57 protein-coding genes and 4 tRNA genes (1 of these 61 cut by a window edge) are annotated in these 54,136 nt (G+C 64.5%); 37 read left to right on the top strand and 24 right to left on the bottom strand.

Features of this window, described 5'->3' with window-relative positions; all coding sequences use genetic code 11:
• The 11 genes from HWY30_RS26210 to HWY30_RS26160 form a co-directional block, all read left to right on the top strand.
• Positions 1–102, top strand: the 3' end of a protein-coding gene (locus tag HWY30_RS26210; RefSeq protein WP_090804400.1) for a hypothetical protein. It extends 135 nt beyond the left edge of the window; only the last 102 of its 237 coding nucleotides appear in the window; its start codon lies beyond the left edge, outside the window; the stop codon is at positions 100–102.
• A complete protein-coding gene (locus HWY30_RS26205) occupies positions 99–320 on the top strand; it encodes a hypothetical protein (RefSeq protein WP_143037158.1) in 222 nt (73 codons plus the stop codon). Before HWY30_RS26210 ends, HWY30_RS26205 begins: the two co-directional genes overlap by 4 nt.
• Positions 321–325: 5 nt before the next feature.
• A complete protein-coding gene (locus HWY30_RS26200; protein ID WP_090804395.1) occupies positions 326–631 on the top strand; it encodes a hypothetical protein in 306 nt (101 codons plus the stop codon).
• Positions 632–706: 75 nt separating this feature from the next.
• A complete protein-coding gene (locus tag HWY30_RS26195) occupies positions 707–967 on the top strand; it encodes a KTSC domain-containing protein (protein ID WP_244145005.1) in 261 nt (86 codons plus the stop codon).
• Positions 967–1,767 carry a RecB family exonuclease gene (locus tag HWY30_RS26190; RefSeq protein WP_090804391.1) on the top strand — a complete coding sequence of 267 codons (801 nt, stop codon included), beginning with the start codon at positions 967–969 and terminating at the stop codon, positions 1,765–1,767. The genes HWY30_RS26195 and HWY30_RS26190 overlap by 1 nt, the downstream gene beginning before the upstream one ends.
• Before the next feature lie 9 nt (positions 1,768–1,776).
• Positions 1,777–3,000 (top strand): hypothetical protein, encoded by a 1,224-nt coding sequence (locus HWY30_RS26185; protein WP_090804389.1) that lies wholly within the window; start codon positions 1,777–1,779, stop codon positions 2,998–3,000.
• A 64-nt stretch (positions 3,001–3,064) separates the two neighbouring features.
• Positions 3,065–3,943, top strand: coding sequence for a DNA translocase FtsK (locus tag HWY30_RS26180; RefSeq protein ID WP_090805727.1), 879 nt, complete (start codon positions 3,065–3,067; stop codon positions 3,941–3,943).
• Complete coding sequence (locus HWY30_RS26175) at positions 3,940–5,727, top strand: AAA family ATPase (RefSeq protein WP_090804387.1); 1,788 nt, start codon at positions 3,940–3,942, stop codon at positions 5,725–5,727. The genes HWY30_RS26180 and HWY30_RS26175 overlap by 4 nt, the downstream gene beginning before the upstream one ends.
• Position 5,728: 1 nt before the next feature.
• Positions 5,729–5,974: a hypothetical protein gene (locus tag HWY30_RS26170; RefSeq protein ID WP_090804385.1), complete on the top strand. Its 246-nt coding sequence runs from the start codon at positions 5,729–5,731 to the stop codon at positions 5,972–5,974.
• 1 nt (position 5,975) lies between these two features.
• Positions 5,976–6,167, top strand: coding sequence for a hypothetical protein (locus tag HWY30_RS26165; protein ID WP_090804383.1), 192 nt, complete (start codon positions 5,976–5,978; stop codon positions 6,165–6,167).
• A gap of 137 nt (positions 6,168–6,304) precedes the next feature.
• Positions 6,305–6,571 (top strand): pyocin activator PrtN family protein, encoded by a 267-nt coding sequence (locus tag HWY30_RS26160; protein WP_090805726.1) that lies wholly within the window; start codon positions 6,305–6,307, stop codon positions 6,569–6,571.
• On the opposite strand, the gene HWY30_RS26155 is transcribed toward HWY30_RS26160, so the two are convergent.
• Positions 6,550–7,638, bottom strand: a complete 1,089-nt coding sequence (locus HWY30_RS26155) for a tyrosine-type recombinase/integrase (RefSeq protein WP_090805725.1) — start codon at positions 7,636–7,638, stop codon at positions 6,550–6,552. The two genes, HWY30_RS26160 and HWY30_RS26155, sit on opposite strands and share 22 nt — an antisense overlap.
• A 139-nt stretch (positions 7,639–7,777) precedes the next feature.
• On the opposite strand from HWY30_RS26155, the gene dusA reads away from it, so the two are divergent.
• The 3 genes from dusA to HWY30_RS26140 all read left to right on the top strand — a co-directional run bounded on the left by dusA (position 7,778) and on the right by HWY30_RS26140 (position 9,553).
• Entirely contained in the window at positions 7,778–8,767 is a 990-nt protein-coding gene (gene dusA / locus HWY30_RS26150; protein WP_090804381.1) for a tRNA dihydrouridine(20/20a) synthase DusA, read from the top strand.
• Positions 8,768–8,856: 89 nt separating this feature from the next.
• Positions 8,857–8,932 (top strand) — tRNA-His (locus HWY30_RS26145).
• Positions 8,933–9,283: 351 nt separating this feature from the next.
• The gene (locus tag HWY30_RS26140; RefSeq protein WP_090804379.1) at positions 9,284–9,553 is read left to right on the top strand and encodes a hypothetical protein; all 270 of its coding nucleotides are present in this window, start codon (positions 9,284–9,286) and stop codon (positions 9,551–9,553) included.
• A gap of 224 nt (positions 9,554–9,777) precedes the next feature.
• Here the strand turns inward: HWY30_RS26140 and HWY30_RS26135 are convergent, their stop codons facing one another.
• Together HWY30_RS26135 and HWY30_RS26130 are read right to left on the bottom strand one after the other, a co-directional pair.
• A complete protein-coding gene (locus HWY30_RS26135) occupies positions 9,778–10,020 on the bottom strand; it encodes a DUF6566 family protein (RefSeq protein ID WP_090804377.1) in 243 nt (80 codons plus the stop codon).
• Positions 10,021–10,167: 147 nt separating this feature from the next.
• Complete coding sequence (locus HWY30_RS26130; protein ID WP_013089281.1) at positions 10,168–10,365, bottom strand: hypothetical protein; 198 nt, start codon at positions 10,363–10,365, stop codon at positions 10,168–10,170.
• A 239-nt stretch (positions 10,366–10,604) separates the two neighbouring features.
• Here HWY30_RS26130 and HWY30_RS26125 point away from each other — a divergent pair, with 239 nt between their 5' ends.
• Positions 10,605–10,865 carry a hypothetical protein gene (locus HWY30_RS26125; protein ID WP_090804375.1) on the top strand — a complete coding sequence of 87 codons (261 nt, stop codon included), beginning with the start codon at positions 10,605–10,607 and terminating at the stop codon, positions 10,863–10,865.
• 35 nt (positions 10,866–10,900) lie between these two features.
• On the opposite strand, the gene HWY30_RS26120 is transcribed toward HWY30_RS26125, so the two are convergent.
• The 4 genes from HWY30_RS26120 to ssuD form a co-directional block, all read right to left on the bottom strand.
• Positions 10,901–11,116, bottom strand: a complete 216-nt coding sequence (locus HWY30_RS26120) for a TOBE domain-containing protein (protein WP_090804373.1) — start codon at positions 11,114–11,116, stop codon at positions 10,901–10,903.
• Between the two features lie 57 nt (positions 11,117–11,173).
• Positions 11,174–12,193 (bottom strand): ATP-binding cassette domain-containing protein, encoded by a 1,020-nt coding sequence (locus HWY30_RS26115; protein ID WP_090804372.1) that lies wholly within the window; start codon positions 12,191–12,193, stop codon positions 11,174–11,176.
• A complete protein-coding gene (ssuC, locus tag HWY30_RS26110) occupies positions 12,190–13,038 on the bottom strand; it encodes an aliphatic sulfonate ABC transporter permease SsuC (protein ID WP_090804370.1) in 849 nt (282 codons plus the stop codon). Before ssuC ends, HWY30_RS26115 begins: the two co-directional genes overlap by 4 nt.
• 74 nt (positions 13,039–13,112) lie before the next feature.
• On the bottom strand, positions 13,113–14,273 hold the full coding sequence (gene ssuD, locus HWY30_RS26105) for an FMNH2-dependent alkanesulfonate monooxygenase (protein ID WP_090804368.1): 1,161 nt from the start codon (positions 14,271–14,273) through the stop codon (positions 13,113–13,115).
• Between the two features lie 528 nt (positions 14,274–14,801).
• Between ssuD and HWY30_RS26100 the strand changes: the two genes are divergently transcribed.
• A complete protein-coding gene (locus HWY30_RS26100; protein ID WP_090805723.1) occupies positions 14,802–15,227 on the top strand; it encodes a hypothetical protein in 426 nt (141 codons plus the stop codon).
• Between the two features lie 64 nt (positions 15,228–15,291).
• Here the strand turns inward: HWY30_RS26100 and HWY30_RS26095 are convergent, their stop codons facing one another.
• Both HWY30_RS26095 and HWY30_RS26090 read right to left on the bottom strand, forming a co-directional pair.
• A complete protein-coding gene (locus tag HWY30_RS26095) occupies positions 15,292–16,428 on the bottom strand; it encodes an enoyl-CoA hydratase/isomerase family protein (protein WP_090805722.1) in 1,137 nt (378 codons plus the stop codon).
• 46 nt (positions 16,429–16,474) lie between these two features.
• Positions 16,475–17,323, bottom strand: a complete 849-nt coding sequence (locus HWY30_RS26090) for a TetR/AcrR family transcriptional regulator (protein WP_090804366.1) — start codon at positions 17,321–17,323, stop codon at positions 16,475–16,477.
• A 144-nt stretch (positions 17,324–17,467) separates the two neighbouring features.
• Between HWY30_RS26090 and HWY30_RS26085 the strand changes: the two genes are divergently transcribed.
• Positions 17,468–18,442 (top strand): NAD-dependent epimerase/dehydratase family protein, encoded by a 975-nt coding sequence (locus tag HWY30_RS26085; protein WP_090804364.1) that lies wholly within the window; start codon positions 17,468–17,470, stop codon positions 18,440–18,442.
• 93 nt (positions 18,443–18,535) lie between these two features.
• Here HWY30_RS26085 and HWY30_RS26080 read toward each other — a convergent pair whose 3' ends face one another.
• Together HWY30_RS26080 and HWY30_RS26075 are read right to left on the bottom strand one after the other, a co-directional pair.
• Positions 18,536–18,820 carry a DUF1488 family protein gene (locus HWY30_RS26080; RefSeq protein WP_090804362.1) on the bottom strand — a complete coding sequence of 95 codons (285 nt, stop codon included), beginning with the start codon at positions 18,818–18,820 and terminating at the stop codon, positions 18,536–18,538.
• A gap of 198 nt (positions 18,821–19,018) precedes the next feature.
• Positions 19,019–19,306 carry a hypothetical protein gene (locus HWY30_RS26075; protein ID WP_090804360.1) on the bottom strand — a complete coding sequence of 96 codons (288 nt, stop codon included), beginning with the start codon at positions 19,304–19,306 and terminating at the stop codon, positions 19,019–19,021.
• Between the two features lie 301 nt (positions 19,307–19,607).
• Here HWY30_RS26075 and HWY30_RS26070 point away from each other — a divergent pair, with 301 nt between their 5' ends.
• Entirely contained in the window at positions 19,608–19,799 is a 192-nt protein-coding gene (locus tag HWY30_RS26070) for a hypothetical protein (protein WP_090804358.1), read from the top strand.
• 82 nt (positions 19,800–19,881) lie between these two features.
• Positions 19,882–20,271, top strand: coding sequence for a hypothetical protein (locus tag HWY30_RS26065; protein WP_090805720.1), 390 nt, complete (start codon positions 19,882–19,884; stop codon positions 20,269–20,271).
• Positions 20,272–20,316: 45 nt separating this feature from the next.
• On the opposite strand, the gene HWY30_RS26060 is transcribed toward HWY30_RS26065, so the two are convergent.
• A complete protein-coding gene (locus HWY30_RS26060; RefSeq protein ID WP_425199402.1) occupies positions 20,317–20,649 on the bottom strand; it encodes a DMT family transporter in 333 nt (110 codons plus the stop codon).
• Positions 20,650–20,659: 10 nt separating this feature from the next.
• Complete coding sequence (locus HWY30_RS26055; protein ID WP_090804354.1) at positions 20,660–21,157, bottom strand: heme-degrading domain-containing protein; 498 nt, start codon at positions 21,155–21,157, stop codon at positions 20,660–20,662.
• A 223-nt stretch (positions 21,158–21,380) separates the two neighbouring features.
• Between HWY30_RS26055 and HWY30_RS26050 the strand changes: the two genes are divergently transcribed.
• The 7 genes from HWY30_RS26050 (at position 21,381) to HWY30_RS26020 (ending at position 26,965) form a co-directional block, all read left to right on the top strand.
• Positions 21,381–21,457 (top strand) — tRNA-Met (locus HWY30_RS26050).
• A 363-nt stretch (positions 21,458–21,820) separates the two neighbouring features.
• A complete protein-coding gene (locus tag HWY30_RS26045; protein WP_090804352.1) occupies positions 21,821–22,366 on the top strand; it encodes an NUDIX hydrolase in 546 nt (181 codons plus the stop codon).
• A 9-nt stretch (positions 22,367–22,375) separates the two neighbouring features.
• The gene (aat, locus tag HWY30_RS26040) at positions 22,376–23,113 is read left to right on the top strand and encodes a leucyl/phenylalanyl-tRNA--protein transferase (RefSeq protein ID WP_090804350.1); all 738 of its coding nucleotides are present in this window, start codon (positions 22,376–22,378) and stop codon (positions 23,111–23,113) included.
• Positions 23,114–23,214: 101 nt separating this feature from the next.
• Complete coding sequence (locus tag HWY30_RS26035) at positions 23,215–24,060, top strand: arginyltransferase (protein WP_090804348.1); 846 nt, start codon at positions 23,215–23,217, stop codon at positions 24,058–24,060.
• Positions 24,061–24,186: 126 nt separating this feature from the next.
• The gene (locus HWY30_RS26030; protein WP_090804346.1) at positions 24,187–25,209 is read left to right on the top strand and encodes a quinone-dependent dihydroorotate dehydrogenase; all 1,023 of its coding nucleotides are present in this window, start codon (positions 24,187–24,189) and stop codon (positions 25,207–25,209) included.
• A 106-nt stretch (positions 25,210–25,315) separates the two neighbouring features.
• Positions 25,316–26,110, top strand: coding sequence for a cystine ABC transporter substrate-binding protein (locus HWY30_RS26025; protein WP_090805719.1), 795 nt, complete (start codon positions 25,316–25,318; stop codon positions 26,108–26,110).
• A 195-nt stretch (positions 26,111–26,305) separates the two neighbouring features.
• Positions 26,306–26,965: an amino acid ABC transporter permease gene (locus tag HWY30_RS26020; RefSeq protein ID WP_090804344.1), complete on the top strand. Its 660-nt coding sequence runs from the start codon at positions 26,306–26,308 to the stop codon at positions 26,963–26,965.
• Between the two features lie 34 nt (positions 26,966–26,999).
• Here the strand turns inward: HWY30_RS26020 and HWY30_RS26015 are convergent, their stop codons facing one another.
• The 4 genes from HWY30_RS26015 to HWY30_RS26000 form a co-directional block, all read right to left on the bottom strand.
• Positions 27,000–28,046, bottom strand: coding sequence for a Gfo/Idh/MocA family protein (locus HWY30_RS26015; protein WP_090804342.1), 1,047 nt, complete (start codon positions 28,044–28,046; stop codon positions 27,000–27,002).
• A gap of 183 nt (positions 28,047–28,229) precedes the next feature.
• Entirely contained in the window at positions 28,230–28,949 is a 720-nt protein-coding gene (locus HWY30_RS26010) for a FadR/GntR family transcriptional regulator (protein WP_090804340.1), read from the bottom strand.
• A gap of 373 nt (positions 28,950–29,322) precedes the next feature.
• Positions 29,323–30,465 carry a mannose-1-phosphate guanylyltransferase gene (locus HWY30_RS26005; protein ID WP_090804336.1) on the bottom strand — a complete coding sequence of 381 codons (1,143 nt, stop codon included), beginning with the start codon at positions 30,463–30,465 and terminating at the stop codon, positions 29,323–29,325.
• 136 nt (positions 30,466–30,601) lie between these two features.
• Positions 30,602–32,473, bottom strand: coding sequence for an alpha/beta fold hydrolase (locus HWY30_RS26000; RefSeq protein ID WP_090804334.1), 1,872 nt, complete (start codon positions 32,471–32,473; stop codon positions 30,602–30,604).
• A 473-nt stretch (positions 32,474–32,946) separates the two neighbouring features.
• On the opposite strand from HWY30_RS26000, the gene HWY30_RS25995 reads away from it, so the two are divergent.
• The gene (locus HWY30_RS25995; RefSeq protein ID WP_090804332.1) at positions 32,947–34,416 is read left to right on the top strand and encodes an oligosaccharide flippase family protein; all 1,470 of its coding nucleotides are present in this window, start codon (positions 32,947–32,949) and stop codon (positions 34,414–34,416) included.
• Positions 34,417–34,514: 98 nt separating this feature from the next.
• Here the strand turns inward: HWY30_RS25995 and HWY30_RS25990 are convergent, their stop codons facing one another.
• On the bottom strand, positions 34,515–35,048 hold the full coding sequence (locus HWY30_RS25990; RefSeq protein WP_090804330.1) for a GNAT family N-acetyltransferase: 534 nt from the start codon (positions 35,046–35,048) through the stop codon (positions 34,515–34,517).
• Positions 35,049–35,415: 367 nt separating this feature from the next.
• On the opposite strand from HWY30_RS25990, the gene HWY30_RS25985 reads away from it, so the two are divergent.
• The 7 genes from HWY30_RS25985 to HWY30_RS25955 all read left to right on the top strand — a co-directional run bounded on the left by HWY30_RS25985 (position 35,416) and on the right by HWY30_RS25955 (position 44,588).
• Complete coding sequence (locus HWY30_RS25985; RefSeq protein ID WP_090804328.1) at positions 35,416–35,667, top strand: acyl carrier protein; 252 nt, start codon at positions 35,416–35,418, stop codon at positions 35,665–35,667.
• A complete protein-coding gene (locus HWY30_RS25980; RefSeq protein WP_090804326.1) occupies positions 35,664–36,971 on the top strand; it encodes an acyl-CoA dehydrogenase family protein in 1,308 nt (435 codons plus the stop codon). Before HWY30_RS25985 ends, HWY30_RS25980 begins: the two co-directional genes overlap by 4 nt.
• A complete protein-coding gene (locus HWY30_RS25975; protein WP_090804324.1) occupies positions 36,972–38,027 on the top strand; it encodes an amino acid--[acyl-carrier-protein] ligase in 1,056 nt (351 codons plus the stop codon).
• A complete protein-coding gene (locus HWY30_RS25970; RefSeq protein WP_090804323.1) occupies positions 38,024–39,097 on the top strand; it encodes a DUF1839 family protein in 1,074 nt (357 codons plus the stop codon). The genes HWY30_RS25975 and HWY30_RS25970 overlap by 4 nt, the downstream gene beginning before the upstream one ends.
• A gap of 15 nt (positions 39,098–39,112) precedes the next feature.
• A complete protein-coding gene (locus tag HWY30_RS25965; RefSeq protein ID WP_090804321.1) occupies positions 39,113–41,803 on the top strand; it encodes a glycosyl hydrolase 2 galactose-binding domain-containing protein in 2,691 nt (896 codons plus the stop codon).
• A 628-nt stretch (positions 41,804–42,431) separates the two neighbouring features.
• Entirely contained in the window at positions 42,432–43,166 is a 735-nt protein-coding gene (locus HWY30_RS25960; RefSeq protein ID WP_090804319.1) for a Crp/Fnr family transcriptional regulator, read from the top strand.
• A 36-nt stretch (positions 43,167–43,202) separates the two neighbouring features.
• Positions 43,203–44,588: an undecaprenyl-phosphate glucose phosphotransferase gene (locus HWY30_RS25955; RefSeq protein ID WP_090804317.1), complete on the top strand. Its 1,386-nt coding sequence runs from the start codon at positions 43,203–43,205 to the stop codon at positions 44,586–44,588.
• Between the two features lie 276 nt (positions 44,589–44,864).
• On the opposite strand, the gene HWY30_RS25950 is transcribed toward HWY30_RS25955, so the two are convergent.
• A complete protein-coding gene (locus HWY30_RS25950; RefSeq protein WP_026225425.1) occupies positions 44,865–45,287 on the bottom strand; it encodes a helix-turn-helix domain-containing protein in 423 nt (140 codons plus the stop codon).
• Between the two features lie 494 nt (positions 45,288–45,781).
• Entirely contained in the window at positions 45,782–47,011 is a 1,230-nt protein-coding gene (locus HWY30_RS25945) for a glycosyltransferase family 4 protein (RefSeq protein ID WP_090804315.1), read from the bottom strand.
• A 402-nt stretch (positions 47,012–47,413) separates the two neighbouring features.
• Here HWY30_RS25945 and HWY30_RS25940 point away from each other — a divergent pair, with 402 nt between their 5' ends.
• Entirely contained in the window at positions 47,414–47,608 is a 195-nt protein-coding gene (locus HWY30_RS25940) for a hypothetical protein (RefSeq protein WP_143037157.1), read from the top strand.
• A gap of 48 nt (positions 47,609–47,656) precedes the next feature.
• Here HWY30_RS25940 and rpiA read toward each other — a convergent pair whose 3' ends face one another.
• The 3 genes from rpiA to rnr all read right to left on the bottom strand — a co-directional run bounded on the left by rpiA (position 47,657) and on the right by rnr (position 52,086).
• Positions 47,657–48,352, bottom strand: a complete 696-nt coding sequence (gene rpiA, locus HWY30_RS25935) for a ribose-5-phosphate isomerase RpiA (RefSeq protein ID WP_018418246.1) — start codon at positions 48,350–48,352, stop codon at positions 47,657–47,659.
• A 374-nt stretch (positions 48,353–48,726) separates the two neighbouring features.
• Positions 48,727–49,470: a 23S rRNA (guanosine(2251)-2'-O)-methyltransferase RlmB gene (gene rlmB / locus HWY30_RS25930; protein ID WP_026225426.1), complete on the bottom strand. Its 744-nt coding sequence runs from the start codon at positions 49,468–49,470 to the stop codon at positions 48,727–48,729.
• A 132-nt stretch (positions 49,471–49,602) separates the two neighbouring features.
• Positions 49,603–52,086: a ribonuclease R gene (gene rnr, locus HWY30_RS25925; RefSeq protein ID WP_167368643.1), complete on the bottom strand. Its 2,484-nt coding sequence runs from the start codon at positions 52,084–52,086 to the stop codon at positions 49,603–49,605.
• A gap of 409 nt (positions 52,087–52,495) precedes the next feature.
• Here rnr and HWY30_RS25920 point away from each other — a divergent pair.
• Together HWY30_RS25920 and HWY30_RS25915 are read left to right on the top strand one after the other, a co-directional pair.
• A tRNA-Leu gene (locus HWY30_RS25920) sits at positions 52,496–52,582 on the top strand.
• Between the two features lie 226 nt (positions 52,583–52,808).
• A tRNA-Leu gene (locus tag HWY30_RS25915) sits at positions 52,809–52,895 on the top strand.
• A 1,052-nt stretch (positions 52,896–53,947) separates the two neighbouring features.
• Here the strand turns inward: HWY30_RS25915 and HWY30_RS41095 are convergent.
• Positions 53,948–54,136: hypothetical protein (locus tag HWY30_RS41095; RefSeq protein ID WP_208524323.1), on the bottom strand; the 189-nt coding region annotated here is incomplete at its 5' end.

The following is a 54,136-nucleotide window of genomic DNA, read 5'->3' as shown; positions in this document are numbered from 1 at the left end:
ATGGTCTTGCTGCTCGTCTGCGCCGCTCTCGTTTTGGTCTACATCAACACCGATGTGGCACCGCAATTCACCAATACCACCAACGCACGAGGTACAACATGACTTCACCCATCCACGTGATGCACGATCCACGCGAGTTGGACACCACAAAGATCGACTGGCACAGCAAGGGGCACTCGAGCGCGACGATGATCAAGGAAGGGGTCTACCCTCCCAGCGCGACGCGCGAAGACGTCGAGAACGCCGTGCGCGGAACCTTCGGCGGCCGCTTCGAGCAGTTCGGCGGCGGCAGGTTCAAGTACATCGCCTATACGGACTGACCACCATGCGCTGTCACTTCGAAATTCTGCACGCGCCGCTCGATAGCCTGACCGTCGCCGAATGCGGTGCCCTTGCGCTCACGGAGGCGATGCAACTGGTGCGCGTTGCGGCGAACGATATCCGTCTGAACTGGTGGATGAGCCGACGCGACATGTCATTCCGGGTCGGCTACTTCGCTGGCGTCCGCTCGGCCGCACTGGCTGCACTGAGATACGGCGATGACGGCTACGACGAATTGAGGGAACTGGCCGGACGATACGCATCCGAGGTCGAGTTTCTTTCGTGGCCCTATCTCAGATGCGTCGCGTAGTGAAGCCCAATAGCAAGCACTGGTCAACCTTTCACCCTAACGTCCGATATGAACACACCCACTCCAAAGATCGCAATGGATGCTGTGGAGTCCTCACAGATCCACAGTATTGGCTACGATCCGTCGACCGGTACCCTGGCGGTTCGGTTCAAAGACGGTAAGACCGGGGCGCCCACCTCGCTCTACTACTACTCGAACTTCACACCTTCGAATTTCGAGGCGCTCCGGCAGGCCAAGTCGATCGGCACGCATTTTCACCACCACATCAGGCCGTTTCCGCACCGCTTTCCGTGCGTCTGCGTCGAGAAGAAGCCTTACACCGGGCGGGCCTCCTAATGGGCACGATAACGATCCGCGCATCCGCATGGGGAACCCTGTTCGACTGCGCAATGAAATTTGAAGGCGAACACCTTCTCGGGATGCGCAAGGCGTCGGGCCTGCGCGCCACGCTCGGCACGGCGGTGCACGCCAGCACCGCAGCGAACGATCAGGCGCACCTCGACGGCAACCCGCTGTCGCCTGACGATACCGCCGGCGTGTTCATCGACACCCTGCATAACCCGACGCAAGACGTCGACTACAGCGACGACGATCTGACGTTGCGCGAAGCCGAGCGGATCGGCCTGTCGCTGCATACGCGGTATTGCCTGGAGATCGCCCCTCAGTTCGAGTACACGGCGGTCGAAATGAAGCTCTCGCCGTTCGAGATCGACTGCGGCGGCGGCACTATCGTGCGCCTGACCGGTTCGATGGACCGCGCACGCGTCGCGCGCCGGGAGGACGGAATTGCCATTCCTGACCTGAAGACTGGGCGCGCCATCATTCAGAACGGCCAGGTGAACCTGAAGGGCAAGTCGGCGCAGCTCGGCACGTACCAGCTTTTGTACGAGCACACCACGAAGGAGCCGACGGTGGGCGGCCAGATCATCGCCCTGCCGACCGCCGGCAAGACAGCGCCAATGGTCAGCCCGCTGTTCGACGCGCGACGCGTCATGGTGGGCACCGAAGACCACCGCGGCCTGATCCAGTTCGCCGCCGCGATGTTCCGCAGCGGCCTGTTTCCTCCCAATCCCCAATCGGTCCTCTGCTCGCCCAAGTACTGCGCGCGCTGGAAGACCTGCATGTTTCACGCTTAAGAGGACCCTATGTCGACCCCGACAACTGTAGAAAATCTGCGCAACCCCGCGCCACGCGAAGCCAATTTGCCCGCCGTTGAAATGGGGTTCGGCACGCTGCAATCGTTCGAACTGATGCAGCGCGCCGCAAAATTGCTGACCAACTCGACGTTGGTACCGGTTGCGTATCGTGCACAGACCGAAGTCAAGGAGTACGGCAAGGTCACCGGCTATGAAGACAATCCCAACGGGCTTTCCAACTGTGTCGTCGCGCTGAACATGGCGCAACGCATGGGCGCCGATCCGCTGATGGTGATGCAGAATTTGTACATCGTCGAAGGCCGCCCCTCCTGGTCATCGCAATTCATCATCGCGGCGATCAACTCGTGCGGGAAGTACTCGCCGCTTCGCTTTGACTTGAGCCCTGCAACCGATCCCGAGGAAGTGACCTACAACGCGACCGAGTGGCAAGACCAGCCGAATGGCCGTGCCAAAAAGGTGAGCGTACCCAGGAAGGTAACCGTTCGGCACCAGACATGCGTCGCGTGGGCGATCGAAAAGCAGACCGGTGAGCGCCTCGAATCACCGACCATCAGTATTCAGATGGCGATTGACGAAGGCTGGCTGACGAAGAATGGCAGCAAGTGGATGACGATGCCTGAAGTGATGCTTCGATATCGCTCCGCCGCCTTCTTCGGCAAGCTTTATGCGCCCGAATTGCTGATGGGTCTCCAGACGGCAGAGGAAGTCACCGACATCGTCGACGTGCACGCGGATGGCTCGTACACAGTCAACCGCACGACCGTCGACGATCTTCGCGCCGGTCCTGCGCCTGCTGCTGAAGTCGTTCCGGCCACCCAGACCTCAGCACAACCGACCTCGCCAGCGGCTCAGCGACGCGAACCCGCCCCGGCCAACGAAGCGAAGCAGGAGCAGACCGTCGCATCTACCGCGCAGGTATCTGCGCAGCAAAAGTCGGACAGCCAGCAAGACGACTTCGCGTTCGACGAATCGGGACTGATTCAGGGCATCCGCGAGGACCTCGAAACCGCGAACTCGCCCGAGGAAATCGACCTCGCGCGCAGCGCGATCAGCGGCGTCTCGGACGAGGCGGCTAAAGCGGAACTCAACGCGCTGGCATCGAGGCGCGTGCGCGAACTGAGTGGCGCACAGGAGTCGCAATCTCAATCCCGCCAGCGACAGGCGACCACGCCGCCGCAACGCCGGCCGCGCGGACCCATCAGCGCCGAATAACCATTCATTCGAATAAAAAGGAGCATCCGTGAGCAATTCGGAAGAACACAAGGCGGTCCTCGGCATGACCGCGGCCACTGTCGGCAAGGACCTGCTGTCGGCCACCGTCCTCGAACTGAAAATGCTTCCCGACGTGTGGGTCAAGCTGTCCGAGACCAAGCAGAACGACATCATCGACCGGCTGCGCAAGCGCGTCGAAAACGCGGTCAAGATGGCCGTGCACCTGATTGCCAGCGACGGGCGCATGGTGGTTGCCGGCGACCTCGAGCAGATCACCATCAAGGACGGCGCAGAGGCCGTCATCAAGGTGGGCCGAGCAGCGCCCTCGCTGCACGAGCTCTACGACGCACAGGGAAAGCAGGTGCTGATCGTCGTGTCCGACGCCGGCGAGCATACGGGCGGCATGGATGAGGTGCGCGGCGAAAACGATCAGCGCGGCCTCGACCTTGGCGGCGAGTACACCGCCGAGGATGGCGATGGAATGAATGGGCCGTCCGACGATGACGACGTTGTCGACGCCGAATTCCGCCCGGTCGCGGCGCTCGGCGACGACCCGCTGCAATCCGAGATCGACGGGCAGCACGAAGCGGGGCGCAAAGCTGCCGCCGACGGACTGCCCGAAAGCGAGTGCCCGGTCATGCGCGGAGATCTATGCATCGCGTGGATAAAGGGTTGGAAGTCGTGGCACGAGGAACAGGCCGACGCTGCCGAGAGTCATGACCCCGTCGACGAACTGTTCGAGCAGGCGGCGGCCCTTGTGCGCGAGCACAAGCGCGCGACGATCAGCTTCGTTCAGCGCCATCTGAGAATCGGATACAACCGCGCCGCCGGCATCATCGAGCAGCTTGAAAATCACGGCGTGATCAGCGGGCCCGACGAGACCGGTCGCCGAACGGTGATTGATGTGAACGGCGGCGACGACATTGGCGGAGATGCAGCATGAAGCTGACCCATCTCCTCGTGCGAGACGTTCTCGGCATCGCCGAGGCCGACGTCCACCTGACCAAGCCCGTCGGACTGTTCGCCGGCGCAAACGGCGCCGGCAAGAGCAGCATTCAGGAGGCTGTCCGGATGGCCCTGACCGGCGACACCGTGCGCGTGTCGTTGAAGAAGGCGTACGGCCAGCTGCTGCACGACGACGCGAAGTACGGCCATATCATCGTCACATCAGGCGATGCCGCGAACAGCATCAGCCTGCCCGCCGGCAAGCTCGCGCGCGGTCTCACCGACGATCCGCGGCTTCCAATGGTGCTCGACGCCCAGTGCTTCGCCCAGTTCGACGACAAGGCACGCCGTTCTTTTCTGTACGAACTGATGGGCGTGAAAGTCGGCTCCGATGACATCCGGCGCCGCCTCGTCGCGCGGTTGTTCGACAAGACGCCTATGTCCGACGCAGACAAAAAGCGGATCGAGTCAGTGATTCCGATGGTGCGCGCCGGCATCGACGCCGCCCACAAGGAAGCAGGCGACAAGGCGCGAGCCGGAAAAACCGCGTGGCGCGTCGTGACCGGTGAGACCTACGGCAGTTCAAAGGCTGACGGCTGGGCGCCCGCCGCGGTCACGTTCGACGAAGCCGCGTTGCTCAAGCTCGAGGCGGATCTCGAATCGCTCGACGGCGAGATCGGCGACGTGCAGCAGGAGATCGGCGCGGCCGAGGTCGCCCAAAGCACAGCGCGCGGGCGGGCCGAGCAGATCGCTACCCTGCGCACCACTGCCTCCCAGTTCGCCCGCCTGACCGATCTTGTGCAACGGGCAGATAACGAGGTGGCGGAGTTCAAACCGCAGGTCGACAGCCTTCGCGAGCGCGCGGGCGGCACGCCGGCGGGTATCGAATGCGCATGCCCCGAGTGCGGAGCCCTTCTCCGCTACCTGAACGGCGTGCTGAGCGCCAGCGTTGCCGCGGTGCGCGACGATGAGGCGATCGCCAAGCTTCCCGAATACGAAGCGAGTCTGACCATGCTGCAGAACGCCGCAGCCAATCGCCGCCGCGAGCTGGAGGCGGCCGACACTGCAGCGAAGCAGTTGCGAGCCATCGAGGGAGAGGAAGACACCGACGCTCCCGTCATCGACGTTGACGGCCTTCGACAGGAACTCGCGGACTTGCAGGCGCGGCGCCGAACTATCACCGCCGAGGTCGAGAAGCACCGCGACCAGCAGCGCGCCGCAGCAGCAGCCGGGGAAAAAGAGCGCGACGCGGCCTCGCAGCACGCCGATGTACAGGCGTGGGAAGCGATCGCCGACGCGCTCGCGCCAGATGGCATTCCAGCAGACCTGATGCGCGAGGCGTTGCAGCCGCTCAACGAGCAGTTGACCGCGCTCGCGGAGATGTCCGAGTGGGCAGACGTGACGGTCACGCCTGAAATGGAAATTCTGGCCGACGGGCGCCCGTATCAGCTCCTTTCCGAATCGGAAAGATGGCGGGCTGACGCACACCTCGCGTGTGCCATCAGTCTGATCAGCGGCCTGCGTCTGCTGGTGCTGGATCGCGCAGACGTATTGATCGGGCCCGAGCGCGATCGCCTGTTTTACTGGCTCGACGATCTCGCTTACGCGAACCAGATCGACACGGCGCTCATTTTCATGAGCCTGAAAGAACCGCCGAAGGGACTACCCGAGACCATTGAGACGTTCTGGATAGAAGGCTCCACGGCGCGCGCGCTTCTCAGTCATCCAGCCGACAAGCCCGGAGACGGCGCCATCGCGGCGCGCCAGCCGAAGGGAGCCTGACATGCTGATCAAGCAGCTTCACGTGGGGCCGCATGGATGGGTTCGGGCACAGAGCGACGACACGGCCAACGAACCGGTCGCGGAGTTGTACGGCAAGTACATCGAACTCGCGCCGCTTTTTGCAACCGCGCCGGACCTGCTCGACGCGCTCGAGCATCTCGTCGAGGTGTGGGATGCGATGGGGCTGCCGATGGGCTACGCCCGCCGGCGCGCCGAGATCGCAATCGACAAAGCAAAGGGAGCCTGACATGCCACGCCACTACTCCACCACCGACATGATCAAGAAGCTCTCCGGTCTGCTCGGAACCAAAGACCTGACCGAATGGGAACAGGGATTCGTGCGCCAGCTCGATGCGATCCGAAGCGCCGGCCGTGTCACGAGCCTGACCGACAAACAGGTCGAACGACTGGACGAGCTTCACGCGAAGCACTTCGCCTAAGCCCGCGGCGCGCCGGTATGCCGCAGAGACATTGAGCCTCGAAAGCCGCGCGCACAAGGCGACCTTTTCGACGGCCTGACTACGACCGAAGCGGCAGCACGAGCGATCGAAACAACGCGACCAGCATGGAGCCTGAAATGAATACCGTCTTCCTTCTGATGGCCCAATACAACGCGGCCGCGGTAATCCCGATCGAAACCGTGTGCCGCGACTACTTCGCGCCGCTCACGGTGCCGACACTGCTGCGCAAGATTTCCGCTGGCGAGATCGCGCTGCCGCTCGTGCGCATGGAGTCGTCGCAGAAAGGCGCGAAGGGCGTTCACTTGACAGATCTGGCTGATTACATCGACAAGCGCCGCAAAGCGGCCGTCAAAGAGTGCAATCAGCTTTCCGGAGTCGCCTGAGGTGGCGCGACGACGCCGAGCCACTTCCATCCCGAAAACCGATCCCCCGTGTGCCTGAGGTGCGTATAGCGCTTCAGGCTCGACCAGCTTCGGTGCCCTGTCACCGCCGCCACGTGCGGAATGGTCAACCCCATCTCGAATAGCCTGCTGGTGCCTTCATGGCGCATGTCGTGCAGGTGCAAATCCTCGATCGCCAGAAACTGACACGCGCGCGTGAACGCTGCGCCGACTGCATCGTTGGTGTATGGAAAAATCCGCCCCTTTTTCGTCGGTTGCGCCTTGATGATGCGCATTGCCTCGGGCGGCAGATCGCACCATACGTCGTTGCCGATCTTCTGGCCCGGATGCTTTAGGTCTCGCACGAGCACTCGGCTATGGGCCTCGTCGAGGTCTTCATGCGCGATGCGCAGCATTTCCTCAAGGCGACGGGTCGAGAAGATCGCGAACGCGGTCAGCGCTTGCATCGGGGCACTCGCCGGGCGACGCGCGCGGACCTCGCCGAAGTGAGTCATGATCCGGTCGAGTTCGTCTAGAGTCGGCCTGCGGTCGCGCTGCCGGGACTTGCCGGTCGCGCCGAGCTTCTTCAGCACCGTGCGAGCGTCAACAAGCTGCTTTTCGTCCAGCGGATAGCCCCACGCTGGCCGCGCAACATGCACCACCGCGGCAAGGTGCGACATGTAATTCTCGACAGTCTGGGGTTTGACCTTAAGGCTTTGGGCGAACTGCACAAATGCTTGGCTGCCGACCCGGCTGCAGGTCATCCCACCTATCGGTGCTACCTGAATCGCGCGTAGCACCTGCTCTTTCGTTCGCCCAATCGCGCGGCGGGACTCCCTGATATAGCGATCGATCACGTCGGCGAGCGTGGGATCTTCCTTCGCGGCGGACTCTAGCGCGCCGGGCTGGGCCAGCTCCCGCTCCCGCTTGTCGAGCCATGACTGCGCCGCCTGGCGCCGGTCGAACGTCTTCGATTCCGTGTAGACGACCTTTCCGCCCTCCTTCAGGCGGATCTGCGCGGTGTAGCCTATACTCTTGTCCTTGCGCTCCCGCGCCGATATTGTTCCCATCGTCTCCCCGGTGCTACAGACCAAAACTCGGTCCTACATCGTAGCACTTGGCCGTGAAACGACCGGAAAACGACTTAAACTGCGTTGAATCACGCAACGCCGAAACACCCGCCCAGCCCAGTGCTGGCGCTGAAAGCCAATGAATTCAAGCCCTCGCCGCATTTCTGTGGCACCGATGATGGACTGGACGGATCGTCATTGCCGCTCGCTGCATCGAATGATTTCGCGCCATACCTGGCTTTACACGGAAATGGTGACGACCGGCGCGCTGCTGCATGGCGACGTGCCGCGTCATCTCGCATTCACGCCCGACGAAGCGCCAGTCGCGCTGCAACTCGGCGGCAGCGAGGCCGACGATCTCGCGCGTTCGGCTAAGCTCGGCGAGCAATGGGGCTATGACGAAATCAACCTGAATTGCGGCTGCCCATCCGAGCGCGTACAACGCGGCGCGTTCGGCGCATGCCTGATGAACGAGCCGCAACTCGTCGCCGATTGCGTGAAGGCGATGCGCGACGTCGTATCGGTGCCAGTCACGGTCAAGCACCGCATCGGCGTCGATACGGTCGACGAATACGGCTTCGTCCGCGATTTTGTCGGCACGATCGCGCAAGCCGGCTGTGAGGTCTTTATCGTTCATGCGCGCAACGCGATACTGAAGGGCCTGAGCCCGAAGGAAAACCGCGAGATTCCGCCGCTCAAGTACGACTACGCGTATCAGTTGAAGCGCGATTTTCCGCAGTTGGAAATCGTCATCAATGGCGGTATCAAGACGCTCGACGAAGTCGACGCGCATCTTCAGCACGTCGACGGCGTGATGCTCGGGCGCGAGGCGTATCACAACCCCTACCTGCTCGCCGATGTCGACGCGCGCTTCTATGGCTCCGCGCAGGCGCCTCTGACGCGCGAGCAGGTCGAAGCGAAACTGATCGAGTATTGCGCGACCGAAATGGCGCGCGGCACCTATCTCGGCGCGATCATGCGCCATGCGCTTGGGCTGTATCGCGGCGAAGCGGGTGCGCGTGGTTGGCGTCGAGTTTTGTCCGACAGCAAGCGACTTGCGGCCCGTGATCTGACCATCTTCGACGAAGCAAGACAGCATCTGCGCGAGCCCATCGAAATTTTTGAATAAAGGACTAGGCAAACCACCATCTAGTCCCTATAATCTCGTTTCTTCGTCGGCGAGACAGGTTTTTAGAGCAAGTCAAGCGGATGTTAGTGGTGGCTGTAGCTCAGTTGGTAGAGTCCAGGATTGTGATTCCTGTCGTCGTGGGTTCGAGTCCCATCAGCCACCCCACAGAATTCAAGCAAACGGCGTTGTGAGCAATCACAACGCCGTTTTTGTTTTGCTGACGGCCTTCTGCGTTTTCCATGATTTCTGTGCGGTTTTCCGCACTGCAATCACCCCTTCCCGCCTTCTTCCGCCTCTCAAAAACCGCTTGGCCAATAGGGCCGGTTCACCGGTCCGCCTTGCGGCGCGTACGTCTGAACGATTGTTTCTTCGTCGGGAATAGTAATTTCAGATTATCGGCACAAATTTTCAATAGTAGGGGTATACACTGGCTTCCATCGAGGTTGCAGACACCTGGTTCACTGGCTCCTGCAACATCTTCCTGAAATGCAGACGAAACGTTATCGGAGTCCTACCATGAAGACCAAGTTTATCGCCGCCCTGCTGGTTGCCGCTTCTGCCTCTATCGCCGCTCCCGCTTTCGCCAGCGGCTATGGTCCGGCACCGTACTACCGTCCGTCGGTTGGCGCGCCGGCTTCGCAACAAGGCCAGAACGCGCAGACCGTCGCTGCTGAACGCGCCAACGCGCAATCGAATGCATACGGCGGCGTGAATAGCGTGTCGACGCAATCGGGCACGCGCACCGAACCCACGTCGGGTCCGCAATCGGTGTTCTTCGGCCACTAAGCCGCCAGCAGTACCGTCAGATCCGCTGCCTCTGAAGGCAGCGATCAAACTGGGCGCCGCGCATGCAGTATCGATGCCGGCGCCTAGTTGCATTTACGGCAGCCGTGGTATCCGGTACGTTGCCCGGGTAGCGTTCGGTTTGCAACCGTTGTCTCGTGCGCCTGCCGCTTCCTTGCCTCATCCGAACACGACGTCCCCTTCCGTCGCAACGCGGCTATCCGCGTCTAACTCGCCAGCCCCGCATCGATCAATTCGCGCGCCGCGCGAAAAGTCGCCTCGGCGGCCGCATGCTCGGTGGACCACAAGCTATCGATATGCACGAGCTGCCAGTCGACCACCGTCGAATCGTCGCGCAGCACCCGGAAATGCGCCTTGACGCCGGTCAGTACCTGTTCCACCGCCACCTCGATGTCGTAGTCGCCATAGCGCGCCTGATAGTCGCCCATGTCGACGCCCTTCGGCTCCATGCTCGTCTCCGTGGTTTCGCTGATCGCGGGTAGGCGGACGCGCGCGTCCAGCTGGCGTCGCGCTGGCCAATCACCTGCTCGCGGCTCACCCGCGACGCGCCGCCTCGCTCTACACACCGGCCGTGCGGCCGGCCGCCGATCAGCGGATCAGTTGCAATCGCCGGAAAGATACTGCCGGCCGTTGCAGTTGATTTCGACCCCACCGCTGCCCGCTTCGGCAACCAGGTCGCATGCCAGCAACTCCGCCGCAACGGACTGCGCGACTTCGGGCGCCGTCTGTCCGACGCCGACGTCGTTCAGACGCCGCAACGCTTCGACCGCTTCAGGACTCAAGGACTTCGACATGGCCGTCTCCGTCGGAATGCTCAATTCATCGTAGCAAGTTTCATCGGCGGATGCAGGTGTGCGCGTGACGAGCCCGCTCCCCGGAGCGCCGAGCCTGGCAATCGGCGTCTGAAACCGGCGTGACCGTTAGGAGCACGCCTCAACGCGCCAGCAGCGGCCCCGGAACGCGGCCTGCTACTAGCTAATCGTGCACACAGCCGCGTGTCTGCAGACGGCACGCGACATCCAAGGAGAACGACATGAAGCGAGGCAATTGGGCCACGTTGACGGCCACCGCCGCCGCGCTCGCGGCGCTCTTCGCGAGCGGCGCGAGCGCCGTCGCGCAGACGGCGCCCAGCGCGCCGCCGGACAGCCATGCGCCGATGGCCAAACCGCCCGAGGCCGCCTCGGGCGCCGGCAGTTCGAGCAACCCGGACAACATGCCGATCAAGCGGCCGGCGAAGCCAACCAACGACCACATGTCGCACGAGCCGCCCGCAAGCGGCGCAAACGCGAAATAGCCGCTGCGCACGCCGCTCGCATTGGCGGAGCGTCATCAAAGCCGCGCGATCGACACCTCGGTCGACTTCACGAGCGCGACCACCTCCGAGCCGACTTTCAGTTCGAGTTCGTCGACCGAGCGCGTCGTGATCACCGACGTGACGATACCGAACGGCGTCTCTCCGTCAACCTCGGACACCACCGAGCCGCGGATGATTTCCTTGACCTTGCCTTTGAACTGATTGCGCACGTTGATGGCGGAAATGCTCATTTCAGATCACTCCATAGAAGCAGTTGGTAACAGATCGGATCGATTTGCCAGGAAAACTCAGACGGCCCAGCGCACTTCGGTCGGCCGCGTGAGACGGCAGGGTTCGGGCAAGCCATACGGGTCATAGGGCTGATACGCGCGATGCGCCAGCGTGTCGTTGTTCGGCGCGTTGTTCAGCACGCGTTGCAGCACGTGGTCTTCGAGTGCGGCGAAGCCCGCCGACGCCCGCGCGCGCGGACGTGCGAGCGCGACCGGCTGATCGAGCGCGATGCGGCCTTCCTCGATCAGCAGAATCCGCTCGCCGAGCGCGACGGCTTCGTGCACGTCATGCGTGACGAGCAGCGCGGTGAAGCGATGCTCGCGCCACAGCCTTTCGATCAGCGCGTGCATTTCGATGCGCGTCAACGCATCGAGCGCGCCGAGCGGCTCGTCGAGCAGCAGCAATTGCGGACGATGCACGAGCGCCCGCGCGAGCGCGACGCGCTGCCGCTGACCGCCCGATAGTTGCGCGGGCCAGTCGTTCGCGCGTTCGAGCAAGCCGACTTCGGCGAGCACCGCGCGCGCATCGTCGCGCGCGCCGCGGCCGAGGCCGAGCATCACGTTTTGCAGCACGCTTTTCCACGGCAGCAGACGCGCATCCTGAAACATGATGCGGGTGTCGAGCGGACCGCCGTTCCCGGCGCGCTTTTCGAGCACGCCCGAGCTGGCTTCCTCGAGACCCGCGACGAGCCGCAGCAAGGTCGACTTGCCGCAACCGCTGCGGCCGACGATCGCGACGAAGCTGCCCCGCTCGATCGACAGATCGAAGCCCGACAGCACCTCGCGCTCGCCATAGCGCTTGCCGACGCCGCGCAATTGCACCGCGTAGTCGCTCGCCGGGCGCGCGTCGCTGCGGGCCAGCGCGGGAGCGGCTTGCAAGCCGGCTTGCGAGCCGTGATGAGTCCCGGCCGCCCCGTCCCGCTCGACCTCCGCAGCCTCGTTCGCGTCGTGATCCGCGAGCCGCGGCTGCGCGAGTTCGGTCTCGAGATCGCTGCCCGCGATACCGCCGAACGTCGTCGATAGCGTCGTTGCGCTCATGCTTTTGCTCCTCGCTGATAGGCCGGATGCCAGCGCAGCGACACGCGCTCGAGGCTCTTCGCGAGCATGTCCGCGAGTTTGCCGAGCGCCGCGTACAGCAGAATGCCGACCACCACCACATCGGTTTGCAGGAATTCGCGCGCGTTCATCGTCATGTAGCCGATGCCCGATTGCGCGGAAATGGTCTCGGCGACGATCAGCGTGACCCACATCAGACCGAACGCGAAACGCACGCCGACCAGGATCGACGGCAGCGCACCCGGCAGAATCACGTGGCGGTACAGCGCGAAACCTTTGACGCCATAGCTGCGCGCCATCTCGGTCAGGTTCGCGTCGACCGAACGGATGCCGTGAAACGTGTTCACATAGACCGGGAAGAACACGCCGAGCGCGACGAGGAACACCTTCGCTTGTTCCTCGATGCCGAACCACAGGATCACGAGCGGAATCATCGCGAGCGCGGGAATGTTGCGGATCATCTGTACGGTCGAATCGAGCACGATTTCCGCGGGTTTGAAGAGACCCGTCGCCAGTCCGAGCATCAGACCGATGCCGCCGCCGATCGCGAAGCCCGACACCGCGCGCCAGGTGCTGACCTTCACGTCGGCCCACATTTCGCCGGACTGGATCAGCGACCATGCGGCCTTCACGACCGCGAGCGGCTCGGGCAGCACGCGCGTCGACAGCGCTCCGCTGCGCGCGGCGATTTCCCACGCGAGCAGGATCCCGATCGGCGCGAGCCACGGCAGCAGGTGCGCGCCGAAACGGCGCAGCGCGGCAGCGCGCGTCGTCGACGCGGGCTGCGGGGTTGCCGCCGTTCCCGCGCTCAAAGTGGTATCACTCATGTTGGCTTTTCTCCTTGCCTGTCGATCGTCGTGCGCGTGTCGCGCAAGCCGCGCGACCCATGCTATGGGCGCGCTCAACTCGCGCTCGCCGCCTTCGGCAGATAGCTGGTGCCGACGATTTCGCCGAACGGCCCCGACAACGGCCCGTTGGCAACCTTGCTGAAGCGTTGCGGCAGCAGCGGAAACACGAGTTCGGCGAAGCGGTAGGATTCCTCGAGATGCGGATAGCCCGACAGGATGAACGTCTCGATGCCGAGCGCAGCGTACTCCTTCATACGCGCGGCCACCTGCTCCGGACTGCCGACCAGCGCGGTGCCCGCGCCGCCGCGCACGAGCCCCACGCCCGCCCACAGGTTCGGATAGACCTCGAGCTGCTCGCGCCCGCCGCGCTTGCCGCCGTGCAGCGCGGCCATACGGCGCTGCCCTTCCGAATCCATCTTCGCGAACGACGCCTGCGCACGCGCGACCGTGTCGTCGTCGAGCTTGCTGATCAGCTTGTCGGCCGCGGCCCACGCTTCCTCCTCGGTCTCGCGCACGATCACGTGCAGACGGATGCCGAAGCGGATTCGCCGGCCGCGCGCCGCGGCGCGTGCGCGAATGTCGGCGATCTTCTTCGCGACCGCTTCGGGCGGCTCGCCCCACGTCAGATAGGTGTCGATGTGCTCGGCCGCGATATCGTGCGCGGCCGCCGACGAGCCGCCGAACCACAGCGGCGGATGCGGGTTTTGCACCGGCGGATATAGCGCCTTGCCGCCCTTCGACCGCAAATGCTTGCCGTCGAAATCGATCGCTTCGTTGCTGTGCGACGCGGCGAGCAGCTTGCGCCAGATATGCAGGAATTCGTCGGTGATTTCGTAGCGCGTGTCGTGATCGACGAACACGCCGTCGCCGGCCAGTTCGGCCGCGTCGCCGCCCGTCACCACGTTGATCAACAGACGCCCGTTCGACAGCCGGTCGAACGTCGCCGCCATACGCGCGGCGAGTCCCGGCGACGACAGCCCCGGGCGAATCGCGACGAGGAACTTCAGCCGCTGCGTCACGGCAATCAGGCTCGACGCGACGACCCAGGCGTCCTCGCACGAGCGGCCGGTCGGCAGCAGCACGCCCTCGTAGCCGAGCGTGTCGGCGGCGACGGCGATCTGCCGGAAGTAGTCGTAGTCGGCTGCGCGTGCGCCTTGGGACGTACCGAGATAGCGACTGTCGCCGTGAGTCGGAATGAACCAGAACACATTCATGTTGTTACTCCTGCCTGTTCCTGACGTAACGAAAACGGTGAGCGCGAGCGCCGACCGCGCGCATCGAGCCGGCAACCGGCAAAGCGCTGCGACGCGTTGAAGGATTGAGAAACGGACGATGGACTCAGGCCATCGGCAACTGCGTCAAATCGAAAGGCTATGCGCCTGGCGGACGACACCGCGAACACGACCGCGCGTGAGCCCTGCGACAACGGAGATTCGGTGTGAGGCTCGACATTGCGACGGCTTTCCTCGACCAACGTGCGCGTGATGCGCTCGATTTATCGGACGACGGCGACACCCGAGCCGTCTGCATGAGGAAACAGTCTATGGAGCGGTCCGCGGCTTTTGAACGATTTTATTGAGCTTAGGATTTCCGCTTTCGTGATTAGCCCGGTTCTACCGCATACGGTTGTTGCGCTTTACACACGCGGCCCCGGCCGCCCAACCCCGGTCGATATAATGGCGCTCGTTTCCAATCACCCGGTACAGGTCTTGCGAGTCGCCTGTACGTTGCCGGTGCAATGCATGCAAAAAATTATTCTGCCGTTCGTCGCCGGTTTTCTGGCTTCTTTGTTCTTTCGCGAATCGACGCTGGCGCTGATGCACGCTGCCGGCATGATCGACCCCAGCGGTTTTTCGACCGCGCCGTTTTTGCCGCTCGGCCTGCCTGAGTTCATCGCGAACGCAATCTGGAGCGCGTGCTGGGCCGTGCTGATGGCCTGGCTGCTGCGCGTCGCGCCGCATCGGCGCGCGCCGTGGGTACCCGCGTTCGTGTTCGGCGGCATCGTGCTGACGGCGGCGAGCGTATTCGTCGTCGATCCGCTGCGCGGCATCTGGCCGAGCGGCAACATGCTGCCGCGCCTCGCGGTGGGCTTCACGGCGAACGCGATGTGGGGCTGGGGTGCGCTCGTGTTCATGCGCGCGTTCATGGCGAGCGAGGCAGAGGAATAAGCGCGGCGAACATGAATTCGCGCAACGCGTAGATTCGCGCGGGCGGGTTCGCGAGGCCGCGCGTTCAGCCGCGCAGAGCGCCCAGCGGGTGCTCGTTCGCCGGCCACGGGCTGTCGAACATCTGCTCCACATCGGCCCGGTTGACGTCCTCGATGCGCGCGAAACGCCAGCGCGGCGCGTTGTCCTTATCGATGATGCGTGCGCGAATGCCTTCCACCGTATCGCCGCGCAGAAAGCTCGAGCGCGTCAGATCGAGATCAGTGCGCAGCACGTCGGCCATCGACCCTTCCGCGCGCGTGACCACTTCGAGCGAGACCGCCATCGACAGCGGCGAGCGCTCGCGCAGCACCGCGATCGTCTGCTCGGCCCACTCCGCCGCGTCGCCACCGCGCTCGCGTTCCTGTTCGAGCGACTTGAGTATCCGCGCGACGTCGGGCAGCGCGAAATGCCGGTCGATCAACGTACGCGCCTTCGCGAGCGCGCTCTCCTCGGGCCGCGGCGCGACCTGATACGCGAGCGTCTCGCGCTCGACGCACGCAACCACATCAGCACCGCGCTCGAACGGTTCGCGGCTCAACCTATCGACGAGCGCGGGCAACGCCGCGTCGTCGATGTAGGCATCGGCGAGGCCCGCGTACAGCGCGTCGGCCGCGCCGATCGTCTCGCCGGTCACCGCCAGATAGCGGCCGATCGCGCCGGGCGTGCGCGCGAGATACCAGCTCGCGCCGACATCCGGAAAGAGGCCGATACGGGTTTCGGGCATCGCCATCTTCGTCGATTGCGTGACGACCCGCAGGCCGCCGGTGCGATGTGCGCCCTGCGAAATGCCCACGCCGCCGCCCATCACGATGCCGTTCATCACCGCGATATACGGCTTCGGATACACGAAGATCGCGTGATTGAGCCGGTATTCCTCGCTGAAGAATGTATCGCGCGCCTCCTGGTCGCCGGTTTGCGCCGCTTCGTACATGAAGCGGATGTCGCCGCCCGCGCAGAACGCGCGCTCGTGCCGGCTGCGCACGACGACGGCCAGCACCTCGGGGTCCTCGCGCCACTGGTCGAGCGCCGCGTGGATCGCGCGGATCATGCCGGTCGACAGCGCGTTCAGCGCTTTCGGCCGCTCCAGTTCGATGAGACCGATGCGGTTGGCTACGTGGGTCGCGATTTCGTCGCTAGTGGCGGGCAAGGCGGACGTGGACATGGAGAACTGGGCGCGGCGGCGCGGCATGAGGTGGAACCGAACGTTATCACGGGCCTGCCGCTTTGCGTTTGGTGGGGAGCTCGGGGGCCGGGTCCGTGGAGCCGGCCGACTTGGCGTGGCGCCGCGCGACGGTTTTTTTGCCGCGGACTGCGGCGCTGTTCGATGCGCCCGCCGCCACGGCCTGCGGCACACCGAGCCATGCGTCGAGCGTCACGCCGACGAGCGTCTCGAGCGGCGCGCTCGGAAACACCGGGCACGTGAGATTCAGCGCGACGATGCCATGCAGACTCGCCCACAACGCCTCGGCCCAGATGGCCGGCTCCATCGATGCGACCGACGCCGACAGACGCCCCGCTGCTCGCAATTCGTCGAGCGCGTCGATCATGATGTGCAGCGCGGCGTCGCCGGGATCGTCGTCGGCAACGCCGCCGGCGGCGTTGCCCAGGGAGGCGGTCGAACCAGCGGTCCCGGCGTTCGCGCTTGTGTCGCCCGTGTTGCCGTCGTGTTTGCCAGTGCCCACCCCGCCACCGAGCGCCGCGCCGGTATAGCTCGGGTCCTCCATGAAAATCAGCCGGTACGTTTCAGGATGCTCGACGCCAAACGCCACGTACGCGCGCCCGAGCGCCTTCAGCCGTTCGGCGGGATCCGCGATCTGCACGAGCGGCACGAAGGTCGCGAGCAACTGCGCGTAGCCTTCGGCGCACAAGGCCCGCGCGATGTCGTCGCGACTCGCGAAATGCAGATACAACGTGGCGGGCGAATATTCGATCGCGTCAGCGATCTTGCGCATCGACAGCGCGGCAAAGCCCTCGCCCACGACGATGCGCCGCGCGGCATCGAGGATGCGTTCGCGCAGTGCCTGCTTCTGGCGGTTTTTTCGTTCGGCGATTCCCATGACTCGCAATTTTCAGATTGACAAACTGAAAAGTCAATTTAAACTGAACATCGTTTACTGAACAATGTTCAGTAAATTTTAATCTGTCAAATCGAGCAACCACGAGCGCGCGACGATGTCGCGCCGCCATCTGAGGGAATCGTCATGCAAGCCACGGGAAAGGTCGGTTTATTCGGTGCAGCGGGCGCTGCGGGTCAAAGCATCGCGACGGCGCTTGGCGCGGCGGGCCGCGATTACCGGGTGGTCGGCCGCTCGCGCGAGGTATTGCAACGGACTTTCGGTGACGACCCGCACGCGGAGATTGTCACCTGGAACCCCGACGACCCCGCCTCGATCCGCGCCGCGGCCGCCGGTCTGCAGACCGTGATCTACCTCGTCGGCGTGCCCTACGACCAGTTCGCGCAGCACCCGCCGTTGATGGAGAAAACGCTGGCTGGCGTGACGGCCGCCGGTGTCGAGCGCTTCATTCTGATCGGCACCGTGTATCCGTATGGCCGCGCGCGCGGCAACCCGGTCCGCGAAGATCATCCGCGCGAGCCGCACACGTTCAAGGGCCGCATGCGGCTTGAACAGGAAAAGCTCGTGCTGGCCGCGCATGGCCAGAAAGGTCTCGAAACGCTGGTATTGCGACTGCCCGATTTCTACGGACCGGGGGTCGAGCGCAGCCTGTTGCACGGTGTCTTCGTTGGCGCCGCTACCGGCAAGCGCGCGCAGGTGCTCGGTCCCGTCGACGTACCGCACGAATTCATCTATCTGCCGGATGTCGGTCCCGTGATCGAACGACTTACGCGCACGCCCGAAGCCTACGGTCGCTGGTGGCATCTCGCGGGCGCCGGCACGATCACGCAGCGCGAGGTGGCTCGCGAGGCCTACGCGCTTGCGGGCTCCGGGCCGAAGCTGATGGTGGCCGGCAAGGGCATGCTGCGCGTGCTCGGGCTATTCAATCCGCTGATGCGCGAGTTGGTCGAGATGAACTATCTGATGACCGAGCCGGTCGTGCTCGATGATTCGGCGCTCGCGACGTTGATCGGGCCGCTCAGGAAGACGTCGTATCAGGAAGGGATCAGGCGGTGCTTCGAAGCGGCGCGCGAGGTAGTGCCGGCACGCGACATGAATTAGCGGCAAGGCGTTGGCGATGCGTAGGTGAAGTGAAAACCGCAGAGATGGACCTGCACCCGGCCTCTGGCGCCGACGGTCCGTCGGCAGGTCCGCTTAGCCTGCCATCTGCCCCGGCGGAAAGTGGCCACTCTTGAGCAGCACGGGTGTGCCGTTACTGATCTGCAGATGCTCACGCGCAACGGCCTCGATGCGCGGCCGGCCCGCATCGAACGCGCGCAGCCAGCCGTCGAGGTTCTCGCTGTAAGCGCCGAAATGATCCTCGAGCGCTTCCACCGAGATCGCGCACGGCACCGGCTCACCGTCCACCAGCGCGGAAAACACGACGGTCAGGTTGGAGTCGCGGTAAGCAGGCGCGTCTTCGGGAAAACGGATTTTCATGGTCGCCTCGTCAGAAGTTGGCGGCGGGAATGTAGCTCGCGCGGAAGGCCGCTGCGCGCCGCCGATCCTCGCGAGTCCCGCTATGGTACTCGCGCCGCCGGATCACGGTCCAGCGCGCGCGGGCGCCTGATTCAGGGCATCGCGCGCTGCCTTGGCGAGCCCATCGGCGGGCCCTTTGCACGGAAATCGCCGACATGCTCACGGCCCATCCAGCAATCGGTCGACATACTCGCGGGCCGCCCGTTCGACGAACGCGAGCGCCTCTTCTTCACTGTCGAAGCGTTGCCGGTCGCCGAGCTCGAGCAGCGTTTCCATCCGGTGCGGATCGTCCGGGCCGAGCTCGGCGAGACTGACCGTGCCGACGTAAGTACCGTCCGCTTTGGTGTGCGCGTCGCCCGACGGGCCCGACGTGCTGCCCCCTGGCACGAGGCGCGCGGCGGCGCTGATGTAATAGCCGCGATAAGGGCCACTGACCCGTTCAGCCATCTTCGTCCTCCTGTTGCGGTTGCAAAGCTGGCGCCAGTCGCAACGGCGCCGCCCTGATGCTTCAGCATGCGGCGCGCCGCTGCACTGGGTGTGTGCGGGCGGCCCGTCCCATAACGATAAGGCGCGTTGCAGCGCGATAAGTTCTGCTCGCGAGACGCCCCCCGCGCCGCACCAAAAGAGCCGCGCCAAAGAGCCGCGCCGCACTTCAGCCGCGCGCGCTGGTCGAACGGTCCATACCGGCATGCTCCATGCTGTCGCACGGTACCTGTTACGACGCCATTTCGAGGCCAGCGAGCGCAATATGGGAAAATATTTTCTGCACGATCATGAACTGCCCGAGCCGGATGCGGCGAACCGCTGGTTCGAGTACGCCGAAAGTCACGGCATCGACATCCCGAAAGCGATCGGCATCTGGGAAGACGCAGCCACTGAAGAAGGCGCGGAAGCCCGGCGGCTCCTCAACGCGGCGGGCATCACGGTCGAAATGACCTGAGCCGTGACGCGCGTCCTCGCGCTCCACAGCGGCCGACCCGACCCGGCAGCCCCCCTCTATCTGAATGAAAGGACACAACACGATGCAATTCACGACGCAACCGCGACGCGCCGGCCGATTCCACCGCCTCCGATCCAGCGCCGCGCTTGCCCTCGTGCGTCGCGCGTCGCTGTCGGCCGCCTTGCCCGCCGCGCTGCTGCTTGCCGCGGGACTGGGCGGCTGCGCGTCGTCGAACACGACCACGCTGATCAATCTGCCCAACGGCCAGACCGGCTTCGCGGTCAACTGCAGCGGCGCCGACGCCGGCTCGAGTTGGGCCTCGTGCTACGTGCAAGCAGGTAAGGCCTGCGGCGCGACCGGCTACGACATCGTGTCGAAGGACAACGACGAAGGCGGCACCGCCGGCGGCAGCGTCACGAACGTGGCGTCGGCGAACGTGAAGGGCCGCTCGATGATCGTGCGCTGCAAGTAAGCCGATTTACGTGCCTGGCGGCAATCGCGGCGGCTGGCGCGGGGCTCAATGCGCCTGCATCTTCGAGAAGAGATTCAACACCGCGACGCCAGCGACGATCAATCCCAGCCCGATGATCGCCGGCACGTCGGGTACCTGCCGGTACAGCACTAGCGCGACCAGCGTGATCAGCACGATGCCCGCGCCGGACCAGATCGCGTAGACGATGCCAACTGGAATGCTTGGGAGCGTCAACGACAGGCAATAGAACGCGATGCCGTAGCCGAGCACGACGACCATCGACGGCAGCAGCCGTGAAAAGCCGTCCGAGGCCCGCATCGCGGAAGTCGCAATCACTTCGGCGACGATCGCGATCGCGAGCAGCGCATACGGGGGTATGCGCATCGCGTCAGTTTTTCGCGAGCGCGAGCTTGCCGTAGTCGTGACCGAGATGCGCGCACAGCGCTTCGACCACGAGTTCATGATCGGCGCGCTGCGGCAGACCGGACACCGTGATCGAACCGATCACGCCCGCCCCTTCCACCGCCAGCGGAAACGCGCCGCCGTGCGATGCGTACTCGGCGGCCGGCAGTCCGTGCTTGTCGGCGAGCGTCGCGCCCGCGAACTGCATTTTCAGACCGATCGCGTACGAGCTACGGCGAAATTGCGCGACCGTGTTGCCCTTGCGGCGCGCCCAGTCGACGTTGTCGGGCGTCGCGCCGTCGAGCAGGCTGAAGAACAGCGGCTGGCCGAACGTGCGCACGTCGATCGCAGCGGCAATGCCGCGCGCTTTCGCGACTTCGTGCAGATACGCGCCGACTTGCCACGCGCGGTCGGCATCGAAGCGGGGAAACACGAGGGTCTTTTCCTGAATGGCGATGACCTGCAGGTCGTGAGCGATATCCATGGGGTTCAGAACGGGTCGGGGCATCAGAGTCAAAGGGGCCGCCGTCGTGAAGATCCGGCGAGCCGCGTGGAGAATCTGAATTCTAGCGCAGCGTCCGCGCACGGCTTTCCAGAGCCTTTCCGATAGGCGACGTCGCGCGGGCAGAGCGAAGCGCAATGAAGCCAATTCTTACATGGCTATTGCGCTGGTCATATAGCTGGTCTATAATCTTTTCTTCGACGGACGCGGGGTGGAGCAGTCTGGCAGCTCGTCGGGCTCATAACCCGAAGGTCGTAGGTTCAAATCCTACCCCCGCAACCAACCGAAATCATTGAAGGGTTACAACGCATTGGCGTGTAACCCTTTTTTGTTTTTGTGGCCTTGGTCTGGCGATCCCCTTGACCGCCCCACCCTCAGGCGAAAAAAAAAAGCGCGTCAACTGAATGACGCGCCAAGCTACGGGGCAATGTCCAAGAGAGAAAAGACGACTGCGGTGGACGCTGTGGCCTCCATCGCAACCATCAGGACCGATGCCATCAGCGCATCCAAAAATCGACTGTCAATCAATGTCAGACACGACGGCGCTCGCCGCCTTGGACGTCGTCTCGCGCAGCCCCTGTCGGCGCCTCAGTAATCCCCCGCCCCGGTGATAAACTCCTATCACCCTTTCTCGTCCCCTTTCCAATGAAATTCTGTTCTGTCTGCGGCCACGGCGTCAGTCTGAGCATTCCGCCGGGCGACAATCGCGAGCGCTTCGTATGCGGCAGTTGCGGCACCGTGCATTATCAGAATCCGCGTAACGTGGTCGGCACCGTTCCCGTGTGGGACGACAAGGTGCTGCTGTGCCGTCGCGCGATCGAGCCGCGCTACGGTTACTGGACGCTGCCCGCCGGCTTCATGGAAATGGGAGAGACGACGGCCGAAGCCGCCTCGCGCGAAACGCTCGAGGAAGCCGGCGCCCGCGTCGAGGTGCAGAACCTGTTTTCGCTGCTGAATGTGCCGCACGTGCATCAGGTGCATCTGTTCTACATGGCGCGGCTGCTCGATCTCGACGTCGTCGCCGGCGAGGAAAGCCTCGAAGTGAAGCTGTTCGAGGAGCACGAGATTCCGTGGGACGAGATCGCGTTTCCGACCGTCGGCCAGACGCTGCGCTTTTTTTTCGCCGACCGCGCGGCCGGCAGTTTCGGCCTGCATACCGGCGACATCTTCCGCTCCCTGCGCGAAGGCTGAGCGGCGCGCATGGTTCCCTGGCTCGGAGCTGACGACCCGTTTCCGCCCGTCGAGCGCGCGCTCGGCGCCGCGAGCGGCGCGCCCGGTCTGCTGGCGGCAAGCGGCGATCTGCTGCCGTCGCGCCTCATCGACGCGTATCGGCGCGGCATCTTCCCGTGGTATTCGGACGGCCAGCCGGTGTTGTGGTGGAGCCCCGATCCGCGCATGATCCTGCGCCCCGCCGAGTTCAAGGTGTCGCCATCGCTGCGCAAGACGCTCAAGCGCGTGTTGCGCGACGACGCGTGGGAAATCCGCGTCGATCACGATTTCGCCGCCGTGATGCGCGCCTGCGCGCAGGCGCCGCGCCACGGTCAGCGCGGCACGTGGATCACCGCCGACGTCGTCGAAGCCTATTCGTCGCTGCACCGCCTGGGCGAGGCGCACAGCATCGAAACCTGGCTCGAGGGCAAGCGTGTAGCGGGATTGTATGGCGTGTCGCTCGGGCGGATGTTCTTCGGCGAATCGATGTACACCGACGTCACCGACGGCTCGAAAATGGCGCTGGCCGCGCTGGTCGGCCACTTGCGACGTCACGAAATAGAAATGATAGACTGCCAGCAGAACACGTCGCATCTGGCGTCGCTCGGCGGCCGCGAGATAGCGCGCAAGGCGTTTGTCGCGCATGTTCGCGCGTCTGTCGGCGCGCCGGCTATCCCGTGGCGCTTCGACAAGACCGCCCTGCTCGACATCCTCGCGCGGGCGGCGTAGGAAAAATCAGGCCGAATCCGGTCCGCCGCCCATCGAATAGCGGCATCAACCGCCGGGCGTGCCGGGTTTGCATTACCAGAGACGCTTCGAGAGCTGCCAACGTGACTCATCCCAACGAGCTGCCTCTTTCTCCGCTTTCCGCGCTGCAATTTTATGCAACGGCGCCCTATCCCTGCAGTTACCTCGACGGCCGCATCGCGCGCTCGCAGGTCGCCACACCCAGTCACCTGATCAATTCGGACGTCTACACCGACCTCGTCAAGGCGGGCTTCCGGCGCTCGGGCGTGTTCACGTATCGCCCGTATTGCGACGGCTGCCGCGCGTGCGTGCCGGTGCGCGTGCCGGTCGAGCGTTTTCAGCCGAACCGCACGCAGCGGCGTGTATGGAGAAAGCACGGCGACCTGATCGCGACCGTCGCGCCGCTGCACTACGACGAGGAGCATTACGCGCTGTATATGCGCTACCAGTCGGCGCGCCACGCGGGCGGCGGCATGGATCGCGACAGCCGCGACCAGTACGAGCAGTTCCTGCTGCAAAGCCGGATCAACTCGCGGCTCGTCGAGTTTCGTGAGCCAGCGCCGCTGCAGCCCGATGGGCGACCTGACGGGCCACCTGACGCGCGGGGCGCGCTGCGCATGATCAGCATGATCGATATCCTCGGCGACGGGTTGTCGTCGGTGTACACGTTCTTCGAGCCGAGCCTGCCGCACGCGAGCTTCGGCACCTACAACATCTTCTGGCAGATCGAGCAGGCGCGCAGCCTGAACCTGCCGTACGTGTATCTCGGCTACTGGATTCGCGAAAGCCCGAAAATGGCGTACAAGGCGAATTTCCGGCCGCTCGAAGGCTTGATCGACGGCGCGTGGCGCGTGCTCGATCCGGCCAGCATCGACCTGCCGCCGGTCGATTTCGCGATGCATGGACGACGCGGGCCGCTCAGGCCGTAGTCGAGGCGCCGGCCGTCGAGTCGTTGCCGGGTCCTGCTCGTCGCCGGCAACGCCCCACCAGTCTCATCAAAGCCCAAAGCCGGTAAAATAGCGGGTTCCCATTTTCCGGCCGTCCGGCTTCATCCCGTGCTCAGCTCCCTTTATCCGCTCGTTCGCGCCCAACTCTTTCGCATGGACGCGGAAGACGCTCACCATCTGACTTTGCGCATGCTCGGCGCCGCCGGTCGCACCGGCCTCGCCGGCGCGCTCGCGTCGCGCGTGCCGGATTCGCCGCGCACCCTGATGGGCCTGACGTTCCGAAACCCGGTCGGACTCGCGGCGGGCCTCGACAAAGACGGCGCGTGCATCGACGGTCTGGCGGCGCTCGGCTTCGGCTTCATCGAAGTGGGCACCGTGACGCCGCGCGCGCAGCCGGGCAATCCGCGTCCGCGCATGTTCCGGCTGCCGCAGGCGAACGCGGTGATCAACCGGATGGGCTTTAACAACGCCGGCGTCGACCAGTTCGTGAAGAACGTCCAGGCCGCGCGCTATCGCGGCATCCTCGGTCTTAACATCGGCAAGAACGCCGACACGCCGATCGAGCGCGCCGCTGAAGACTATCTGTACTGCCTCGAGCGCGTGTACCCGTTCGCGAGCTACGTGACGGTCAACATTTCGTCGCCGAATACGAAGAACCTGCGCCAGCTGCAGGGCGCCGACGAACTCGACGCGCTGCTCGCCGCGCTGAAGGACAAGCAGCAAAGACTCGCCGACATGCACGGCAAGCTCGTGCCGCTCGCACTGAAGATCGCGCCCGACCTCGACGACGAGCAGATCAAGTCGATCGCCGACACCTTGCTGCGCCACAAATTCGAAGGCGTCATCGCGACCAACACTACGCTGTCGCGCACCGCCGTCGCCGGCATGCGGCATGCTGACGAAGCCGGCGGCCTGTCGGGCAAGCCGGTGTTCGACGCGTCGAACGAGGTGATCCGCAAGCTGCGCGCCGAAGTCGGCGAGGCGGTGCCGATCATCGGCGTCGGCGGCATTTTCTCGGGCGACGATGCGCGCGCGAAGCTCGCGGCCGGCGCGTCGCTGGTGCAGCTTTATACTGGTTTCATCTACCGCGGTCCGGCGCTCGTCGCCGAATGCGCGCAGGCGTTGCGCTAGGCATCCGCGCCGCTGCATATAGACATAAACAAACGGTATTTAGGTTGCGATAGGCTCGTTTGCTATGCTCTCGACCGTCAAAACATCAGACGTACAAAGGAACATGATGAAATTCGGCCTGTTGAAGAAGCTCCTCGCCACCGCGCTGATCGGCGCGTCGCTGAGCGCCGTTACGGCGCACGCGGAAGACCTGCTCGACCAGGTCAAGCAGCGCGGCACGCTGCGTATCGGTCTCGAAGGCACCTTCCCGCCGTTCAACTCGAAAGCGCCGTCGGGCGAGCTGGTCGGCTATGACGTCGACATCGCCAAGGCGGTCGCGGCCAGGCTCGGCGTGAAGCCCGAGTTCGTCACGACCGAGTGGAGCGGCATCATCGCCGGTCTGCAGGCGGGCAAGTTCGATGTGATCGTCAACCAGGTCGGCATCACCGACGCGCGCAAGCAGACGCTCGACTTCTCGCCGGCGTACACGTACTCGGCGGCGCAACTGATCCAGCGCAAGAACGACACGCGCCAGTTCACCTCGCTCGAAGACCTGAAGGGCAAGAAGCTCGGCGTCGGTCTCGGCACGAACTACATGGACATGGCGAAGGCAGTGCCGGGCATCGACGTGAAGACCTACCCGGGCGCACCCGAATACCTGCGTGATCTGGCCGCCGGCCGGCTCGACGCGGCGTTGAACGACCGTCTGATGCTCGCGTACCTGCTGAAGAACTCGAACCTGCCGCTGCGCACCGGCGCGAACGTCGGCCCGGGCAACCCGTCGGGCATTCCGTTCAGAAAGGGCAACCCGAAGTTCGCGCAGGCGATCGACGACGCAATGACCCAGCTCGAAGCGGACGGCACCTTCACGAAGATCTCGGACAAGTGGTTCGGCATCGACGTCAGCAAGCCGATCAAGTAGCACGCGTGGAGTCGAACGAAGGGCGGCATCGATGACGATGCCGCCCTTCGCGCTTTTTGCGGCCCACGCGAGCTGCGGGAGCCGCGGGAGCCAAACCGCGCGCCGCGTATACCCCGAGCCGCATCGCGCGGCCCGCGCCTGAGCGCGCGCCAAAGTTTATGATGTGCGCTTTGTGCGTCAATAAGAACACTGCCCATGTCCATCACATCCCTGCTGCTCCAATCAGTGCCGGTGCTCGCACAAGGCGCGCTGCTGACGATCAAGTTCGCGATCCTGTCGATGATCTTCGGCCTGATCGGCGGCGCCATGCTCGCGCTGATGGGCATCAGCCACAGCCGTCCGCTGAACTGGATCGCGCGCGTCTATGTGAGCGTGATGCGCGGCACGCCGCTGCTCGTGCAGATCTTCGTGATTTACTACGGTCTGCCGAGCTTCGGCATTTCGCTCGATCCGACGCCGGCCGGCGTGATCGCGCTGTCGGCGAACGTCGCCGCGTATCTGTCCGAGAGCATGCGCGGCGCGATTCTGGGCATCCACCAGGGCCAGTGGCTCGCCTCGTACAGCCTCGGGCTGTCGCGGCGTCAGACGCTGCGCTACGTGATCGCGCCGCAGGCGCTGCGCATCGCGGTGCCGAGTCTGTCGAACAGCCTGATCAGCCTGATCAAGGACACCTCGCTCGTGTCCGTCATCACGGTGACCGAGTTGCTGCGCAGCGCGCAGGAAATCATCGCGTCGACCTACCAGCCGCTGCCGCTTTATCTTGCGGCCGCGGCCGTGTACTGGGTGCTGTGTCAGGTGCTCGAGTGGGCGCAGCGCTGGTACGAGCGGCGGCTGTCGCTGCCGACGCGGCACTGAGCGCCGCCCGCTCCTTTTCGTTGCCCCCAGCGGCTCATTCCCCAGCGAACTTGAGCCCCAACGCCGCGCGCGCCGCGTCGGCCATCGCGATCATCTGTCGCGACGTGTCGTGCGGCATCAGCGGACTCTCCAGCACACCCGCGCGGATCAGCTCGCAAAAGTGCGCGGTCTCGTAGTTCAAGCCGCCGCCTTCGAACGGTTCGTCGAGTTCGACGACGCGGCCATCCGCATAACGGATCGTCGCGCGCGACGGGTTCCACCACGGCTCGTGCAGCGTCACGTGACCGCCTTGGGCCATCAGCAGCGCATCGCCCTTGCCATGCAGATCGAGCCCGCAGAATAGCTGCGCGATGCCGCCGCGCTCGTGCTGGCTGTTCAGACTCGCGAACGTATCGACGCCGGTCGCGCCAAGCCGGCCGAAGCTCTGCACGTCGCGTGGCGCGCCGAGCCAGTCGACCGCGAGAAACATCTCGTAGATGCCGATATCGAGCAGCGCGCCGCCCGCATGCTCGAACGACAGCGACGGATGATCGGCCGGCACGCCCGGCACCGAGCAGCCCGCGCGCACGAGCCCGACCTCGCCGATCGGCTCGGCCGCGAGGTGCTCGCGCAACCTTCTGTAGAGCGGATAGAACGGCGGCTTCATCGCTTCCATGAAGAGCCGTTGCGATGCGCGCGCGGAGTCGAGCACGCGCTCGAGCTGCGGACGATTGATACACGCGGGTTTCTCGCACAGCACGTGCAGCCCCGCTTGCAACGCGGCGATCGCATAGTCGGCGTGACTGTCCTGCAGCGTCGCGATATAGAGCGCGTCGACGCCGCTCGCGAGCAGAGTGTCGAAACTGGCGCAGACGGCGCCGCCGAATTCATCGGCGAACGCCCGGGCCGGTTCCACGCGACGCGACCACAGCGCCGCGAGCCGCGTCCGCGGCACGAACGCGAGCCCTTGCGCGAAGCGGCGCGCAATCCGGCCGGTGCCGACGATCCCCCAGCGGATCTCGCGCGATGAAGTGGTGTCCTGCGCTGCCCGATCGGTCGGTTGGGTGCTGGCTGCGTGCAGTGCCGCTGTCGTATCTGTCATCGTGTGTGCAAAGGTCCATGCGGTTCGGAACAGCCGCTATTGTCACCGATGCCGCTTGCGAACGCGGCGAACCCGGCCGATCGAACCATCCGGCATCACTGCCGCGCACCGACCTTCGACACCCCACCCCGCCGCTCCCGCCGGACATTGACAGATACGCTCAGCCCGCGCTCGCAATCACGCTCAAACCCGCGCCGGCGGCTCCGCGGAAAACCGGCCGCCGACCTCCTCGGCCGCGTAATCGATCATCGCGAGCGCAGCGATCTCGGCCTCCTTCGGATCGCGCCGCTCGATCGCTTCGATGACGCGCTGATGCGATGCGATCGCACTCTCCCACAGCCCTTCCCGGTCATGCACGACCGGATTGAGGGTCGACAGCGCGCCGCGAATGATCGCCGCCATCTGCTTAAAGAACTGGTTGCCGCTCGCGATCACGATGCGCGTATGGAACAGCTCGTCGGCTTCCTGATAGCCGGCCTCGCCCGGACGGATCATGCGAAACGCCTCGAACGCCTCGCGAATCGCCGCGACTTCCGCGGCACTGCCGCGCGCGGCCGCCTGCGCCGACGCGCGCGGTTCGATCAGCATGCGAAACTCGATCACGTCACGCAGAAACATCGGATCGGGCTTTGCACGGAAACGCCAATTGACGACGTCCTCGTCGATCATGCGCCAGTCGCTCATCGGCCGGATGCGCGTGCCGATCTTCGGCCGCACGTCGAGCATGTCGCGCGCGAGCAGCATCGATAGCGCCTCGCGCATCACGGTGCGGCTCACATCGAATTCCTTCGACAGCACATCCTGCGGCGGCAGAATCGCGCCGTATTTTTCCTCGACGATGCCGCTGACGAGCCCGTCCATGACTTTGCTCACCAACGAGCGATCCTTGTTTGCGTGTTCCATGACATATCCCCGAAGCGGTGTTGACCCCGCGTGGCCTGTTGATTGAAGGGCCCGTACGTATCTGTTATGCCAATAGAATCGTTTTTCGATACGTTGCAAGCTTCGAAACGGATGCGCCAGTGGGACACTTCCTGACAGGGTTATCCCTCTGAAGATTTGTTTCGTTCGTGTAACGCCATCTGTTTCGCCAGGCACAAAGCTCGCTCGTCAAAGCGTGCCTGCGTTGTGGGGTTTGAATTGTGCGCATTCGCACGTTGGCGTGATGAAATTGTCTGATTTGCACGGACGTGGTCGGACGCCTGCGTGTTCCGGCGAACAAAGATCGGCTCCTGCGCCTCCGAAAGCACGCTGACGCCGAACAGCTCGGCGTCCATCAGCCGTGCAAGCGCACGATGTCGTCTTCGCCGGGATCGCCGTCCGAATGCACCTCGATGATTTCCAGCGGCGTCTTGCCAGCATTTTCGAGCCGATGCCTGACGCCCAGCGGAATCAACGTCGACTGATTCTCCGACAGCAGGAAGCGCTCGTCGCCGTCCTTGCTCGACGCGTCCCACACCGAGTCCCAGGCGCCGAGGTCCGACCAGCCCGCGTCGAGCGGCACCGTCACGCCGACGAGACGCGCGTCGGTGCCCATGCGCTCCATCACCGCATAGTCGACTGAGTCGGACGGACACGCGGCGAAGGCGTCGCGCGCGAGATGCAGCGCGCCGGCCTCGTCGATGCTCGCGCCTGCGAATGCGTCCTTGCAGGCCGCCGCGATCAGCGGACGGCACAGGCCGATCGCGTCGAGCCACACCGACGCGCGCACCACGAACATGCCGCTGTTCCACCAGTACTCGCCCGACGCGAAGTAGCGCTCGGCCAGCTCGGCATCGGGCTTCTCGACGAAGCGCTCGATCGTCCGCGCGCCCCGGTTTCCCAAGGCCGCGGCGGTGCGGATATAGCTGTAGCCGGTCGCCGCGCGCTGCGGCGGCACGCCGAGCGTGACGATCGCGCCCCGCGAAGCATACGCGAGCGCTTCCTTGAGCGCCGCGCCGAACGCCGCTTGATCGGCGATCGGATGATCGGCGGGCAGCGCGACCAGCATCGGATCGTCGCCGGCCGCGGCCGACGCGCGCGCGGCGTGCGCCGCGACGGTCAGCGCCGGCGCGGTGTTGCGCGCCATCGGTTCGAGCAGTATGCGCACCGGCTTGCGGTACTGCTCGAGGCGCTCGAGCGTCGGCAGCCGCAGTTCCTCGCAGCAGACCACCAGCGGCGCGGCGGGCGGCGTGGTGCGGGCCGCGTCGGGCGCGGCCGGGTCGAACGCGTCGTCGAGCCGGCGCAGCGTCGCTTCGAGCAGCGACTGGTCGCCCATCAGCCCGATCCGCTGCTTCGGATTGGGTTCGCGCGACAGCGGCCACAGCCTCGTACCGGAGCCGCTCGCGAGAATCACCGGTTGCACGGTCAGTTCGCGCAGCGCGGCGGCGGTCCCAGCCTGCGGCGCGGGCGGATTACCTGGTTCTACCATTCGATTCATTTGCGATCCTGTCGAATCCAGATCCTGTTCACGGGCCGGCATGACGCCAGCAAGTGCCTCGTGGTCGCACGCGCGTTCAGTCGTATGCGCGCGACACACAGTGCTGCCTGGGCGCCCCTGTCTGTCCGCGTGCTCCCTATGCTTCTCCGAACGGACGCAACGCCCCCGCGGCGCGATGTTCATCGTGCTCCGGGTGCTGCCTGTGCAGCTCGCCGTCGAGCGCCGCGCTGTCGGGCTGACGCAGCTTCGTGAAGCCGCCGCGATAGACGTTCTCGACGTACGACATGATGTTTTCCTGCGCCACCGACGACAGGATCGCGTGATCGGTGTGCTTGCAGAAGGCCACGTGAATGCGCGTGAAGCGCGCGAGCCGCGTGCCGCGCACGCCGAAGTAGCGCTCGAGCTCCTCGACGCCTTCGTCCAGCACACCGAACACCAGGTGGGTGTCGACGCCCCGTGCTTCGAGGTTCGCGAACAGATGCCGCTCGTCACGCGCGCCGAATTCGAGGCCACACAGTTGCTCGATCCGGTCGGCCAGCGTTTCGCCGGTCCGCGCGAGCTGGCGTGCCACCAGCTCGCGCACGAGGCCCCAGCCGCCCGTCTCGCCCTTGAGCACGCGCAGCCATTTGCCCGGCTGCTTCATCGAGCGCAGGTAGTTGCGCGTCGAGCCGAACGCGGACACCGGGATCATCGGCTTGCCGTGTTCGTCGCAGACGTTACGCCATCTGAACTTCTGCACGTTGACGATCACCGCGCCCACCACCGCCGCTTCGCGCATCGCCGCATGCAGGCCGGCGTAGGCGCCCGAGCAGATGCCGAGCAGCAGCGCGCCCGCATGACCGCGCGCGGCAAGCCAGCGCGACGCGTACGCGGCGTCGCCGACACTCGACTGAGAGTACAGCGCGTCGAGGCTCAACGTGTCGCACGACGGCATGCTGTCGCCGACACCACGGACGTCGATGCGCAGCGACGCGATCCCCTGGCGTGCGAGACGCCGCGCGAAATGTACGCCGAAACGCCCATTGCCGATCCGCGACACCGCGCCGGTATTGAGCAGCAGCACCGCCGGGGCGCGCGCCGCCGCGGCGCCGTCGGGCCGGCAGTAGATGCCGAACACCTTGCCCTCGTTCAGCCACACCGGCGTCTCGTGCAGCCTCGGCGCGACATAGTGGCCGCCCGCCGGCACTTCGCCTCGCTCGGGCACGCGCGCCACCGTTTGGGTCGTTTGGGCCGTTTGCGCGTTCCCCGCCAGCAGCCAGTTCTCGATGGTCTCGAAAGCGGCGTGCGGTATTTCGCTTTCGAGCGGTTCCATCATGAAGCGGCTGTATTCGTCGAACGGGTGACGCTCGAGCTCGACGCCATGTTCGCTGTAATGCGCGGCGAGCGCACCGGCGCGCGCCGGGTTCAGCGAATCGAGCAGCAGCACGCGCGCGGCCGGCCGGCTCGTCGCGCGATACAGATCCGCCGCGTGCAGGCTTTGCAGCGTGTCGCGATACATGCGAAAGCCATACGCTTCGACGAACTCGTCGGTATCGGGCTCGACCACGCAATCCATCGCGGCCGGATCGTTCAACCACTGCCGGTAATGCGCGCGCAATTCGCGCTGGTAAGTCTTGCCCGACAGCACCGGCGACATCAGCACGAGACCGTGCACATCGCCAAGTTCCTGCGCGGCAAGCGCGGCCAGCATGCCGCCGAGACGCAGACCGCACACGCTGACACGCTCGACGCCGGTCGCCTCGCGCAGCTGCGCGACCGCCTGCTTCACGCTGTCGATCCATGCGCGCCACAGGCCGGCGTCGGTCGGGTCGCCGGCTGAGTCGCCGGTCGCCGGGTAGTCGAAGCGCAGCACCGGCATGCCGCGCGCGGCGAGGCGCTCGGCGAGCCGGCGCATGCCGCGATACGTGCACAGCGTGTCGTAGCCAAACGGGGAACACATCACAACGCCATCCGGGCCGTTGGCTGGATGCAACCAGCCGAATTTGCCGTCGAAGACGATGGGTCTCACGGTCCGCTCCTTACTCTTCCTTTTCAAATGATTACAACAAAGGTGCTCTCGCGCATATGTGCGTCGCGCCACATTAGTTTGGGTTCCGAATCGCGCTGCGCTGGCGTGTGTCGATGAGCGTGCTGTGCAGTGCAGTGCAGCATGCCCCGCGTGTGGACCGACGCGCGGCGGATCGCGTCGGTCATGCGCTGTGGTCGATGCCGGCGGCTGCGTGCAGCGTGCCGCGAGCATTACGTGATGGAGACGGCGCGGGCGCGCTTAGGAATGCTCCGCAATGCGGTGCGCGCGGCCGGCTCGTGGCCAACCACTGCGCTACCCTATGAGCTTTGCCATTTAACCCCCTGCCGATCGCGGCTATCTGTACGGCCACCCACACAGTCACGCGGCGCCCGGGGGCAAGATGCAAGACCTGCGACGCGTTGATGCCGCCGCGTATGTCCGCGCGGCCCTTCTCACCGGCCCGGCAATGGAACATGGAACGAAGCATCGTCAGGAACATCTTCATCAACCTTGCCGGCGCCGTCGCGCCGACCTTCGTTTCCCTCGTGACCGTGCCCACCTACATTCATCTGCTGGGCGCCGAGCGTTACGGGGTGATCAATCTGGTGTGGGCGCTGATCGGCTACTTCAGCGTCCTCGATCTGGGCACCAGTCTGGCGACCGAAAACCAGATCGCCAAGGCTCGCGCGGCCAGCGACGATTCGATCGAACCGATCTTCTGGAGTGCGTGGTTCATGAATCTCGGTACCGGCATCATCGGCGGCGCGCTGATTTATGCCGGAGCCATTGTCTACATCACCTACGGCGTGAAAATCGAGCCGACGTTCCAGCATGAAGTGATGGCGAGCCTGCCGTGGATCGCGGTCGCTGTGCCGATCGCGAACGTGACCTGGGTGTTCGCGGGCGCGATTACCGGCGTCGAGTGCTTCACGAGCTACAACATCAACCAGACGCTCGGCACCGCGCTGTTCCAGTTGCTGCCGATCGCGGCGGTCCTCTGCTTTTCGCCGTCACTGGCGATCGCGATTCCAGCCGCTGTGATCGCGCGTTTCGTCGGCGGCCTGATGCTGGGCGTGGCCGCCATTCGCGCGCTCGGCATTCGCCGTATGCAGATGCCGCAATGGCGCCTGATGATCGGGCTGTTCCGCAACGGCCGCTGGCTGCTGATGTTTTCCGGCGCCAACATGATCGCGTCGACGCTCGACCGCGTGTTCATCGGCGGACTGCTCGGCGCGCGCTTCGTCACTTACTACGCGACGCCGCAAAACCTGATCAATCGATTGAACCTGCTGCCGCTCGCGATGGTGCGCACCCTGTTTCCGCGACTGTCGGCGGCGTCGCGCGAGGATGCGGATGCGCTCGCGCACAACGCGCTCGCGTTTCTCAATGGAGCATTTACGCCATGCGTGATCATCGCGCTGTTCGCGCTGAAGCCGTTTTTGCTGCTGTGGCTCGGACCGCAGCTCGCCGCCGCGGCGCCGGTCGCGAGCGTGCTGATCCTCGGCGTGTGGCTGAGCGGCCAGTCGAGCATCCTCGGCAGCCTGTTGCAGGCGCAGACCCATCCCGTGGCAGTGGCGAGCGTCAACTGGCTTCAGTTGCCGTTCTTTACCGGCGCGTTATGGTGCGGCATCCACTGGTTCGGCATCATGGGCGCGGCGGTCGTCGTCGTGCTGAAGGTGCTGCTCGATTACTCGGTGTTGCTTGCGTTCTCACGGCTGCATGCATGGACGATCGTGCGCAACATGCTCGCGCATCTCGCGTTTCTGCTCGTCGCGCTCGCGCTCGCGGATTCGATCAGCGCGTTGCTGCTGGCGATCGTCGTCGCGCTCGCGTTGAGCGCGGCGAACTTCGGCATGTCGCTGCGCGGGTCGAGCGAGTTGCGCGACGCGCTTTACAGGCTCTGGCTGCGTTGCGCGCCGTCGTCCGGACGGGCACGAGGCTGAGTCCCGGCGCGCGCAATCAATGACGCCGGTCCACCGCTCGTTCACGGTCGGTGGACCTGAATGCCAAGGCTGAAAACACGTACCCAGCCGACGCGGCATCACAACAGTTCGAACGTATTGACGAACGGTGCGCCGTCGCGCTCGCGGCGCCTCAGACCGAAGCGCGCCTGAGCGCCGCGCACCTGACGCGTGAGACCGATGAACGGCATACCGTGTTCGAGGTACGGTCCCTCCGTCTTGCGAAAGCCGAACTGCTCGTAGAACCCGCGCAAGCCAAGCGGTGCGCTCACGCGCGTGGCGCGGCCCGGCCAGCGTTGGGCGACCGCTTCGAGCACACGCTCGATCAGCATCTCGGCGGTGCCGTCGCCGCGCCGCAGCGGACTCGTCAGCACCTTGTCGATCGTCACTTCCGGATCTTCGGAATCGCCGGGCTGCACCCGCGCATAGGCGAGCACCGGCATCGGCCGCGCCATGTCTTCGACCGCGAACACATGCAAGGCCTGCTCGTCGCGACCGTCCGCGTCGAGGCACACATGCGACTGCTCGACGACGAATACCGCACTGCGCGCACGCAGCACGACATACAACTCACGTGCAGATAGCTGATCGAACTCCAGCGTTTTCCAATTCATCACGCCCCCGGCTGTCAAAATTTTCGGCGGGTCCGGCGATGCCTGCCGTGCGCGACGGCAGGCCGATCCATGACGGTCCCTCATCATCGACTACACGGTAACGCGCGCTAAAGATGTGCTTCCGTGCGCCATCGCACTGACGCTCGGGGTTGACGATCCTTAAATACGAGCCAACGAAGCGCAGCCTTGCCACGTTCGCCCGGTATCGCAGATGGCTTCACGCAGGCCCGCCTGCAACACTGCACTGCACCATCGCGAACGCACGCCGCGGTCTTCGCACCGCACGAAACTACACACGAAAATCAGGTGCCGACGTCATTCGACCTCGGTACCCATCGGCAGACCTTTGACCATAAGGGAGCACTGCATGAAAACTGCATTGAGACGCATCCTGTCCGAATCCGCACGCCTGGATGTCCCGCTGGAAAGCCTCGCCGACGACGCCGACCTCTATGCTGCCGGACTCTCATCGCTCGCGACCGTGCATCTGATGCTTGCCATGGAAGACGAATTCAACGTCGAAATTCCTGACCGTATGCTGACGCGCCGTCTGTTCTCGAGCATCGACTCGATGGCCGCCGCGATGACGGAGTTGCAGCAGGCCAAGGCGGCAGCATGAGTGCGCCGCTGCTGGGTCAGGCCGCCGCAGCGGCTTCCGGGGCGCCCTCGAACCCGACTACTGACGCCCGGACCGGCGATGGCCGGGGCGCTGCCACCGGGACGCTGAGCGCGCTCGATACCGGTCCCGAATGGCGTGCTGCAGCGCATCGTTGCGCGGCGATCGCCGCGCAGTACGCGGACGCCGTGGACCGCGAGGCGCGCTTTCCGGTCGAGGCGTTCGACGCGCTCAAGGCCGAGCGTTTGCTGTCGGCGATGGTGCCGACCGCTTTCGGCGGCGCGGGCCTGTCGCTTGCCGATATCGGTGCGATCTGCGAAACGCTCGCGCAAGGCTGCGCATCGACCGCCATGATCTATGCGATGCATCAGATCCAGGTCGCGTGCATCGACTCTCATCGCGGCGCCTGCGCCTGGCAAGCGAGCCTGCTTGCACAACTGGCCGAGCAGCAATGGCTGCTCGCGTCGGCGACGTCGGAAGAGACGATCGGCGGCAATATGCGCACGAGCGCGTGCTCGGTGGAGCTCGATGGCGCGCGTTTTCGGATCGAAAAGCTCGCCCCGACGATCTCGTACGGCGCGCACGCCGACGGCATCCTCGTGACCGCGCGGCGCATCGCCGACGCGGCCGCGTCCGACCAGGTGCTGATCGTCGCGCTGCGCGCCGATACGCAGCTCGAGCGGCGCGGCGGCTGGGACGCGATGGGCATGCGCGGCACCTGCAGCGAGGGCTTCCGGCTCGTCGCGACGGGACTGGCCGAACAGATCCTCGCGACGCCGTTCGCCGACATCGCCGATCAGACCATGCTGCCCGTGTCGCACACGCTGTGGGCCTCGGTATGGACCGGCATCGCCGTCGACGCCGTCAATCGCGCGAAAGCGTTCTTCCGCGCGCAGGCGCGCGCGAAGCCCGGCACGATGCCGCCGGCGGGCCTGCGGCTCGCCGAAGCGGTCGGGCTGCTGCAGATGATGCAGGCGCGTCTATCGGTCGCGCTGGAGGCCGCGCGCGCCGCGCATCAGGCACGCGAGGGCGCGACCCGGGCGGACGCCCCGCTCGCGGCGATGCTCGGTTTCGCGTCGGACATGAACACGCTGAAGACCAGCATTTCGACCACCGCGCTGCAGGTCGTACAGGAAGTGCTGATGATCTGCGGCATGGCGGGCTACAAGAACGGCACGCCCTATAGCGTCGGCCGCCATCTGCGCGACCTGCACTCGGCGCCCTTGATGATCAATAACGACCGTATCGCGCAGAACACCGCGAGTCTGCTGCTCGCACAACGTCCTGCCGCGCCGGGGAGACCCTGAATGAAGCTGATGACCGATACCGCCGCTATCGCCGCGGCGGCCGTGGGGCCTTCGCTCACGCTGCGCGACGAGATGCTGGCCGCCGGCCTGCTGATCGACACCGGTGAAAACGGACTGTATGGCCGCAGCCAGGTTTTCGAGGACGTGATCGAGCGACTGAACCTCGCGATTACACAGTTGGGTAAAGATCAGCAAGCCGAAGTATTGCGTTTTCCGCCCGCGATGCGCCGCACCGACTTCGAGGATAGTGAATACCTGAAGAGCTTTCCGAATCTCGCGGGCACCATCCATTCGTTTTGCGGCGACGACATGGGCCACCACCGTCTGCTGCGCGCGCTCGACGATGCGAAGGCCGACAGCGAAGACGACCGCGGCGACGCGTGGCTCGCGCAACAGAAACCGACGCGCGTCGTGCTGACGCCGGCCGCCTGCTATCCGATCTATCCGGTGATGGCGCGGCGCGGCGCACTGCCCGCCGACGGCCGCACCGTCGACGTGCTGTCGTACTGCTTCCGTCATGAGCCGTCGCTCGATCCGGGCCGCATGCAGATGTTCCGTCAACGGGAATACGTGCGTCTCGGCAGCCCCGAGCAGGTGATGGCGTTCCGGCAGATGTGGATCGAGCGCGGCTCGCTGCTTGTGAAGCTGCTAGGCTTGCCGGTCGAAGTCGATCTCGCGAACGATCCGTTCTTCGGCCGCGGCGGCAAGATCGTCGCCGATAGTCAGCGCGCGCAGGCGCTCAAGTTCGAGTTGCTGATCGCGCTCGCCGATCCGCGCGGCAAGACGGCCTGCCTGTCGTTCAACTATCACATGGACCACTTCGGCGCGATCTGGAAGATCGCCTGCGAAGACGGCGCGACCGCGCATACGGGCTGTGTCGGCTTCGGCATGGAACGCATCACGCTCGCGCTGTTCCGTCATCATGGGCTCGACGTCGACGCGTGGCCCGACGACGTGCGCGCGCTGCTGTGGGGCGATACCGAGACCCGCGTCGCGGATGCGCTGCAGGCGGCGCAGGCGACGCCAACGGCGACCGTCGCCGGGGAGCGCGCATGAATCCATCGCCGACTTCGGCGCTTGCCGGCGCGCTCGCCAACTCGTCGTTGCCGCGACGCGCAGGCGATCCGCCGACGCATCAGCAGACCCACGCGGTGCCCGGTGCCGGCACGCAGTTGCGCGAGCACGTAGCGCACGCGCTGCATCAGGGCGAACGCGTGTGGCAGGAGACCAACTGCTATGTCGATCTGTGGATCGAGCTGCTGCACGGCTTCGGGCTCGATCCGCGCGCGGCGCTCGCGTTCACGGTCACGCAGGATTTCGAAGGCGATCAGTTCACGTTCTTCAAGTTTCCGCTCGACGATCTCGAACGTCTGTATGGCACCCAGGTGCAGGAGCTCGCGATCTACGACTCGCTCGAAGAACGCGTGCTCGCGCAGACGCTGCGCGGCCACACCGTGCTCGTCGAGGTCGACGGCTACTACCTCCCCGATACGCGCGCGACCTCGTATCGCCGCGAGCATCCGAAGACCACGATCGGCATCGACTTCGTCGACACCGCCGCGCGCCGCCTCGGCTATTTCCACAACACCGGCTACCACCGGCTCGAGGGCGACGACTACGACGGCGTGTTTCGCAAGCTGCCGCATTTCGCCGCGCAGCCCGATCTGCTGTTTCCCTACGTCGAGTTCGCCAAGCAGGCGCGGCCCGCGCTCGAAGGCACCGCGCTCGCGGAGGCGTCGGCGGAACTGCTGTGCGCGCATCTGGAACGGCGTCCGTTGACCAATCCGATTTCGCAATGGCGTGCCGCGTTTCCCGCGCATCTCGATACGCTGTTCGAGCGCGACGAGGCGTACTTCCATCTGTACTCGTTCAATCTGATGCGGCAGCTCGGCGCGAACTTCGAGTTCCTGTCGAAGTATCTGCAGTGGCTGTTCGCGCAAGGCTTCGAGATCCCGCCGACGATACCGGCCGCTGCGCAACGCATCGCGTCGGAGTCGATGGTGATGCAGTTCCGGCTCATTCGCGCGATCGCGCGCGGCCGTCGCGATACCTGCGAAGACTGCTTCGACGTGCTTGAAAGCGCTTATGAAAAAACGCTGCCACCGCTGGCCGCTCTGGTGCGCTAATACGGTGATGCGTGGTTGCGCGCACTTCGTGCCGCGCGGTTTTTCCGGGAATTGACCGTGGATGTATCGACACTCGATCCGCCCGCTGACGAGGGCGATGCTGGCCGTGCGCGCGCGACCGGCGCGATCGCGCAAGCGCATGATGCAGGCACTGCCCGCGCCGCGCCCTCGCTATGGCCGCAACGGCTCGACACCGGCTGGGCCTGTCTGAGCACCCCGCCGCACGCCTATGAGTCGCCGGCCGGTCTGCCCGCGCAAGGCTGGCTCGCCGCGCAGGTGCCCGGCACCGTCGCGAGCGCGCGGCTCGCCGCCGGACTGCTCGATGTCGATCGCCCGCCACCGCTCGCATTCGACGATCACTGGTATCGCGTCACGCTGATCGGCACGGGGCGGCGCCGCTTGCGTTTTCATGGACTCGCGACGCTCGCGCAAGTGTGGCTCGACGATGTGAAGCGGCTCGATTCCGCATCGATGTTCATCGCCCATGATCTGGATATCGAACTGGATGGCCGCGCGACGCTCGTGCTGTGCTTTCGCTCACTGACGCCAGCGTTGGCGGCCAAACGCTCGCGTGCGCGCTGGCGGCCGCGGCTCGTGTCGCCGCCGACGCTTCGCAGCGTGCGCACCACGCTGCTCGGCCATATGCCCGGCTGGTGTCCGTCGATTCAGACGGTCGGCCCGTGGCGTCCGATCGAAATGCTCGGCGACGCGCCGCACGCATTCGACACGATTGATCTGACCAGCCGGCTCGAGCAAGAGGATGGGGTAGTTTCGTTGACTTTACGTTTCGTACGCCCCCACGACATCGCGGCCTGCCGCGCGACACTTTCTTGCGCCGACCATGTTTCGTCTTTGCAATGGCACGATGCATATACACTCACCGGCGACGTGCGCGTGCCCCACGCGAAACGCTGGTGGCCGCATACGCATGGAGAGCCCACTTTATATCCTCTGACGTTGCAGCTCGTCGACGGCAACGTGATCTCTCAGTCTCTGGGCTCGATCGGCTTTCGTCGTATCGAAGTGGACCGCGGCGCCGATGCTGCGGGTTTCGCCCTGCGCGTGAATGAAGTGCCCGTATTCTGTCGCGGCGCGTGCTGGACCAGCGCCGATCTCGTCACGCTAGCAGGCACCGAAACGCAATTGCGCCACACGTTCGAGCTCGCGCGCGCCGCTGGCATGAATATGCTGCGCGTCGGCGGCACGATGCTCTATGAGTCCGATCTGTTTTATGCGCTCGCCGACGAGTACGGCCTGCTGATCTGGCAGGACTTCGCGCTGGCGAATTTCGACTACCCGAACGATGCCGCGTTCAGCGCATTGATCGAGCGCGAAGCGAGCCAGTTCCTGAGCCGCACGCGTCGCTTTGCCTCGCTCGCGGTGCTGTGCGGCGGCAGCGAGGTCGACCAGCAGGCGGCGATGTTCGGACTGCCCGCGGCGCAGCGCGCGCAAGCGTTGTTTACCGAGCTGCTGCCCGCGCTCGTCGCGCGCGAACGTGAGGACGTGCCCTATGTCAGCAATTCGCCATCGGGCGGCGCGTGGCCGTTCTCGACTAACGAGGGTGTCACGCACTACTACGGCGTCGGCGCGTATCAGCGCCCGCTCGCCGACGTGCGCCGCGCGCAGGTGCGCTTCGCGGCCGAATGCCTGGCATTCGCCAACGTCCCCGACGAGGCGACGCTGCACGACGCGCTCGGCACGATCCACACGCACGATCCGCGCTGGAAAGCCGCCGTGCCGCGCGATCCTGGCGCAGGCTGGGATTTCGACGACGTGCGCGATCATTATTTGCAGGCGCTTTACGGCGTCGAGCCGGCGCGCTTGCGCTATGAAGATGCGGCGCGTTATCTCGATCTGTCGCGCGCGGTGGTTGCCGAGCTGATCGGCGACGTGTTCGCCGAGTGGCGGCGCGCGGGCTCGTCGTGCGGCGGCGGCCTCGTGTGGCAGTTGCAGGATCTGCGCGCGGGCGCGGGCTGGGGCGTGATCGACGCCACGGGACGGCCGAAAAGCGCGCTGCACGGCTTCGCGCAGACACTGCAGCCATTGCAGATCACGCTCACCGACGAAGGCCTGAACGGCCTCGATATTCATCTGATCAACGAGCGCGCGCAAACGTTTTGCGGCGAACTCGAACTGGCCTGTCTGCGCGACGGCAGCGTGAAGGTCACGTCCGCGCGACGCGCGCTGACGCTTGCCTCGCGCAGCCTGCAACGCATCAGTGCGGCCGCGCATCTGGGCCAGTTCTTCGATTTCACGCATGTGTACCGCTTCGGCCCACGCGCGCACGATGTCACGATTGCAACGCTCTACGATGCCGCGAGTGGCGAGATCGTGTCCGAAGCGTTTCATCTGCCCGAGCGTAGCGTGCACGCGCGTGATGACCTCGGTATGACCGTCGAGGTCGAACGTCGTGGCGACGGCAGCGGCTGGCAGCTTGCGATCGAAACTAAGCGCTTTGCGCGCTTCGTTCATATCATTGACCCTCGTTATCGCGCGGTGCGCGACTGGTTCCATCTCGCGCCGAACCGGCGCTGTATCGTGCCGCTGCATGCGCTCGAACCGCTGCTGCCGACCACCTTCGCGGCGTCGCCGCAAGAACTCGTTGCACCTGCATCAAACGCGGCCTTTAAAGTGGATGAAACATGCGGGGCACCCCAGGGGGAAGTCCGCGCGATCAATGCGCTATCCGCCATCTTCTACGGCTAGTGGTCATTCCGAACTAGTCGCACGTACGCGAAGCGCCCCAAAGCTCGCTTCGCAGGTCTCGAACTGTCTGCCCGGCTCGCTCACTGTTGGCTCGAACGCGACTGTTGCCTGTTCTGAAAGGCCTTACGTGCGACAGCGCACGCACTCCATTTACCACTTCTGAATCATTTCCGGCACTTCACGAGGAGCGCTTCAAAACGCGCATGCGGCGCCAGGTTCAAATCTGAGACAGCTTCGACAGCACCCAGTTTTTGGCCGTGAAGCCTTTGATATCAAGGGATTCGCCCAAACCCAAAGCTTTCATACGATGCATTCCCCATCCGGCAGGGGTGTACAGAACTGAAACAAAAAGCTGCCTTTACTCTCCCGACGCGCTCCGGGTTTCTTCGCTGCGCCGCACCAGCAGGCGTTTTCCCTAACGTTGGCACGGTCCTCGCTACTACCTCCACGCAACAGAGTGTCACCGCACACGAGCGCAACAACAGAGGCGGTGGCAGACAGGCCTAAAACGGGGCCGATGCTGTTCATCCAAGCTGCTCGCCGGGCAGCCCACTGCCGAGGATGCGGGCATCGGATCAAATAAACGGAGAGAGTCGCGCGAGGCGCGACTTTCATGCGAGGACCGATCATGTTGACGCTTCAATCCGATTTGCACGGTAACCATCTGCTGGGCGCAATGCCGTCGCACGAATGGCAGGCACTAGCTCCCCACCTCGAACTGGTTCATCTGCGCACCGAGCAACTGCTATGCGACTCGGGTCAACGGATCCATCATGTGTACTTCCCCACCACCGCGATCATCTCGATGCTCTCGACGATGGAAGACGGCAGCTCCGTCGAGATCGCCGCGGTCGGCCGCGAAGGCATGACCGGCGTGCCGGTCCTCACGGGCGGCGAAACCATGCCCAACCGCGTACAGGTGCAATGCGCGGGCTTCGCCTACCGGATGAGCGCACAGGCGCTCAAGCAGCAGTTCGCGCGGTCCGACTTTCTGCGCCGCCTGATGCTGCTGTATATGCACGCTCTTCTGACCCAGGTCGCGCAGACCGCCGCGTGCAATCGCCATCACGCGCTCAACAAGCAACTGTGCCGCTGGCTGCTGATCGAGGTGGACCGCGTGGCGTCGAACGATCTGAACGTCACCCAGCAGCTGATTGCCGACATGCTCGGCGTGCGCCGCGAAGGCATCACCGAAGCGGCCGGCAAGCTGCACGACGAAGGCCTGATTCATCATAGCCGCGGTCATATCAAGGTGCTCGACCGCAAAGGCCTCGAAGCCCGCGCGTGCGAATGCTACGGCCTCGTGAAACGCGAATTCGATCGTCTGCTGCCGCGACTGCGCCAGGCCGAGACCGTCGAATAAGCGGCACGCGGCTCGATGACCGGGGTCGATTTGCCTATGTTCAGGATTACTGCTCGATGTCTCGACGCACTGTTCGTGATTGCAGGCGGTCTGCTCGCCCACTGGATGCGCTTTTCCGCACCGATCGCGTTGGCCGATACCGAGCGTCTTCTGATCGCGTTCAAGTGTGTGCTGGTTCTGTTGCTGTTTCCGGGCTTCGGGGTCTACGAGACGTGGCGCGGCAAGGCGCTCGCGCCGGTGCTCGCGCGAATCGCCGCCGCGTGGCTCACGGTGGTCGCGACCGCGCTCCTGCTCGCGTTCACGCTGCATCGCACGGATGCGGTGTCGCGCCTGTGGCTCGGCTACTCGACGCTGATCTCCGGCGCGTTGATCATCGCGACACGCTGCATCATGCACGTGGTGCTGCGCTTCGTTCGTCGCCGCGGCATGAACACGCGCACCGTCGCGATCGTCGGCGCACCGGGGTTTGCACGCACGCTGCTCGCGCATCTCGAGCATGCGCCGCAAGCGGGCTTCAAACCGGTGTGCGTGTTCGACACCAGCGTGCAAGGCCACGACGCGTATGGCGCGCGTCTGACCCGCCTACCCGTGCTGACGGATCTGGAAGCGTTCGCGACGAAGGTGCGCAATGACCGCGTGAACGAAGTGTGGCTCGCGTTGCCGCTTTCCGAGGAACACACGATCTACCGCTTCACGCGCACCTTCAGACACGACTTCGTGAATCTGCGCTTCATTCCCGACGTGCGCAGTCTGTCGCTGTTCAATCATGCGATCGTCGATGTCGTCGGTTTGCCGACGCTGAATCTGAGCGCGACGCCATTCTCGTCGCCGCAGATGTGGCCCAAGCTGATGTTCGACCGCCTGTTCGCCGTGCTCGCGCTCATCGTGCTCGCGCCGGTGTTCGCCGTGCTCGCGATCGGCATCAAGCTCACGTCGCCGGGACCGGTGTTTTTCCGGCAGATCCGCAAGGGCGTCGACGGCCAGCCGTTCGGCATCTACAAGTTCCGCTCGATGACCGTGCACCAGGAAGAGCACGGCCAGATCACGCAGGCGACCCGCAACGACTTGCGCGTGACCAAGCTCGGCAGCTTCATGCGCCGCACGAGTCTCGACGAGCTGCCGCAGTTTCTGAACGTGCTGCGCGGTCAGATGTCGGTGGTGGGTCCGCGTCCGCATGCGGTCGAACATGATGACCTGTACAAGGACCAGGTATACGGCTACATGCACCGTTACCGCATCAAGCCCGGCATCACCGGCTGGGCCCAGGTCAACGGCTATCGCGGCGCGACCACCAAGGTCGAGAAGATGGAAGCGCGCGTGAAGTTCGATCTCTTCTATATCCAGAACTGGTCGTTCTGGTTCGACATGAAGATCGTCTTCATCACGATTTTCAAGGGCTTTGTTGGCCGCAACGCGTTCTGACCATGCCATCGAGGGAATCGCATCCGGGAGTGTCGGTCAACGTGCCGGCACTGCGGCGCATGCGAAGTGCGGGTACTGAAGGCGGTGCGCTGAAGGATCGCCGGAATGCGCCTGCGTTCCATTCGAGAAAAATACCCAACCGGGCAACAACGCGTACACGCCGCTGCGAATAGAAGCGCCAACGCCGGCGGCCCGCTCGACAGCCGCCGTGGTTGACGCAAGATGAGCAGCCGCGACGGACCACGTCATGGACGGGTCCGCCGCGCGACACCGCCTCTACAGGAACGCGCTGACATCGGTCTGAAACCGTACCGCGAGCGCCTTGGCGACTTTCTTGCTGATCGCGCGGCGCCCCGCGAGAATATCGCTGACCACGGTCGGCGACGCGATGCCGGCCAGATCCTTCTGCTTGAGACCATGCGTGATCAGCAGATGGCGCAGGACCTCGCGCGGCTCCGCTTTTGGAATCGTCAGGTTGCGCGCTTGCCAATGACCGACCAGTTCCGTCACGATCGCGTGCAGATCGGCGAGCGGATCGTTGTCGTTGCCGCTTAGATGATCGGACAGCGAATTGGCGACTCGCACCATCTGGTGATAATCCTCTTCGGTGCGAATCGGCGTGATCGGCAACTGGCTCTTCAGCGCAGCCCACGTTGCGGAGATGTCGGGAAAGGGTCCCGGAAGGCGATCGGCATTCATGAGTTTAAATTCGTCCTCGTCCAAAAGCCGTCGGCGCGTTAATCGGTGACGCGCGAATGACGACTGCCTGTTGTAGTGAATCGCCGTGACACGCCGAATTGCCGGCACGGCGAACTTCGCAGTGAGGAAATTCAGCGATCACGATAGCGAACGTCTGCTTCAGGTCGTTATGGCCACGCGAGGCATGCCGCGCCAGCGAATATCTCGCCCATAGCGCGTGGCGCGCACCCCGATGTCGTTTTTTGAAGTCCAATACTGCTTGCTTGACAATGACCCGCCGCGGCTGGCCTTGCACGCGCGGCGCCTATCGCGCGATACGCGATATGCGCTGCCGACACAAAGCGCGAAACGGACGCGCCCACACCAAGAGCCGCCCGGACGCGTTGGTCAGAACGGCTCGTTACTGCCCGTTGCGAAATCACTGCATGACGACGAAAACCTCTTTCTCTCCTATCGAAAACTCCACGAGGCGAGAACAGCGAAAGACCCTCACCTCATTGCCTCCACCCGCTTTTCGGCGCCGTGTCTCTGGCGATGCCGAGTTCCCGGGTCGCGAGATCGGGCTGCGCCCACCTCACCTGCTCCCCCGGCTCCATCGCCGGCAGACCCTGAGCGACCGCCGCAATCGTGCGCGTGACCTCGGCCATGAACGCCCGCCGGAACACCTGAGCCGAAAACCGCTCGGCATTCGCGCGACAGGCCGCCGGCGTGATGTACGCGCTCAGCCGCTCGAAGCGGTCGATCGCGTCGAGCATTGACACCGCCGTCTGACGCGCGAAGAAAACGCCGGTCGGGTGCGGGTCGCCGACCGGCACTACCGTTTCGAGCGCCCCGCCCCTGGCGAACGCAATGACCGGCGTGCCGCAGGCCTGCGCTTCGAGCGGCACGATGCCGAAATCTTCCTCGGCGGCGCACACGAAGGCTCGCGCACGCGCCAGATACTCCTTCAGTACGCCGAATGGCTGATAGCCGAGCACCGTCACGTTCGGTCCTGCCTTCGCGCGGATCGACGCCATCTGCGGCCCGTCGCCGATCGCGATCAGCTTGCGCTGCGGCGTGGCGTTGAACGTCTCGACGATCAGATCGATGCGTTGGTGCGGCACCATCCGCGACACGGTCAGATAGAAATCGTCTTTTTCGGTGCGCAGTTCGAATTCGTTCACGTCGACGGGCGGCGGAATCACCGCGGCATCGCGCCGATAGGTTTTCATCATGCGCCGCGCGACCGATTGCGAATTCGCGATCAGACGATCGACACCATTCGTCGACTGCGCGTCCCAGCCGCGCAGATAATGCAGCAATACCCGCGCGGCCCACGACTTCGGCCCGCGCAGCAGATTCGCTTCGCGCAGATACTGGTGCTGTAGATCCCACGCATATCGCATCAACGAGTGCACGTAACTGATGTGCGTCTGATGAGGGCCGACCAATACGCCCTTCGCGACTGCGCAAGAACTGGTGATGATCAGGTCATAGCTCGACAGATCGAACCGTTCGACGGCGAGCGGCATCAAGGGCAAATAGGCGCGATAACGGCTGCGCGCAAACGGCAGGCCTTGAATGAACGACGTGGTGACCGGCTTACCGGCAAGCGGCGTGCGATCCTCGAGAAAATCGACGACGCTGAAAACGTCGGCGTCGGGAAAGCACTCGATGATCTGCCCGAGCACTTTCTCGGCGCCGCCGGGAGCGACCAGCCAATCGTGCACGATCGCCACTTTCATATCCCGTCCTGTCTGTCACGAATCGCCACCTGGCCTCAGAGAAGAGTGTATGTGCCACGTTCCTGACTGTGCGTGCGCGTGCCCACATTCGACGTGCGACAGTACGCGAGTAATTCGAGAGTCCGTTCGCGTCTGCAAAAACACGGCTTCATTCCCGCGCTTTCGTATCTGCACTACGCCCGACGTATCGCCCCACGCCTGCTCGCCAGTCCAGCCCACACCTTTACGATCGGAGCGCTGCGCGAGCGACGGGCGTGCGACGACGACGGCCGCAGTGCCTCGCGTGCCTCGCGTGGCGTTTGGCGATCGGAGCAGTCAGATGGGAGGGCCGGGTTCGTCCTGGGGGAATTCGCCGGGCGCTGCACGGCGCGCGACGCAGTGGTGCTGCTGTCGGACGGTTCGTTGCGCGTGCGCTTCGAAGCGTTTGGCGCGCGGATGATCGGCGACGCGCACGTGTCGGGCATCGCGCGGCGGGCACCGGCGGCTAATTGTCTGCGCACGGTGCCGGGCATTTTCCGCCAGGTGCGCGCGATTGCCGCCGCGGCGGGCGGTATAAGCGGGATCGTGCGGCACGACCGCAACAAAAAACGCGTGTGAACCGTTGGAGCGGCTCACACGCGTCAGAGCGAACAGAAATGCATTCGCTTAATTCTGGCCGTACGTGATCGTTTGCACGCCGGTGTCCGTGCCGAGCAGGCACAGGTTCGCGCCGCGGCCCGCGAACAGGCCGACCGTGACGACGCCGGGCCATGCGTTGATATGCGCCTCGAGCGTGCGCGGGTCGCTGATGCTCAAGCCCTTCACGTCGATGATCTCGTTGCCGTTGTCGGTGATGAACGGCACACCCTCTTTCGTCACACGCACGACGGGCACGCCGCCGAGCGCCGTCACGCGCCGGCCGATCGCGGTGCGCGCCATCGGCACGACTTCGATTGGCAGCGGGAAATGGCCCAGCGTCTCGACGACCTTGCTCGCATCCGCGATGCAAACGAATACTTCCGACACCGACGCGACGATCTTCTCGCGCGTGAGCGCGCCGCCGCCGCCCTTGATCATCGCGCCGCTGTGATCGATTTCGTCGGCGCCGTCGACGTACACCGGCAGCGAGTCGATCTCATTCAGGTCGAGCACCTTGAAGCCGTGCGATTGCAGACGCGCGGTGGTGGCGAGCGAACTCGACACCGCGCCGCGATAGCGGGATTTGGTGGCGGCCAGCGCGTCGATGAAGCAGTTCGCGGTGGAGCCCGTGCCGACGCCGATCACCGAGCCTTGCGGCACGTTGGCATTCACGTAATCGGCGGCGGCCTGGCCGACCAGTTGCTTGAGTTCGTCTTGAGTCATGGGAGAGGCGGGGAAAGCGTGAAAAACCCGTAGTTTACCGGAGTGGCGCGGAGAAGGCCGGGTTTGGGTGGCTTTGTGCCGCGGACCACGTTTGTTTGCCGGACACGATTGGACACATTGAGACACAGGAATCATCCATCGCCATCACGAATTGATCGGCGAAATTGATCTATTCATGAATGCGCACCCGATGGACCTTGATCCCGCTTTCGAAAGGGAATACGACACTGGCTTTTGCGCCAAATTGTGGGGCTACACTAAAGCGCCTCCTGCGCAAATAGCTGTATTTTCCGCACTCAAAGCAAAACGCCCGGAACCACCACCGCGTTCCGGGCGCCCACAATCGGCCAACAACAAGAACGACGACAGAAAAACTACTTCTTCACCGCCCGCTGCCGCACAGCCTCGAACAGACACACTCCGCTAGCCACGGATACATTCAAACTCTCCACCGTCCCCGCCATCGGAATGTTCATGACGACATCGCAGGTTTCACGCGTCAGGCGTCGCATGCCCTCGCCTTCGGCCCCCATCACGAGCGCCACCGGCCCGTCGAGTTCCGTTTCGTAAACGCTCTTCTGGGCGTCGTCGGCCGTGCCGACCACCCAGACACCCGCGTCCTTCAGTTCGCGCAGCGCGCGCGCCAGATTCGTAACCGTGATGTACGGGACCGTGTCGGCCGCGCCGCTCGCGACTTTCGCGGCGGTCGCGTTCAGTCCCACCGCGCGATCGCGCGGAGCGATCACCGCGTGGGCGCCGGCCGCGTCGGCGACGCGCAGGCAGGCGCCGAGATTGTGCGGATCGGTCACGCCGTCGAGCACGAGGATCAGCGGCGAGCCGCTGATGCCGTCGAGCAGTTCGGCGAGATTCTGCGCAAGCGGCAGATCGCCCGCGCGCGCGACCACGCCCTGATGACGTTCCGTGCGCGCGAGGCCCCACAGACGCGTTTCGTCGGCGGCGATCAGACGCACGCCCGCGTCTTTCGCGGCCTGCAGGAATTCGGTCATACGACGGTCCTTGCGCGTCGCGTCGTAATAGACATCCTCGACCGTCGACGCATCGTGCCGGATACGCGCGGTCACTGCGTGGAAACCGTATAAGACCTTATGACGTGCCATGACTGAACAACCTTTGATGGGGCGCGCATTCAACGCGCGCCACTGTGATGAATATGAAACCAAAAGGCAGACCGCGCGCAACCGGCACGTGCTCACGTGCCCGCTGCGCGCGGTCCCGGCGCTGTGAAAGCCTCAGCGCTTCTTGCGTGCCTGCTTCGACGCCGCCTTGGTCGCGACACCGTGCTTCCTCGCCACGCGCGCTTCCTTGACCGCCGCGCTCTGCGCGGGCGCGGCCCTCTTGCGCCGCGGACCCGGCACCGACGCGCCACTTTCCACCGGCGGCATCACGCGCACGCGCGGGCCAGCGCCTTCTCCCTTGTCCGCCGCGATACCGCGTGCCAAAGGCGGCTTGATCGGCGTATCGCGCACAAGGCGGAAGTCGATCTTGCGCGCGTCGAGATCGACGCGGCTCACCTGCACGCGCACGCGATCCGACAGCCGGTAGCGAATGCCGGTGCGCTCGCCGCGCAGCTCGTTCTTGATCTCGTCGTACTGGAAGTAGTCGGAGCCGAGTTCGGTCACATGCACGAGGCCTTCGATGAACAGCGAATCGAGCTGCACGAAAATACCAAACGACGTGACGCCGTTGACCATGCCGCCATACTCTTCGCCGAGCTTGTCGCGCATGAAATAGCACTTGAGCCACGCTTCGACATCGCGCGATGCTTCGTCCGCGCGGCGCTCGTTCGCCGAGCAGTGCAGCCCAAGTTCTTCCCAGATCGCCACGTTGTTCGCGCGCCCGCGGGCGCCCCGCTTTTCCTCGTCGGCCTGTTGCATCGCGCGGGCGCGCGGCGACAGTGCGGTATTGAGCTCGACGCCGTGCGGCGGCTGCGGCTGATACTTACGGCCCTGCAGGATCGCGTAGATCGCGCGATGCGTGAGCAGGTCGGGGTAACGGCGGATCGGGCTCGTGAAGTGCGCGTAGGCCTCGTAGGCGAGGCCAAAGTGGCCGATGTTGTCGGGGCTGTAGACTGCCTGCTGCATCGAGCGCAGCAGCATCGTCTGCAGCATCGAGGCATCGGGCCGGTCGCGGATCTGCGCCATCAGTGCGGCGTAGTCGCTCGCGTGCGGCGTGTCGCCGCCGCCGAGCGTCAGGCCCATGCCGCGCAGGAAGGTACGCAGGTTCTCGAGCTTTTCCGCGCTCGGGCCCGCATGCACGCGGAACAGGCCCGGATGCTTGTTGCGCTTGAGGAAGTCCGCCGCGCACACGTTCGCGGCCAGCATGCATTCCTCGATCAGCTTGTGCGCATCGTTGCGGGTGCGCGGCACGATCTGCTCGATCTTGCCCTGCGCGTTGCAGACGATGTACGTCTCCGTCGTATCGAAGTCGATCGCGCCGCGCTTCTGACGCGCCGCGAACAGCGCCTTGTAGACGCCATACAGATTCTGCAGTTGCGGCAGCAACGCGGCGCGGCGGGTCGCTTCCGGGCCTTTGGTGTTTTTCAGCACCGCGGCGACTTCGGTGTAGGTGAGCCGCGCGGCCGAATGCATGACGCCCGGATAGAACTGATACGCCTTCACGTCGCCACGCGCGGTGACGATCATGTCGCACACGAGCACGCAGCGGTCGACTTGCGGATTCAGCGAGCACAGTCCGTTCGACAGCTTCTCCGGCAGCATCGGGATCACGCGGCGCGGGAAATACACCGACGTGCTGCGCTCGATCGCGTCGGTATCGAGCCCGCTTTGCGCAAGCACGTAATGCGACACGTCCGCGATCGCGACGATCAGGCGGAAGCCGTCGCCGCGGCCCACTTGCACCGGCTCGCAATAGACGGCGTCGTCGAAGTCGCGCGCGTCCTCGCCGTCGATCGTGACGAGCGGCACGTCGCGCAGATCGACGCGATGGCGAATGTCGGCCGGGCGCACTTCGTCGGGCAGCTTCGCCGCTTCGGCCAGCGCGGCCTCGCCGAACTCGTGCGGCACGCCGTACTTGCGCACCGCGATTTCGATTTCCATGCCGGGGTCGTCGATATCGCCCAGCACTTCGACCACACGGCCGAGCGGCTGCGAATGACGGCTCGGAAAATCGGTCAGCTCGACCACCACGACCTGGCCAACTTTCGCCTTGCGGGTGTTCTGCGTGATCAGGATGTCGTGGCCGATGCGCTTGTCTTCGGGCGCGACGATCAGCGCGCCGTTCTCGTTGAGCAGACGGCCGATCACGCGCTTGTTCGCGCGGTCGGTGACCTCGACGATGTGCCCTTCGGGCCGCCCACGCCGGTCATAGCCGACGATGCGCGCGAGCACGCGGTCGTTGTGCATGACCTTCTGCATCTCGCCGTTGGGCAGGAACAGGTCGTCCTGGCCGTCGTCGCGAATCAGGAAACCGTAGCCGTCGCGATGGCCCTGGACGCGGCCCGCGACGAAGTTCGACGGATGGGTCAGTTGATAGAGATTGCGCTGATCGAGCCGGATCTGGCCGTCGCGCTCCATTGCGCCGAGACGCTTGAAAAATCCTTCGCGCTCCTGGCGCTTGATCGACAGGGCTTCGGCGATGTCGTTCGCGGCAAGCGGCATTTCGCTCGTGCGCAGCACGCCGAGGATTTCTTCGCGGCTTGGAATCGGATACGGAAATTTGCTCAAGGGCTTGTCGATGATTTTTTCTCGTTGCATGGACGTCGGTCGGCGATGTGATCCGGCCTGCAAGGCGTTTGCGTAATGCGCGCAGTCGCGCTCGGCTGCATCTGCACGGCGGCTGCGCTCGGTCATTGCACCTGCTGCTTTCTGCTCTTCTGCTCCACTGCGATTTGCACCGGAAACTGCCTGGGTCCGGCTCGTTCGACGCCAGCCGACGCGCGTCTGCCTGATCGCAAGTGACACTCGCGTCGGGACGCCGGATGTGCATCGTGCCAACGAACTACTGCGAGGCATTCTAACACCCGTGTCGGGCGCCACGCGGGCCTGCGGCGGTGGTTGGGACGCATAGTGCGCCGGGCTCGCCGCGAGGTTGAATCGCGTTCGGCAAATCGCTTGACAGGTCGGAATCTGTCGCTATAATTGCGGTCTTTGCTGTTCATCACCTGCCCAGGTGGCGAAATTGGTAGACGCACTAGGTTCAGGTCCTAGCGGTGGCAACACTGTGGAGGTTCGAGTCCTCTCTTGGGCACCAGATTCAAAAGTAGAGCCGCCTTTTGGCGGCTCTCTTTTTTTGTAAGGCCTGGTAGTCGAAATCGTTGTTTGTGTTTCGATTGCCGGATCAGCAGGACGGTGGTTCAGTAGCGATTGCATTACTTCGCTGCGCGTTCAACCGAGCGGATGAGAAAAGCAAGTTTGTTTGAAGCAGGAATTGACAAACTTAATCATCTTGCTAAAATAGTCGTCTAGCTTGAAGACGTGCCCAGGTGGCGGAATTGGTAGACGCACTAGGTTCAGGTCCTAGCGGTGGCAACACCGTGGAGGTTCGAGTCCTCTCCTGGGCACCATAAAAATAGATCCAGATCAATTAGTTGATGACGTTTGTGAAAAAGCCCGCTTTGCGGGCTTTTTGTTTTTGAAAGCGCCTGGAAGGTATATGCGTTCCACTAGAAGGCAATGTCGAATGAGTACGTTTTCGAGTACACGAAAGTTCGAGCTCCGGAAAACGTACTCACCGCACGCCTGGCATCTTTCCCTCCCCGATAACCGGGCACCACACATGAGGCAAAGTTTGTCCTTCACCACTTTGCCGCTCTATGCCGCATGGCCCACACCGTGCGTCACAAAAGATCGCTGACGAGTTACTGCGCCGGCCTGGCGATCCCGACAATATGCGCCTTAATCTCGTCGCGATCGTAAATTTGAGTTCAGCACAAATTCTTCTGCGTGGTCGCCCCCGTTCACCGACAGGGCTCCTTTGGCAGCAAGCGAGCGTAGGGAACCTGAGGGTTGTGGCTGCCTGGCAGGTTCTCGGTTGCGAGGCACACCAGGCCGACCATGTTCGAATCCGCAGCGGACCGCGCACGGCCCGCGGGCAGCCTGGTCACACCGGCCCTTGGCACGCGAGCGCATCGACCACACGATTTCGCCGCTGAAAACAAATCGATGCGTCGTCTGGCACGGGCGCTGCCCGCCTCGGACGGCGCCATGCTGCAGACGCTCTCCAGACATGGCGCTCGATCTGTGCGAGGCGGGCAGCGCCGGCATCGGCCTGCTGGAACGCAACAGTGACGGCCCCTCAGCCTTCAGATGGATCGCGGTTCCAGGCGCGTGCGTTGGCCTACAGAAACGCCTTGTTAGAGGCTCGCGCCGGCTTTGGGCACGACGTGCATCGCGAGGTCGAATGGGCCGCTCACGACCCACACCGCCCGCATTCAACGCTGAACTTCGTCAGGCTGCCTCACACCTGTTTAGCAGCGCGAGACCTGGGCGTCCGTTACGCACATGAGAGAAGGTTTCGCCGACGGCTTTCCGCTTCAACGTCCTTTAATAGAGAAAGACTCGGCTTGCGCTGCTGTTACTGTTTTGCCGCCCGCGGAGCATCAGGATATAGAGTTTTTCAGGTTTCGGATCCAGCGACGAACTTCTCAATTGCGTCCTTCACCTTCTCGATCCAGCCGCCGATTCCCGTGAACCCCGCCATCCGTGTCCTGAGCGAATGGCACTTACTTAAGCCTACATGGAGGAGAAGACGCGGGTAAGTGCTTGAAGAGAAAGGGAGGGGGCTGATCCAGGGATTGATACGATG

The sequence above is a fragment of the Paraburkholderia tuberum STM678 genome (genome assembly GCF_902833905.1).
Taxonomy (GTDB): domain Bacteria; phylum Pseudomonadota; class Gammaproteobacteria; order Burkholderiales; family Burkholderiaceae; genus Paraburkholderia; species Paraburkholderia tuberum.
Note: the sequence above shows the minus strand (reverse complement) of the source record. Positions and strands in the feature narration are given on the sequence as shown.

Excerpts from the sequence above, each read along its gene's own strand:
- ssuC (WP_090804370.1), bottom strand. The coding sequence starts at position 13,038 with ATGAGTGATACCACTTTGAGCGCGGGAACGGCGGCAACCCCGCAGCCC.
- HWY30_RS26140 (WP_090804379.1), top strand. The coding sequence starts at position 9,284 with ATGAAGACCAAGTTTATCGCCGCCCTGCTGGTTGCCGCTTCTGCCTCT.
- HWY30_RS25975 (WP_090804324.1), top strand. The coding sequence starts at position 36,972 with ATGAAGCTGATGACCGATACCGCCGCTATCGCCGCGGCGGCCGTGGGG.
- HWY30_RS26180 (WP_090805727.1), top strand. The coding sequence starts at position 3,065 with ATGACCGCGGCCACTGTCGGCAAGGACCTGCTGTCGGCCACCGTCCTC.
- HWY30_RS26085 (WP_090804364.1), top strand. The coding sequence starts at position 17,468 with ATGCAAGCCACGGGAAAGGTCGGTTTATTCGGTGCAGCGGGCGCTGCG.
- HWY30_RS26075 (WP_090804360.1), bottom strand. The coding sequence starts at position 19,306 with ATGGCTGAACGGGTCAGTGGCCCTTATCGCGGCTATTACATCAGCGCC.
- HWY30_RS25990 (WP_090804330.1), bottom strand. The coding sequence starts at position 35,048 with ATGAATTGGAAAACGCTGGAGTTCGATCAGCTATCTGCACGTGAGTTG.
- HWY30_RS25955 (WP_090804317.1), top strand. The coding sequence starts at position 43,203 with ATGTTCAGGATTACTGCTCGATGTCTCGACGCACTGTTCGTGATTGCA.
- HWY30_RS26015 (WP_090804342.1), bottom strand. The coding sequence starts at position 28,046 with ATGACAGATACGACAGCGGCACTGCACGCAGCCAGCACCCAACCGACC.
- aat (WP_090804350.1), top strand. The coding sequence starts at position 22,376 with ATGGTTCCCTGGCTCGGAGCTGACGACCCGTTTCCGCCCGTCGAGCGC.
- HWY30_RS26185 (WP_090804389.1), top strand. The coding sequence starts at position 1,777 with ATGTCGACCCCGACAACTGTAGAAAATCTGCGCAACCCCGCGCCACGC.
- dusA (WP_090804381.1), top strand. The coding sequence starts at position 7,778 with ATGAATTCAAGCCCTCGCCGCATTTCTGTGGCACCGATGATGGACTGG.
- HWY30_RS26205 (WP_143037158.1), top strand. The coding sequence starts at position 99 with ATGACTTCACCCATCCACGTGATGCACGATCCACGCGAGTTGGACACC.
- HWY30_RS26005 (WP_090804336.1), bottom strand. The coding sequence starts at position 30,465 with ATGAATCGAATGGTAGAACCAGGTAATCCGCCCGCGCCGCAGGCTGGG.
- HWY30_RS26160 (WP_090805726.1), top strand. The coding sequence starts at position 6,305 with ATGAATACCGTCTTCCTTCTGATGGCCCAATACAACGCGGCCGCGGTA.
- rlmB (WP_026225426.1), bottom strand. The coding sequence starts at position 49,470 with ATGGCACGTCATAAGGTCTTATACGGTTTCCACGCAGTGACCGCGCGT.
- HWY30_RS26130 (WP_013089281.1), bottom strand. The coding sequence starts at position 10,365 with ATGTCGAAGTCCTTGAGTCCTGAAGCGGTCGAAGCGTTGCGGCGTCTG.
- HWY30_RS26125 (WP_090804375.1), top strand. The coding sequence starts at position 10,605 with ATGAAGCGAGGCAATTGGGCCACGTTGACGGCCACCGCCGCCGCGCTC.
- HWY30_RS26135 (WP_090804377.1), bottom strand. The coding sequence starts at position 10,020 with ATGGAGCCGAAGGGCGTCGACATGGGCGACTATCAGGCGCGCTATGGC.
- HWY30_RS25995 (WP_090804332.1), top strand. The coding sequence starts at position 32,947 with ATGGAACGAAGCATCGTCAGGAACATCTTCATCAACCTTGCCGGCGCC.
- HWY30_RS26195 (WP_244145005.1), top strand. The coding sequence starts at position 707 with ATGGATGCTGTGGAGTCCTCACAGATCCACAGTATTGGCTACGATCCG.
- HWY30_RS25980 (WP_090804326.1), top strand. The coding sequence starts at position 35,664 with ATGAGTGCGCCGCTGCTGGGTCAGGCCGCCGCAGCGGCTTCCGGGGCG.
- HWY30_RS26165 (WP_090804383.1), top strand. The coding sequence starts at position 5,976 with ATGCCACGCCACTACTCCACCACCGACATGATCAAGAAGCTCTCCGGT.
- HWY30_RS26175 (WP_090804387.1), top strand. The coding sequence starts at position 3,940 with ATGAAGCTGACCCATCTCCTCGTGCGAGACGTTCTCGGCATCGCCGAG.
- HWY30_RS26025 (WP_090805719.1), top strand. The coding sequence starts at position 25,316 with ATGAAATTCGGCCTGTTGAAGAAGCTCCTCGCCACCGCGCTGATCGGC.
- HWY30_RS26045 (WP_090804352.1), top strand. The coding sequence starts at position 21,821 with ATGAAATTCTGTTCTGTCTGCGGCCACGGCGTCAGTCTGAGCATTCCG.
- HWY30_RS26155 (WP_090805725.1), bottom strand. The coding sequence starts at position 7,638 with ATGGGAACAATATCGGCGCGGGAGCGCAAGGACAAGAGTATAGGCTAC.
- HWY30_RS25950 (WP_026225425.1), bottom strand. The coding sequence starts at position 45,287 with ATGAATGCCGATCGCCTTCCGGGACCCTTTCCCGACATCTCCGCAACG.
- HWY30_RS26020 (WP_090804344.1), top strand. The coding sequence starts at position 26,306 with ATGTCCATCACATCCCTGCTGCTCCAATCAGTGCCGGTGCTCGCACAA.
- HWY30_RS25945 (WP_090804315.1), bottom strand. The coding sequence starts at position 47,011 with ATGAAAGTGGCGATCGTGCACGATTGGCTGGTCGCTCCCGGCGGCGCC.
- HWY30_RS26080 (WP_090804362.1), bottom strand. The coding sequence starts at position 18,820 with ATGAAAATCCGTTTTCCCGAAGACGCGCCTGCTTACCGCGACTCCAAC.
- ssuD (WP_090804368.1), bottom strand. The coding sequence starts at position 14,273 with ATGAATGTGTTCTGGTTCATTCCGACTCACGGCGACAGTCGCTATCTC.
- HWY30_RS26190 (WP_090804391.1), top strand. The coding sequence starts at position 967 with ATGGGCACGATAACGATCCGCGCATCCGCATGGGGAACCCTGTTCGAC.
- rnr (WP_167368643.1), bottom strand. The coding sequence starts at position 52,086 with ATGCAACGAGAAAAAATCATCGACAAGCCCTTGAGCAAATTTCCGTAT.
- HWY30_RS26200 (WP_090804395.1), top strand. The coding sequence starts at position 326 with ATGCGCTGTCACTTCGAAATTCTGCACGCGCCGCTCGATAGCCTGACC.
- HWY30_RS26070 (WP_090804358.1), top strand. The coding sequence starts at position 19,608 with ATGGGAAAATATTTTCTGCACGATCATGAACTGCCCGAGCCGGATGCG.
- HWY30_RS25985 (WP_090804328.1), top strand. The coding sequence starts at position 35,416 with ATGAAAACTGCATTGAGACGCATCCTGTCCGAATCCGCACGCCTGGAT.
- HWY30_RS26095 (WP_090805722.1), bottom strand. The coding sequence starts at position 16,428 with ATGTCCACGTCCGCCTTGCCCGCCACTAGCGACGAAATCGCGACCCAC.
- HWY30_RS26090 (WP_090804366.1), bottom strand. The coding sequence starts at position 17,323 with ATGGGAATCGCCGAACGAAAAAACCGCCAGAAGCAGGCACTGCGCGAA.
- rpiA (WP_018418246.1), bottom strand. The coding sequence starts at position 48,352 with ATGACTCAAGACGAACTCAAGCAACTGGTCGGCCAGGCCGCCGCCGAT.
- HWY30_RS26170 (WP_090804385.1), top strand. The coding sequence starts at position 5,729 with ATGCTGATCAAGCAGCTTCACGTGGGGCCGCATGGATGGGTTCGGGCA.
- HWY30_RS25970 (WP_090804323.1), top strand. The coding sequence starts at position 38,024 with ATGAATCCATCGCCGACTTCGGCGCTTGCCGGCGCGCTCGCCAACTCG.
- HWY30_RS25960 (WP_090804319.1), top strand. The coding sequence starts at position 42,432 with ATGTTGACGCTTCAATCCGATTTGCACGGTAACCATCTGCTGGGCGCA.
- HWY30_RS26055 (WP_090804354.1), bottom strand. The coding sequence starts at position 21,157 with ATGGATATCGCTCACGACCTGCAGGTCATCGCCATTCAGGAAAAGACC.
- HWY30_RS26115 (WP_090804372.1), bottom strand. The coding sequence starts at position 12,193 with ATGAGCGCAACGACGCTATCGACGACGTTCGGCGGTATCGCGGGCAGC.
- HWY30_RS26065 (WP_090805720.1), top strand. The coding sequence starts at position 19,882 with ATGCAATTCACGACGCAACCGCGACGCGCCGGCCGATTCCACCGCCTC.
- HWY30_RS26120 (WP_090804373.1), bottom strand. The coding sequence starts at position 11,116 with ATGAGCATTTCCGCCATCAACGTGCGCAATCAGTTCAAAGGCAAGGTC.
- HWY30_RS26010 (WP_090804340.1), bottom strand. The coding sequence starts at position 28,949 with ATGGAACACGCAAACAAGGATCGCTCGTTGGTGAGCAAAGTCATGGAC.
- HWY30_RS26100 (WP_090805723.1), top strand. The coding sequence starts at position 14,802 with ATGCAAAAAATTATTCTGCCGTTCGTCGCCGGTTTTCTGGCTTCTTTG.